The following is a 55,802-nucleotide window of genomic DNA, read 5'->3' on the forward strand; positions in this document are numbered from 1 at the left end:
ATTCGAATCTAAGTCTATTATCAGTAACGATGGGATAAGCGTCTTTGTAACGTCTCAAGTCATTGAGATTGCACGACTGTTCGAGAGATAAGAAGTTTCCCGCCTCCCCCCTGACTACTAAACCACCCTGCCAAACGCGCACGATATGGACGCTTTCGGGCGCTCGCTCACCGATTTTCGCTGGCGATCGCGCGCCGGGTTTGGCGCTACCGGACGCGTTCGCACGGGCAGTCGCCGGCACCTCGTCCAGCTGCGTCGATCTGCGTCGCGAGTGCGACCAAGAATGGCGGCATTTCGCCCAGCTTTCCCGCCGGTTTCGCTAGGGACGCTGCATGCGTCGAAAGCGCCACGAAAAGCGCGCGGGCGAGGCGGGGGGAAAAGCGTGTAATCCGGGGTCGCAACGCGGACGCGACTTGCGGCCGTCGACCGATCTACGACCACGCGGCGGCTCTGGCTCGAGGCGGGGTGGTAGGGTGCAGCCAGCTGGCCAAACAACCCGCAGCCCCGACGCCAATAAGGACGCCTGAGTCGGGTCCTCTCCCCTGCCCTGCCTCATCCGATGAGAAGCGACGCCAAAGTGACAGGACGGAAATCTCGAGCGTCGACGCCCACGTCGAACTGCCGCAGCATTCGCGTCAAGCGACCGTGACTGTGGCCGTGAAGATTGATCGAACGTCGATGCTGGCCGTTCCAGCTTCGGAAGGGATAGTGGCAGAGAACCACCGCCGTCCCATCCAGTGACAATTCTGTGTAGTCCGCAACACTCGACCAGCCCGCCGCTTCCCCGGTAGCGACCGGGTCGTTGTTCCCGCGAATGAGGTGCTTCTTGCCATATAGCGCCGACAGGATTCCCGACACGTCCTGCGGACGCCGTGCAACGTCACCGAGGTGCCAGACCTCGTCGTCCGGCGTGACAGTTGCGTTCCACCTGGAAACCAACTCACGGTCCATATCCGCAACGGTCGCGAACGGCCGCTTGTGGATGTTAAGCGTGCGATGATCCCCAAAGTGCGTGTCCGACGTGAAGAAGACAGCCACGGCCGCTACAGCATTTCGAGTGGGCACCGGCCGAGTGGCCGAGCGAACGCTTGCTCGAGGGCGGCGAGGTTCTCCTCTGACAGATGAAGGTCCGCCGCCTGTCGGTTCTCCCGCACATGCTCGACCGTCCCAGCTTTCGGAATTGCGATCACATCGCCGCTTCGCATCGTCCACGCGAGCGCGACCTGAGCTGGCGTCGCGCCGGCGCTTTCCGCAATCTGCCGCAGCGTCGGATCATCCAGCAGCCGACCCTGCTCGACTGGACTATATGCCATCACTGGGATGCCCTGTTCCACGAGCCAAGGTATGAGGTCGTGCTCAGGAGCTCGGCGACTCAGATTGTACAGGATCTGGTTCACGGCGCACTCCCCGCCCCCTGCGTCGATCAGCTCCTGCATATCGTCGACATCGAGGTTGCTGACGCCCCATTGTCGGATCTTGCCAGCGGACTTCAGCGCGTTCATCGCCTCGACCGTCTCGTGCAACGGCACCGATCCGCGCCAATGGAGCAAGTACAAATCTAGGCGGTCCGTCCCCAGGCGTTGCAGGCTCGCTTCGCAGGCCGCCTGCAAGCGATGCCGGGAAGCATTCTGTGGGTAGGCCTTGCTCACTAGAAAAAGTTCGTCCCGCACAGCCCCGAGCGCCTCACCGACAAGCACCTCGGCCGCACCGTCGCCGTACATCTCGGCGGTATCGATCAGCGTCATACCGAGCTCAACGCCGGCGCGCAGTGCTGCGATCTCATGATCGCGGCGATCGGCCTGCTCTGCCATCATCCACGTGCCCTGCCCCAGCGAAGGTACGGCCTCGCCCGATGGTAGTCGAACATTTCGCATGGCGGATCCTTTCCCGGATAAAGGTGATAGCAAACGGGCGGGCGCGCGGGAGGATGCGTCGCCTAGTGGCAGAACGCAGAAAGTCCAAGTGCGAGAACGCCAAGGGCAATAGCCGACGCAGCGCGGCACAGCCTTTCCCAGGAACGACGCTGGAACGATCATGCATCAGCCTTCTTGAAACCTTTCTTCGCACGAATTGTGAGAGCCATTGTCCGCCGCGACCCGGCCGAAAGGGGGTAGCCCAAGATTGAATATCGTCTATGCTGGATATATGGAAAACGATGTAGCAATTGCCGCGCTGGGCGCTTTGGCACAAGGAACACGCCTGGATGTGTTTCGCCTGCTGGTCCGTCACGAACCTGCCGGCCTCGCCGCAGGCGAAATCGCCCGTCAACTCGACGTGCCGCAAAACACCATGTCGGCGCACCTCGGCATCCTCGCCCGCGCCGGCCTGGTCCGCTCCGAACGCCATAGTCGTTCGATCATCTACCGTGCCGACCTGAACAGCCTGCGCGCGCTGACGCTGTTCCTCGTGAAGGACTGTTGCGCGGGCAATGCGGAAGTCTGCGCGCCGCTGATCGCCGAACTCACCCCCTGCTGCTGAAAGGAAGCCCCGTGGCCGTCGATATCGTGATCTACCACAATCCCGAGTGCGGCACGTCCCGCAACACCCTTGGGCTGATCCGCAATGCCGGCATCGAGCCGCATGTCGTCGAGTATCTCAAGACGCCGCCCGCGCGCGCACTGCTGGTTGAGCTGATCGACCGTGCTGGCATGACGCCGCGCGATCTGCTGCGCGAGAAGGGCACGCCCTATGCGGAGCTGGGCTTGGGCGACACGACGCTGTCCGACGACGCGCTGGTCGATGCGATGATAGCGCACCCGATCCTCATCAACCGGCCGCTGGTCGTTTCACCGCTCGGCGTGAAGCTGTGCCGCCCGTCCGAAGCCATCCTCGACCTGCTGCCGAGCGCCCAGCGCGGCGCGTTCGCAAAGGAAGACGGCGAACAGGTGGTGGATGCGTCGGGCCAGCGCGTCGTCTGATGCTCCTTGCCGTCCTGATCTTCGTCGCGACGATTGCGCTCGTCATTTGGCAACCCAAGGGCCTCGACATCGGGTGGAGCGCGATGGGCGGGGCGGTCGTGGCGCTGCTTGCGGGCGTGGTCACTCTGTCCGACGTGCCGGTGGTATGGGGCATCGTCTGGAATGCGACGGCCGCGTTCGTTGCGATCATCGTCATCAGCCTGTTGCTGGATGAAGCCGGGTTCTTCGAGTGGGCAGCGCTGCACGTCGCGCGCTGGGGCGGGGGGCATGGTCGCCGGCTGTTCGTCCTGATCGTCCTGCTGGGTGCGGCGGTGTCCGCGCTGTTCGCCAATGACGGCGCGGCGCTGATCCTGACGCCGATCGTCATCGCCATGCTGCGGGCGCTGGGGTTCAAGGACAAGGCGACGCTGGCGTTCGTCATGGCGGCGGGGTTCATCGCCGACACCGCCAGCCTGCCGCTGGTCGTCTCCAACCTCGTCAACATCGTGTCGGCCGACTTTTTCGATATCGGGTTCGGCAACTATGCGGCTGTGATGGTGCCGGTCGATTTGGTGTCGATCGCCGCAACGCTGGGCGCGCTGCTGATCTTCTTTCGGCGCGATATACCGCAAGATTACGATGTGGCTGCGCTCCGCGCGCCCGATGCCGCGATCCGGGATGCCGCAACCTTCCGCGCCGGATGGATCGTCCTTGCCCTGCTGCTCGCCGGCTTCTTCCTGCTCGAACCGCTCGGCGTGCCGGTCAGCGCCGTCGCCGCTGCCGGCGCGGTCCTGCTGCTGGTGATCGCGGGGCGGGGCCACGTGATTGAGACACGCAAGGTGCTGCGCGGCGCGCCGTGGCAGGTCGTGATCTTCTCGCTCGGCATGTACCTGGTCGTCTATGGCCTGCGGAATGCGGGTCTGACCGACCATCTGGCGTCGCTGCTCGATTACACCGCGCAAGGCGGCGTGTGGGGCGCGGCGCTGGGAACGGGCGTAATCGCGGCCGTCCTGTCGTCGGTGATGAACAACATGCCGACCGTGCTGGTGGGCGCGCTGTCGATCGACGCTACGCACGCAACCGGGGCCGTCCGGGAAGCGATGATCTACGCCAACGTGATCGGTTGCGATCTCGGCCCCAAGCTGACGCCGATCGGCTCGCTCGCGACGCTGCTGTGGCTGCACGTCCTGGGGCAGAAGGGCGTGCGGATCGGGTGGGGCTATTATTTCCGGGTCGGGGTCACGCTGACCGTGCCCGTTTTGCTCATCACCTTGGCGGCGCTCGCGCTGCGAATGGGAATTGCCTGATGCCTCTGCGCGACCTTCCCGACGCCGACCATATGCCCGCGCTCGATCGACGCTATGCGCTTGATCGGCCCGCCCTCGGGCTGGGCGCTGGCGATCCGCCGCCCCGTATCCTGCTGCTTTACGGGTCGCTTCGGGAGCGATCCTATTCGCGCCTGTGCATCGAAGAGGCGGCGCGGTTGCTCCGCTTCTTCGGGTGCGAGACGCGTATTTTCGATCCATCCACCCTGCCGCTGCCCGACCAGCACGCGGGCGACGATCATCCGGTCGTCCACGAGTTGCGGGAGCTGTCGATGTGGTCGGAGGGGCAGGTGTGGTGCAGCCCCGAACGCCACGGCCAGATTACCGGCATCATGAAGTTGCAAATCGACCACCTGCCGCTCAGCATGGGCGGGATGCGCCCGACGCAGGGCCGCACGCTGGCGGTCATGCAGGTGTCGGCGGGATCGCAGTCCTTCAACAGCGTCAATACGCTGCGCGTGCTGGGCCGCTGGATGCGAATGGTGACGATCCCCAACCAGTCGTCGGTGGCAAAGGCGTTCGCCGAGTTCGACGATGTCGGGCGCATGAAGCCGTCGAGCTATTACGACCGGATCGTCGACGTGATGGAGGAGCTCGTGCGCTTCACGGTGCTGCTGCGCCCGCATACCGCCCAGCTCGTCGACCGCTACTCCGAGCGCAAAGAAGCTGGCGTGCCGATCGACCCCGCCACTGACTTGTCCAGTATTGCGGAGAGACCGCAATCCTAACGGTTTTTCGGCTCGGGATCGAAGTTAGGGAAACCCGCCCCTGAAGCCGCAGCCGTCACTTCATGCTTCTTAGCCTCAACCATACCCAGCGCCAGAAGCGCGCTTCGGCAAGCATGAACTTGACCAGTAAGGGAGGAATACCTTGGCGCTCCAATGCAACGGCATCGGGTTCGCTACCGAACAAGATACGCAGGACCGCAACGAAAGCCACGCCCTCGAAAACGGCTAACACAGCAATACCGAGACCGCGAACCCAACCCAATTCGCTCAGGATTGTCTCGGCTTGATCAGGCACGATCTTAGCCGCGATCCATATCCCGCCACAAACCATCGCCAATTTCCGAACCGCGAGAGCGCGGCGAGGCATGTTCCGATAACACACCGCGTAGATCAGCGGCACGAACACGCACCAATCGAAGATTGTCGCTGCCTCGCCTAGCTTCGGATCAAGCAGCCAGGGATAGGACGTCCGAAAGGTCAGCGCGGTGATGAGGAGGAGAGGAAGCACGAGATAGAACCAGTGACGCTGAGCCACAGCCAATGCCCCTTGCTTCACCGACGCCTCTCAATCTGATCGATCACCGCTTTACTGCTAGATGGTGCCAACATCCAGCGAGAAGACTTGGCGCAAGCGACGCATCCTTCCCGCAAACGAAACCTAGCGGGACGGTCGCCCGTCAGACTGCAGCGACGGTCGGGCGCAGGCAGCCCCTGCTTTCTCAAAATCTGTTCCTGATAGCATTTTATCGAAAAAGCCTGTTGGGGACGGGGAAACAGGAAAGAAGGGCGCAACGAATGGCCCCTTTCGGGAGTCGAGTAGTCCGATTACCTCTCTATGATTGAACTTTTCAGCAACGACGCCAATTACGCTAGCGAAACATTTTCCTCGGCACCGTTCCATTTGCCAGCCAGGCCGGGAACCTCTTCGAGTTGTCGCACTTCGTCGAAGCGCCCACGCTCCTCCCTGTATCTTACGATCTCAAAACCGTGTCCGCGTAACTGCTGGACTTCGTCAAGTTCCGCAGCGGTAGCGGTATTCAGATTGATCATTAGCGTCTCCCAGCGAACTGGCGAAAGCATGTTCGCTTCGACGGACTGTAACGATACTCAGCCTGAAAGGCAGTGTGGGTTGGGCCAAACGCCCGTACAAGTCCGCCCAGAGCGGACGGTGTTTCTCAGATTGCCCTCCGAAGCACGAACACCTGAGAAAATCGCGCAGCAGTACGTGCAATCCGACATCGCCACGGTGCCCCGCCCCCGCTAAGCCATTGATACTTAATGGCGAGCCTTTCCAACAACATCGGGCAACTAGCGTTGATTTTATTCAACAAGTTCGCTCCACGGCGAAAACACGAGTTCGATTCTCGTAGGGGTCACCAGCCGGCAAAGGGCCTGGCTCGGGTAGAGCTGCTTCGGCAGCGGTCTTGTCCTTGCACTTTCAGACCCTGACCCCGTCGAGTGGCATCTTGAGCAGGTGCGGTCGCGTTGCGGCGACGTGCAGGATCAGTTCGCCGAACAGGCCATTGGCCCATGCGAACCAGTCGCGGCTGAACTTGGCCGCATCGTCCTTTTCGAACGCTTCGTGCATGAAGCCCGTGCCGGCATGGGTCCGCTTGAGCGTGGCGAGGCATTGCAGGATCGTTGCGTCATCGGTCGCGCCGAGCGCCCGGACGATCAGCGACATCGGCCAGATATAGTCCATCCCCTGATGCGGGCCACCGATCCCCTCGCCCGCCTTGCCCTTGAAGAACCACGGGTTCGCCTCGCTCCACGCAGCCTTTGCTGTCCGCTGCCACCGGGCGTCGGCGGCGGGAACGCAACCGAGCCAGGCGAGGCTCGACAGCGACGGCACGTTGGCATCGTCCATGAAGATGGCATTGCCATAGCCGTCGACCTCATAGGCCCAGACGTCGCTGCCATCGGGCAGGCGCATCGTGCCATGCTGCGCCACTGCGGCGGCGACCTCGTTCGCGAGTGCTGTCGCGTCATTCGCCAGTACCGCATCGTGGCGCGCTTCGTTCGCGACCTGCGCCATTTCGCGCAGCGTCGTCACCGCGAACAGATTGGCGGGCACGAACAGCGAATATTGGCAGGCGTCGTCCGACGGGCGGAAACCCGAATGGATCATGCCGTTCTTGCGCGTCGGCGCACCATAGCCCGCGAGCAACGTCTCGGTCGGCTGGCGGCTGGCGCGCTGGAATTTATACGAACCCGGGCCGTCCTTGCGCTGCTGTTCGCGGAAGGTCCGGACGATCGCGCGCATCGCATCGCCCCATTGCGCGTCGAACGGCGCGGCATCGCGCGTCGCACGCCAATAGCCGTGCGACAGCCGCATCGAATAGCATAGCGAATCGATCTCCCATTTCCGTTCGGCGACGCCGGGTCGCATCTCGGTATCGTCGGCCTTGGCCCACGAAAGCGAGGTCGGCGCGCCGGGGTCTTCCATGAAGGCGTTGGCATAGGGATCGATCAGGACGCTGCGCGCGTGGCGGGCGATCAGTCCGCGGAACAGTTCGCGCAGCTTCGCATCCTGCCGGGCAAGATGCAGATAGGATTTCACCTGCGCGGCCGAATCACGCAGCCACAGGCAGGGAATGTCACCGGTGATGACGAAGCTGTCGGGCCTGCCGTCGACCGTGGACATCCGCACCGTGGTGTCGAGCGTGTTCGGGTAGCAATTGGCGAACAGCCACGCGACTTCCGGGTCGGCGATCATCCGGCTGACCCGTGCGATTTCCTGTTCGACCGCGCTGCTAACGAAGCGACGATCGGCGGGCGCGGGACGCTTGCTCGGGAAGCGGGCGACCGCCCCCTGCCCCGCCGCGACCGGTGCGATCCCGGCGGTCGCAAGGCCGGCACCCAGCAGCGCACCCTGCACCATCAGATTGCGTCGGTCGGTCGGCATCGCGGTTCCTCCATAAGCGTCAGGGGACCGTTGCCCTGCAATGACCGCCGAGGAAAGCCCGATGCGACGGCTTGGCTTCGTAAGGCGGAAGGTGGCGGGCCGATGGTGCCGGTCCGGCGCGTTGCGTCGCCATCTTCGCCATGTCACAACCGGACCATCCCGTTGTTCCGGAGGTTCGATGCGTTCGTTCTTGCTTGCCCCCTGCCTGACCTTCGCCGCATCGGCGCTGGCCCAGACGGCACCCGCCCCCATCTCCATCGAGACGGTCAAGGAAGCGACCCGCGTCCTGTCGTCGGACGACTTCGAAGGACGCGCGCCGGGCACGCCGGGCGAGGAGAAGACGCTGGCCTATCTGGCGCAGCAATTCGCCAAGGCAGGCCTGAAACCGGGAAACAAGGGCAGCTGGTTTCAGGACGTGCCGTTGGTCGAGATCACCAGCCGCAACGTTTCGCCGCTGACCTTCACCGGTGCCGGCAGCCCGATCGCGCTGGCCTATGGCCCCGAGATGGTCGTCGGCACCTATCGCGTGACGCCGAAATCGACGGTCGCGAACAGCGACGTCGTCTTCGTCGGCTATGGCATCAACGCCCCGGAAAAGGGGTGGAACGACTATGCCGGCACCGATGTGCGTGGCAAGACGGTGCTGATCCTGATCAACGATCCCGATTATGCCAGCCGGACGCTGGATGGACCGTTCGGCGGCAAGGCGATGACCTATTACGGGCGCTGGACCTACAAGTTCGAGGAAGCGGCGCGGCAGGGTGCGGCGGCGGCGATCATCATTCACGACACCGTCCCCGCCGCCTATGGCTGGAACGTGGTCCAGTCGAGCTGGACCGGCCCGCAACAGGTCGCCGACGCCGCGAACAACCATATGGACCAGAGCGAGGCGATCGGGTGGATGCAGCTGGCCGCCGCCAAACGGCTGATCGGTGCGGCGGGCAAGAAGTACGATCAACTCGTCGCTGCCGCGCAGACCAGGGGCTTTCGCGCCGTGCCGCTGACCGGGGTGAAGGCGAGCGTGTCGTTCGACAATCAGGTCCGGCGTCACGCCTCCAAAAACGTGGTCGGCATCCTGCCGGGCACCAGGCGTCCTGACGAAATCGTGCTGTTCACCGGTCATTGGGACCATCTCGGCCGGTGTGAGGCGGCATCCGATGGCGACGATATCTGCAACGGCGCGATCGACAATGCGACCGGCACCGCCGCGCTGATCGGGTTGGCCGAGGCGAATGCGAAGGCGGGGGCGACCGAACGCAGTCAGGTATATCTGGCGGTGACCGGGGAGGAATCGGGTCTGCTCGGATCGGCCTATTATGGCGATCATCCGATCTATCCGCTCGCAAGAACCGTCGGCGGCATCAACATGGACGCGTTGTCGGTCGCCGGGCCGGCCCGCAACATCGTGGTCGTCGGCAAGGGCAAGTCGGAACTGGACACCTATCTCGACCGCGCGCTGACCGCGCAGGGCCGCGTGGCGGAGGCCGATCCGATGCCGCAGAACGGCTATTACTATCGCTCCGACCATTTCAGCCTCGCCAAGCATGGCGTGCCGATGCTCTATCTCGATTCGGGCGACGATCTGGTCACCGGCGGCAAGGCGGCGGGTGAGGCAGCGGCGAAGGACTATACCGAGAAGCGCTATCACGGACCGAAGGACGAATTTGATCCGAACTGGAACTGGGCGGGCGTCGCACAGGATTTGAGCCTGTTCTATACGATCGGGCGCGAGCTGGCGACGACGACCGCATGGCCCAATTGGGTAGCCGGCGACGAATTCCGCGCCATTCGCGATCGCAGTCGCGGGAGCAAGTGAGCGCACGACCGCGCTGAGATTACGTACCATGCTGCTTCGGCGGGACCGTCGCGATCCTCCGAACGGTTCGGCGGGCGTGCAGTGGGACCGGGGGAAGCGGCCCCCGTTGCCGCAGCCAATTCCGCCGATTGTCGGTCGATAGAGGGAGCATAGCCCGCGCCCCGGCGTTCCGCTTGCGCAACGATCAATCCCGGCCCGATCGCCGGCCGTAATCAGTAAGGCAGTACAGCATGGCAATCGTCCGACAGCGCGTGGAATCCGGTGGGTTCATCCTGTTCCTTGCGCTGGTGACCATCGGGTTGACGATGGTCGTATCGAGTTTTGCCGGCGCACTGCTGTGGGCCGCACTGGCGGCATTGCTGTTCCAGCCGCTGTTCCAGCGCCTGTTGCGGTGGCGGCCGGGGCAGCGCAATCTGGTCGCGGCACTGACGCTGCTGATCATCACCGTCGCGGTGGTGATCCCCGCACTCATCATCGCCGGCATGGTCATGGACCAGGCGGCGGGCGTGTATACGCAGTTGCGGAGCGGCCAGATCAATTTCGCGACCTATTTCGAACAGGTCCACAACGCCCTGCCGCTACGGGTCCAGCATACCATCGACAATGCCGGCTTCGGCAGTTTCGAACGCGCGCAGTCGCGCATTTCGCAGGCGGTCGGTGCCAGCGCCAGCGTGCTTGCCCGCAGCGCCCTGTCGATCGGCGCGAATGCCGCCGCGTTCCTGCTGGCGTTCGGTGTCGGACTATATGTGACCTTCTTCCTGTTGCGCGACGGGGACCGGATCGGACCGGCGGTGGTCCGGTCGCTGCCGCTGGAGCGTGACGTCGCGTGGCGGCTGGCGAACAAGTTCAACGCCGTCGTGCGCGCGACGATCAAGGGGTCCGGCGTCGTCGCTCTGGTGCAGGGCGCGCTGGGGGCGATCACCTTCTGGATCGTCGGTCTGCCCGCCGCCCTGCTGTGGGGTTTGGTGATGGCGATCGCCGCGCTGTTGCCGGCGGTCGGACCGGCGATCATCTGGACCCCGGTCGCGATCTATCTGCTGGCCACCGGTGCGATCTGGCAGGGGGTGGTCGTGATCGCATCGGGTGTGCTGGTGATCGGGCTCGCCGACAATATCCTGCGCCCGTTGCTGGTCGGGCGCGATACCGGCATCCCCGACTGGCTGGTGCTGGTGACGACGCTCGGCGGTATCGACCTGCTGGGGTTGAGCGGGATCGTCGTCGGGCCGCTGGCAGGCGCACTGTTCATCACCGCTTGGGGCATCCTGACCGAGCAACGTGCCGCGCGGGCCGAGGCCGACGAAGAGAAATCAACGACATAGCTTGTAACGGCGGTCGGGTCCGGTCATCCTGCGGCGATCGTTGCCGGAGAGAAAAGCCATGGAAATCGGCCGTCGCGAACTGATCCTTTCCGCCGCCGCCCTGTCGATCGCGCCCGGTTGCGCGTCGTTCGGTCAGCCCGGCCGCAAGCTCGGCTATGCCATCGTCGGTCTGGGAAGCTATGGGCTAGGGCGGATCATCCCCGAATTCCGGAATTGCGAGCATAGTCGCCTTGCCGCCGTGGTCAGCGGCGACCGGGCAAAGGCCGAACGGGTGGCGACCGAATACGGCCTTCCCGCCAGCGCCATCTATTCGTACCAGAATTACGACCGCATCCGCGACAACCCGGACATCGACATCGTCTATGTCTGTCTGCCCAATGCGATGCATGCCGAATATTCGATCCGGGCGTCGCAGGCCGGCAAGCATGTGCTGTGCGAAAAGCCGATGGCGGTGTCGGTCGCCGAATGCGAGGCGATGATCGCCGCCGCGCGCAAGGCGAACCGCAAGCTGATGATCGGCTATCGCAGCCATTTCGAACCGCATAATCGCGAGGCGATGCGGCTGGCGCGCAGCGGCGCGGTCGGCAAAACGCGCTATGTGCGGTCCGAACATGGCTTCAACTTCGGCGATCCCACCGCATGGCGGCTGAAGCGCGCATTGTCGGGCGGCGGTTCGCTGATGGATATCGGCATCTATGCGTTGCAGGCGGTACGCTACATGACCGGTGAGGAACCGATCGCGGTGACCGCGCGCGAATCGACCGACCGCCGCGACCCGCGCTTCCGGGAGGTCGAGGACATGATCGATTTCACCCTGGATTTTCCGTCCGGGGCGATCGGCAGTTGCCAGTCGATGTACAGCGCCAACCGCAACCAGATCCTGCTGATGGGCGAGAAGGGCCGGATCGAGATGGAGCCGGCGACCAGCTATAGCGGGCAGCGGCTCTGGGTGGGTGGCGATCGCGAGCGACAGGTGACCCCGCCGCCCGGGCCGGGCAAGAACCAGTTCGCCGCGCAGCTCGATCACCTGTCGGAATGCGCGACCGGCGGGCGCGAACCGATCGTGTCGGGTGAGGAAGGGTTGCGCGATATGCGGATCATCGAGGCGATCTATCGATCCGCACGCGAGGGGCGAACGATCCGGCTGGAACCAAGGACATGATGCTTGCCGCGTTCGCGCTGTTGCTCGCGGGTCAAGCGGCGGACCCGACCAGTTTCGCGAGCGATGCGGCCATCACCGCCGAGGTCGAGGCGATGGGCAAGGCGATGAAGCCCGATCAGGGCTTCGCCTGGAAGCCGCTGGTGCGCGATGGCGATCGGGTCGCGGCACTGGAATATTGGAAGGCGCCGGGACGCCCGGCCGTCCATCCCGATCAGGCCGAATATGCGATCGTGATCGCCGGTGCCGGTACGCTGCGATCGGGTGGCACGATGGTCGGCGGTCGACAGACCCAGCCGGGCCTGATCGAGGGCGACCGCATTATCGGCGCTACCGAGCGGCCGCTCAAACCCGGCGACGTGATGCTGATCCCCGCAGGCGTGCCGCACTGGTTCGGGGTCACCGGCGACCGGCTGGTCCTGCTGGGGACCAAGCTGTCGACGAAGTGAGCGGGCAGGCGCGATGCCCCTGCCCGCCCGCCACGATCAGAACTTCACGCCGGCCCGGGCGTAAAGATACCGCCCGTTGAAGCCGAACGGCGAAAAGCTGGAATAGGGGATGAAGTAGTTGTTGATCGCCGTCGCGCCGAGGATCGGGTTGCGCGTCGGATAGACGTCGAACAGGTTGTTCGCGCCGATCGCCAGTTCGAACTGACCCGGCGTCGCGCGGACTTCCAGATCGGTCAGCCACTTGGGTGCCAGTTCGACGTCGGTCGCGGCCGCGCCGCCCGGCGACAGGGTGTTGCCGAAGCGGTTGGTCCGTGCGGTCACGCCGAAGATGCCCTGCGACCAGTCGAGACCGGCATTGATCTTCGACCGCGGCTGTCCGTCGGTCAGGCGCAACGATTCCTGCCGTCCGAACAGGGTGACACCGGGGATTGCCGACAGCGTCGAGCGATCGGTGATGTCGGTCTGGTTGTAGTTGTAGCCGGCGGTCAGCGTGACGCTGCCGATGCCGAGATCGGGAACACGGTAGGTGCCGACCACTTCCACGCCCTGCGTCCGGGTGTCGATGCCGTTGATGAAGAACCGCGCCGAGGTGATGTCCTGAATCCCGGCACCGCGCAGCACCGCGACGACCGCCGCCCCCTGAAGATTTTCGGACAGGATGACCCGGTCGTCGATCTTGATGTTGTAATAGTCGGCGGTCAGCGTCAGCCCGCGGATCGGCGACAGGGTCAGGCCGCCGCCGATATTGAGCGACTTTTCGGCCTCCAGCTGCCGCGAACCGAGCGCGCGGGCGACCGGGTCGCCGACGCGGAAGGTCCCGATCTCCACCAGCGTCCCGCCGATATTCTGCGTGGCGAACGACGAGAAGAACTGCTGCGCAAGGCTCGGCGCGCGGAAGCCGGTCGAGATCGAGCCCCGCAGTGCCGCCCATTCGACGGGTGCGAAGCGCGCGGCGAGCTTGCCGTTCACCGTATCGCCGAAATCGCTGAAATGTTCGTACCGGCCCGCAGCGACGACATTGAATGCATCGCTGACCTTGCCGTCCAATTCGACATAGCCGGCAAAGCTGTCCCGCGACGTGTCCACCGCAGTGGTCGGCGAGAAGCCGGGGAAGCCTTGCGACCCGGCAGCGGCACCATTGCTGAACGCGAACGGACCGGCGGCGTAGCTTTGGACTTCGCCGGCGACGATCTTGTAGTTCTCATTCCGATATTCGCCGCCCAGCGCCAGCGACAGTTGCGACAGGAAGCCGACCGCGATGTCGCGCTGCAGGTCGAGGTTTACCGTCTGCTGCCCGAACCGGGTGCCCCCGGCATTGAACGACCGTTGCGATTGCGGCCCGAACGACGCGTTATAGCTGTTCTCGATCCGGAAATCGAAGCTGTTGGTGCCATAGACATAGGACAGATCGTATTTGAACCCGGCCACATCGCCCTTCACGCCCAGCGCGCCGGAGAAATCCTCCATCTGGCTGGTGATGAGCGGCAGGAAGCCGTCGGCGTAGAAGGGCGTGCAGACCGTGCCGGTGAAGGTGCAGTTGCGCAGATCCTGGATATTGCCATTGGCATCGCGGCCCGAAGCGCGGCGATAGAAAGCGGCGCTTTCGCCGTCGCGAACGCCATAGCTGCCGAAGATATAGAGTTCGGACGTCGCACCCAGATCGACGCCGCCGTTCAGGAAGAAGTTGAAATCGGTGGTCTTCGCATCGCCATAGCGATGGTTGACGCGGTCGTAGCTGAATTCGCGCGGATCGACGCCCCCGGTCGACAGCAGCGGATAGTTGCGGCGCGGGTCATAGCCGGCGCGGTCGGTAGGTTCGCGATCGCGATATTCGCCGGTCAGGTTCAGATAGGCGGTCTCGCCCATCGGCAGGCCCATGTTCGCGGCGAAGGTCACGGTGCGACCGTCGCGGACTTCGCGGTCACGTCCGGTCTCTTCGAGGACATAGGTGCCGTCGGCGCGGACCTGCGGCTGGCCGTTCGACTGGCGCGCGATTCCCGATACCTCGGCAACACCCTCCATCTGCGAAATATACTTGCCATAGGTCATCGTCGCGCGACCGCCTTCGCGGCGCTTTAGCTGCACGTTGATGACGCCGGCGATCGCGTCCGAACCATATTGCGACGACGCCCCGTCGCGCAGCACGTCGATCCGTTCGATCGCGAGGCTGGGGATGGTGTTCAGATCGACCGCCGACGATCCGCGCCCGACCGACCCGTTGGCGTTGAGCAGCGAGGTGGTGTGGCGACGCTTGCCATTGACCAGCACCAGCGTCTGATCGGGCGACAGGCCGCGCAGCGTCGCCGGACGGACCACGTCGGTGCCGTCGGTGATCGACGGTTGCGGGAAGTTGAAGGACGGCACCAGCTGATTCAGCAGCTTGTTGGTTTCGGTATAGCCCGCATTGACCAGCGCATCGCCGGTAATGACGTCGACCGGCACCGGGCTTTCCGCGACGGTACGGCCCTGTGCACGGGTGCCGACGACGACGATCTCTTCGCCCGCTGGCACATCGGCGGCGGCCGGCGGCGCATCGGCGACCTGCGCGAAGGCGGGTATGGCAGTTAGTGCCGTCGACAGAAATAAGGCGGTGAAAACCGGTTTACGCATGAAAATCTCCCCGGAACTGGCGTTTGCGGCCAGTCGTTGCGCGGCCTAGTTCGACCGGGACATTTTCTGACGCAAGCCTACGCCATATGGCGTAACACGATTGTCACGCGCCTGTTGCCGCGCCGCAACATTGGTTTCGGCGGCGAATCACCGGTTCGGCATTGACAGAAGCAGCCCGCTTGCCTAGTCACGATCCACTTGCCGTGTGGGGTATCTCCACGCGGACATATTGTATTTGAGAAAGAAGCAAGGGCCATGTTCGCAATCGTGCGCACGGGCGGCAAGCAGTATCGCGTTGCCGCAGGAGACAAGATCGTCGTCGAGAAGCTCGATGGCGAAGCTGGCAGCAACGTGACGCTCGGCGACGTGCTCCTTGCCGGCGAGGGTTCGGAACTGAAGTCGGTCGAAGGGCTGACGGTTTCGGCGGAAATCATCGCGCAGGCGAAGGGCGAAAAGGTCATCGTTTTCAAGAAGCGCCGCCGGCACAATTACCGTCGCAAGAACGGTCATCGCCAGCAGCACACCATCCTGAAGATCACCGCGATCGGCGACCAGCGCGCCGACGAAACCGCTGCCGCCTGAGCGCATACGAGGAGTTTGAACCATGGCACATAAAAAAGCAGGCGGTTCGTCGCGCAACGGTCGTGATTCGGCCGGCCGTCGCCTTGGCGTGAAGAAGTTCGGTGGCCAGGAAGTGGTCGCGGGCAACATCATCGTGCGTCAGCGCGGCACCAAATTCTATCCGGGCGTGAACGTCGGCATGGGCAAGGACCATACCCTGTTCGCACTGGTCGATGGCCGTGTGGCGTTCAAGGAAGGCAAGCTCGGCCGCAAGTTTGCGTATGTCGAGATGCCGGCGCTGGCCGCAGAATAACGGGCTACCAACCGGGTCGCCCACCAGGGTGACCCGGGTTCCGGCAACGGAACCAGCCAACAAGAGGGAGGCGGGTCACCCCGGCTCCCTTTTTTATTGCTCTCTCCGGCCCCTGCCCGCCTCTGCGGAGGCGCGGCGCATTGGAGAGATGCCGATGTTCGCCCGTACCGAACGCCTGACCCTGCGCCCCGGCTGGATCGAGGACGCCCCCGCACTTGCCGCCGCGATCGGCCACGATGCCGTCGTGCGCAATCTGTCGCGTGCGCCCTGGCCGTACACGCTGGCCGATGCCGAAGCGTTCGTGGCCGGATGGCAGGGCGATCCCGGTCCGAACTTCCTGATCTTCGCCCATGATAGCGGCCGCTGCGACCTGATCGGTGGAGTCGGAATCGGTCCGCTCGGCGATGTTCCGCACATGATGGGATATTGGCTGACACCGTCGGCATGGGGCCGCGGCTATGCCGTCGAGGCGGGACGTGCCGCGCTCGACGTCGCGGCGACGCTGGGCATCGGCCGGGTAGTGGCCGGGCATTATGTCGACAACCCGGCGTCCGGCGCGGTGCTGCGGCGGCTGGGCTTCGTCGCGACGGGTACGCGCAGTTCGATCCATGCGCGCGCACGCGGCGTCGATGTCGAGACGATCGACTATGCGATCGACCTGGCCGAGCGGCGACGGGATCGGCGGCTGGCGGCCTGAAGCGCACGGAACGCTCGCGCCGTCCGGCTGGTTGATGGCGGACGGCGCTGCTGCCGCATGAGAGGACGCCCGCGATGATCGATCCCGACACGCCCGAACAGGAAGAAATGGAAGACGTACAGGAAGAAGCCGCCGAGGAACGCGAGGAAGAGGGCGGCTATCAGTAATCCGGCGGAGGCGGATGCCTGGCGCTGCACGGCATCCGCATCGACCCGCTTGATCCACGGGTTCTTGGGTTCGCAATAGCCATCCCGGCCATCGGGACAGGTGAAAGCATGGCGTAGCTTCAGGTCCGCAACTTCCACGCTGGTATGATGGAATCGAAGTTCGTTTCCTTATCGTCACCCCGGGCCTGACCGAGACCTCTGCGGAAATAGAAAGGCCAATCGGACAGGACCGATCCCTGTTCCAGCGCTGGACCCCCGCCTGCGCGGGGGTACGGCAGAAGGCCGGAGATCGGTACTTTCGCAAAGATTTCGGCTTGACCCGGGGTCCCGCTTCTTTCGCGCAGTCAACCAAGGACAGCGGGATCCTGGGTCAAGCCCGGAATGACGATATCAATGGTACGGTACCAGTCACACGCGCATCCCTACCCCTCCAACAGATCGAGATAACCGACCACGTCGTTGCTCGTCTGCAGGTACAAACCAGCCTGTACTTCCGCCGGTTCGCGCGCCGCTGCGGCCATTGCTTCGGCGAGCGTACCGTACAGGATGGTCGTCGCAACGCCGCCTTCGTCGTCGAGGTGATAGAGGCGGACCGCCGCTGCTTCCGATACCGTTCGCATCGGCCTGTCCTGCCCCGGCGGTGTCGCCGGAGCAAGCGGTCAGGCGCGCGCCAGCCGGGCCGCTTCGAATTCGCTGTCGACCAATCCGATCAGTTCGCGGTCGTCATGGTTCCACGGATGAAAGCCCGGCAGGAAGAAAGCGAGGTACATGCCGAGCACCTTGCGCGCCATGCCGGGGCGGCCAAAAGCATAGGCGAACAACCGCCATTTCACACCCGCTCCTCGGAACCCGTCCTGCGCCAGCAGGTCGAGCATCCCCGCCGAGCGCCCGCGAAAGAATTTGACGGTGACGATCAGCATTACCAGCGCCTTGACCCGCCAGCGTTTGAACCGGGTCCAGTGCCGCGTGGCGTGGAGCCACGTGTCATAGGCCACACCCTTGTGCTCGATCTCCTCGATCGCATGCCAGCGCCACAGATCGGCGGCAGCCTGATCGCCGCCGGCGAGATGTGCGGGGTTGGCGACCAGTTCGTGGGCGAGGATCGCGGTGAAGTGTTCGAGGCACATCGTCGCCGCCAGATTGGCGATCGGCGGCCTGCCACGGGTGATCGCCAGTTCATGGTCGACCCGTGCCTCCAGCCGCGACACGTCATACCCCTGATCGGCGACATGGCGATTGAACGCCAGATGCTCGCGCGTATGGATCGCTTCCTGCTTCACGAAGGCGCGGATTTCGGCGGCAAGGCGCGGCGGCACGTCGTCGCGATACTGACGGACACTATCGATGAAGAACCCCTCCCCCTTCGGAAAGGTCACCGACAGCGCATTGTAGAAGGCGGTGGCGATCGGATCGTCGTTCAGCCACCACCGGCGATACCCGCCGTCGCGCCCGAAGCGCAGGTCGCGCGGGGTGATCGTCAGATCATCGGGAGTCTTTGCTTTCGCCACGGTTCTGCTCCAACTGATGCCATGCCAGATGTCGACTACTTACAAATATGTCAATAGTCCGTCGCCGCCTGTCGCCCGAAGCGTCGCGCGACGCGGCGCTCGATGCCGCCCGCGACCTGTTGATCGAGGCCGGGCCGCTGGCGGTGACGCTGAAAGCGGTCGCGACGCGGATCGGGCGGACGCATGCCAACCTGCTTCACCATTTCGGGTCGGCATCGGGGCTGCAAAGGGCGCTGGCCGAACGGATGGCGACGACGATCACCGCGACGATCGGCGCGGCGGTGCTGCGCGCACAGGATGGCGATCATGATCCGCGCGAGGTGGTCGACCTGACCTTCGACGCCTTCGACCGGGAGGGTGCCGGCGCGCTGGCCAGCTGGATGATCCTGTCGGGTAATGACGACGCGCTCGACCCGATCCTCGATGCGATCCATGCGCTGGTCGACCGGCTGGGCAGCGAACAGTCGCTGAGCGGCATGCCGCTGGCCGAGGAGACGTTGCAGCTGGTGCTGATGGCGCTGGGCGACGCCTTGCTGGGCGGGGCGATGGCCAAGGCGCTGCGGTTGCCGCGCGACAAGGCGCGCGAACTGGCAGTGCGCAGCCTGATGGCGGTGCGGGCGGGCGGTTGATACCGGTCCGTCCGGCGGTGGCGAGCGACGCGGCGGCGATCGCGGACATCCTCGTGCCGATCGTCCGGGCGGGGGAGACCTATGCCCTCGACCGTGACATCACGCCGGAACAGATACTCGCCTATTGGCACGCACCGGGCAACAGCGTGTTCGTCGCCGAGGTCGACGGCGAGGTGCTCGGCAGCTATTTCTGTCGGGCGAACCAGGCCGGCGGCGGGCGGCACGTCGCCAATTGCGGCTATGCGACACATGCGGATGCGACCGGGCGCGGGATTGCGCGCGCGATGGCGGTCCATTCGTTGGCGCATGCGCAGGCGGCGGGGTTTCGGGCGATGCAGTTCAACTTCGTGGTCGCGAGCAACGTCCGTGCGGTTCGGCTGTGGCGGTCGCTGGGCTTCGAACGGGTCGGGTGCCTGCCCGGCGCGTTCGAGCATCCGATCCTGGGCGAGGTCGACGCCATCGTGCTGTACCGGCGACTTCGACCATAGCCCCTTCCCCCTTGCGGCGAGTCCGACTAAGCGGACGACATGCATTTTCTCGATCAAGCCAAGATCTTCGTCCGGTCGGGCGGGGGCGGCCCCGGCGCCGTCAGTTTTCGCCGTGAAAAATTCATGGAATATGGCGGTCCCGACGGCGGCAATGGCGGCAAGGGCGGCGACATCATCTTCGAAGCGGTGCCCGGGCTGAACACGCTGATCGACTTTCGCTATACCCAGCATTTCCGCGCACCGCGCGGATCGGGCGGATCGGGGTCGAACCGGACCGGTCCGGGCGGGCGCGATCTGGTGATCCGTGTGCCGGTGGGGACGCAGGTGCTGGCCGAGGACAAGGAAACCGTCCTCGCCGACTTCACCCGCGCCGGCCAGCGCGAGGTATTCCTGCGCGGCGGCGATGGCGGGCGCGGCAATGCCAGCTACAAGACCTCCACCAACCGCGCGCCGCGCCAGCACGGCACCGGCTGGCCGGGTGACGAGGCGTGGGTCTGGCTACGGCTGAAGCTGCTTGCCGATGCCGGGCTGGTCGGGCTGCCCAATGCCGGCAAGTCGACCTTCATCAACGCGGTGACCAATGCGAACGCGAAGGTCGGCGACTATGCGTTCACCACCACCCGGCCGCAGCTGGGCGTGGTCAGCCACAAGCAGCGCGAGTTCGTGATCGCCGACATCCCCGGCCTGATCGAGGGTGCGGCGGAAGGGGCCGGGATCGGCGACCGGTTCCTGGGGCATATCGAGCGGTGCCGGGTGCTGCTGCACCTGATCGACAGCCATGTCGACGATCCGGTCGCGGCGTACCGGATCGTGCGCGGCGAACTGGAGAATTACGGCGCGGACCTTGCCGACAAGCCCGAGGTGATCGCGCTGAACAAGGCCGATCTGCTCGATGAGGAACTGACCGCCGCGCTGATCGCCGAGCTGGAGGCCGAAAGCGGTGCCAGGGTGCTGCCGCTGTCGGGCGCAACCGGACAGGGGCTGGAGGCGGTGCTCGACCGGCTGATCGAGGCGATCGGGCCGAGCGAGATGCACGCGCAGGACACGGGCGACGACGAGGAACCGCGCGAATGGTCGCCGATTTAGGGGCGGAAAGCTCCTCCCCGCTCCGCGGGGAGGGGGACCGTCAGGAGGACGGTGGAGGGGGATCCCCGCGCAACGCAGCCGTTGTGGAGCAGGATGCCCCCCTCCACCAGCTTGCGGCTGGTCCCCCTCACCGTGCCGGGGAGGATCTGTTTGGGGCTGCGACCTGCCCGCGTCTGGTCGTCAAGGTCGGGTCGGCGCTGCTCGTCACCCCTGACGGGCAGGCGCGACGGGAGTGGCTTGCTTCCCTCGTCGCCGACATTGCCGAACGTGTCGCCGCGGGCCAGCAGATCGTCATTGTCTCTTCGGGCGCGATCGCGCTCGGTGCGCGACGGCTCGGCCTCACCAAGGGTGGCCGTGCCAGCCTCGAAGACGCGCAGGCCGCCGCCGCGACCGGGCAGATCGCATTGTCGAGCATCTGGGCCGAACTGCTCGCCAGCCATGGGCTCACGGCGGCGCAATTGCTGGTGACGCTGGACGATCTTGAGGATCGTCGCCGCTATCTGAACGTCTCGGCAACGCTCGGGCGGTTGCTGACGCTGGGCGTGGTCCCGGTCGTCAACGAGAATGACAGCGTCGCGACCGAGGAAATCCGGTTCGGCGACAACGACCGCCTTGCCGCCCGGGTCGGGGCAGCGGCGCGGGCGAACGGCGTCGTGCTGCTGTCCGACATCGACGGCCTGTACGAATCGAACCCGCACAGCAACCCCGACGCCAGGCTGGTCCGCCATGTCGCGCAGATCGATGCGGCGATCATGGGCATGGCCGACGGCAAATCATCGTCGGGCATGGGATCGGGCGGGATGGTGTCGAAGGTGGAGGCGGCCCGGATCGCGACCGCCGCCGGGGCCAACCTCGCCATCGCCAGCGGCCGGATCGACCATCCGCTGGCCACGTTCGGAGAGACGGGCCACGGCACCGTCTTCGCCACCGCCGGCAACGCGCCGGCGCGCAAGGCATGGCTGTCGGGCGGGCTGACCGATCGCGGGGCGATCCGCATCGATGCCGGCGCGGCCAAGGCGCTTGCGACCGGGCGCAGCCTGCTGGCGGCGGGCGCGGTCGGCGTCGAGGGCGATTTCGTCCGCGGCGACCTGATCCGTATCGTCGACGCCGACGATCGCACGATCGCACGCGGGCTGGTCGAATATGATGCTGGCGAAGTCGTCCGCATTGTTGGCCGGCGCAGTGACGAACTGACCGATCTGCTCGGCTATGCGCCGCGATCGGCGCTGGTCCATCGCAATCATATGGCGCTCCTGTGAAGACGATGGCGCTGACCGGCGGGACCGGTTTCGTCGGGCGTCGCGTAATCGCGCAGGCGATCGGTCAGGGCTGGCACGTCCGCGCGCTGACCCGACGGGCCCAGCCTGCAGAGCCGAACGTCAGCTGGGTACGTGGCGCGCTCGACAAGCCCGCCAGCCTGACCGAACTGGTCGCGCAGGCCGATGTCGTCGTCCATGTCGCCGGCGTGGTGAGCGCGCCCGACATGGCCAGCTTCACCGCCGGCAATGTCGCGGGCACGCGGGCGATGCTGGATGCGGCGCAGGCGAGCGACGTCCGGCGGTTCGTCCACGTCTCCTCGCTGTCGGCACGCGAACCGCAGCTTTCCACCTATGGCGCATCAAAACGGGCGGGCGAGGACCTGATCGCGGCCAGCGATCGCGACTGGACGATCGTGCGGCCGACCGGGGTGTACGGGCCGGGCGACATGGAGATGCGGGACATGTTCCGCATGGCGCAGAAGGGGCTGGCACTGCTACCGCCGCCGGGACGGGTTGCGCTGGTCGCGGTCGACGACCTTGCCCGGTTGCTGCTGACGCTGGCCGACAGCGATGGTCCGGGCGCGATCCTCGAGGTCGACGACGGCAATCCGATGAGCCATGCCGAGCTTGCCCGGCTGATCGGCGACGCCGTCGGACAACGGGTGCTGCCGATGCATCTGCCGGCCGGGCTGTTGCGGCTGGGTGCCAGGCTCGACCAGACCTTGCGCGGATCGGCGGCCAAGCTGACCGAGGATCGGGCGCGCTATCTGGTGCATCCCGACTGGACCGCCGACCCCGCACGGCGTCCCCCCGCCGCCCTGTGGGAGCCGCGCATCGCGACGGCGCGCGGGCTTGCCGACACCGCGGCATGGTATCGCGCGCACGGTCTGCTATAGCCCCGGCCAAACCCGTATTTTGGAAAGACCCGCATGAGCGACCGTGCCGCCACCCTTGCCACCATCACCGGCCTGATCGACCCGTTCAACAAGAAGGGCGTCGCGCTGACCGAGGCGACGACCTTTGCCGGCGATCTCGAATGGGACAGCCTGACCGTGATGGACTTCGTTGCGGCGGTGGAGGACGAATTCGACATCGTCATCACGATGAACATGCAGGCCGATATCGAAACCGTCGGCCAGCTGGCCGATGCCGTCGAAAAGCTCAAGACCGCCTGATCGCCCCGCCCGGCCCCGAAAGACCGAACCGATGACCGAAGCCGCCGCCACCGCCCACGCCCCGTCCGAGTCGCCCGAAACCGTGGCACCCGAACGCGACCTGATGAGCAAGTTCGATCCGCTGATCGCCGAACGCGAGGCGCTGCTCGCCACCGGGGTGCGCGATCCGTTCGCGATCGTGATGGACAAGGTGACGTCGCCGACCCAGGCGGTGATCCGCGGCAAGGACACGATCCTGCTCGGCACCTATAATTACATGGGCATGACCTTCGACCCCGACGTGATCGCGGCGGGCAAGAAGGCGTTCGACGAGTTCGGATCGGGCACCACCGGCAGCCGGGTGCTGAACGGCACCTACGACCCGCACAAGGATTGCGAAGCGGCGCTGCGCGAATTCTATGGCACCGACCACGCCATGGTCTTTTCGACCGGCTATCAGGCCAATCTGGGCATCATCTCGACGCTGGCCGGCAAGGGCGAATATATCATCCTCGACGCGGACAGCCATGCGTCGATCTATGACGGCTGTTCGCTCGGTAATGCCGAAATCGTGCGGTTCCGCCACAATTCGGTCGAGGATCTCGACCGGCGACTGGGTCGACTGCCCAAGGAACCGGGCAAGCTGGTCGTGCTGGAAGGCGTGTATTCCATGCTCGGCGATATCGCGCCGCTGCCCGAAATGGTCGCGGTCGCGAAGAAGCACGGATGCATGGTGCTGGTCGATGAAGCCCATGGCATGGGCTTTTTCGGTCCCAATGGCCGCGGCGTGTATGAGGAACAGGGCGTCGAGAAGGACGTCGATTTCGTCGTCGGCACTTTCTCGAAATCGGTCGGTACCGTCGGCGGTTTCTGCGTGTCGAACCATCCCAAGTTCGACGTGATGCGGCTGGTATGTCGCCCCTATGTGTTCACCGCGTCGCTGCCGCCCTCGGTCGTCGCGACCGCCGCCACGTCGATCCGCAAGCTGATGCATGCCGGCGACAAGCGCGCGCATCTGTGGCGTAATTCGAAGCGGCTGCATGGCGGGCTGAAGGACCTCGGTTTCAAGCTCGGCACCGATACACCGCAATCGGCGATCATCGCCGTGATCCTCGAAGATCAGACACAGGCGGTCGCGATGTGGCAGGCGCTGCTCGATGGCGGGCTGTACGTCAACATGGCCCGCCCGCCCGCGACCCCGGCGGGTACGTTCCTGCTGCGCTGTTCGCTCTGCGCCGAACATAGCGCCGAGCAGGTCGAGACGATTCTGGGGATGTTCGAGGCGGCCGGTAAGGCGGTCGGCGTTCTCTAAATCCTACCCGCTCGCGGGGAGGGGGACCATCGGCAGGATGGTGGAGCGGGTTTGCGGCACACGCAACCTTGGCGTTCGCGGCCCGCCCCCTCCACCACCGCTGCGCGGCGGTCCCCCTCCCCGTGCCGGGGAGGATCGCTAAGGACTAGCTTCCCTCCGCACCTTCGCTATAGCCTTCGCCCATGCCATCGATCGATCGCTACATGGCCCGGCTGATCGCGGTGCCGCTATTCTCCACGCTGCTGATTTCGGCGATGCTGCTCGTCCTCGACCGGATGCTGCGGCTGTTCGATTTCGTCGCGGCGGAGGGCGGCCCGGTCAGCGTCGTGTGGCGGATGCTGGCGAACCTGCTGCCCGAATATCTGGGGCTCGGCATCCCGATCGGGTTGATGCTCGGCATCCTACTCGCCTTTCGCAAACTGGCCACCTCGTCGGAGCTGGACGTGATGCTCGGCGTGGGCATGAGCTATTGGCGGCTGCTCCGCGTCCCGTTCATCTACGCCACGATATTGGCGGCGGCGAACCTCGCCATCGTCGGCTATGTCCAGCCGCTGGCGCGCTATAATTACGAAGCGCTGCGCTTCGAACTGCGCACCGGCGCGCTCGGTGCGTCGATCAAGGTCGGCGAATTCACCAAGCTCGGCGAGCGGATGACGCTGCGGATCGAGGAAAGCCGCGACTCCGGGGCCGATCTGCGGGGCATCTTCGTGCAGGCGAGCCGTCCCAACGGCCAGTGGCTGGGCGTCACCGCCGAACGGGGCCAGTTCCTGCGCACCGACGATCCCAATACGATCATCTTTCGCCTGACCAACGGCACGTTGATCCACAACGCCCCCGATTTCCGCGTGCCCCGCACGCTGACCTTCACCGCCCATGATCTGCCGATCGATCTGCCCAAGTTCGGCAATTTCCGTCCCCGCGGCGGGCGCGATCTCGAACAGACGCTGCCGCAACTGGCCATTGCCGGGCATAATCCGAAGGTCAGCGAAGAGGATCGCGACGCCGCGCGGGCGAATTTTCACTTCCGGCTGGCGGAGGTGGCGACGATGTTCCTGCTGCCGATGCTGGCGCTGGCGCTGGGCGTGCCGCCGAAACGGTCGTCGTCGGCGCTGGGCGTATTCCTGTCGATCGTGATGATCGTGACCTATCACAAGATCAACGAATATGGCGAAGCGGTCGGCGGGCTGGGTCGGATCGATCCGATCATCGCGCTGTGGGTGCCGTTCCTGCTGTTCGCGGCGCTGGTGTTCCGCCTGTATTGGGTGATCGCGCGCGTGCCGGGCGGCGAACCGATCGGCGGTCTGGAACGGGGTGCCGCCAAGATCGGCAAGTTCATCGGCCGCTATCTGCCCGGCCGGCGCAAGGCCGCCGCCTGATGCGCGCCATCTTTCCCTCGACCACGGTCGCGATCTACATGGCGCGGCTGTTCCTCGTCCGCACCTTCGCGATCCTGTTCGCGCTGGTGCTGGTGCTGCAGGCGCTCGACCTGTTGTCCGAAAGCGGCAAGATCCTTGCCCAGCCGGGTAACGGCCAGGCCGAAATCCTCCGCTACATCTCGCTGCGCGCGCCGCAGATCGTCGCGCGGTTCCTGCCCTTCTCGGTGCTGCTCGGTACGATCCTGACGCTGACCCAGCTGAACCAGAATAGCGAGATCATCAGCCTGAAGGCCGCTGGCCTGTCGGCGCATCAGGTCCTTGCCCCGCTGATCCTCGCCAGCTTCGGCGTGGCCGCGCTGTCGTTCGTGTTCAACGAACGGGTCGTGGCGCGGGCGACGGCGACGCTGACCGTGTGGGACGATGTCGATTACGGACCGATGCCGGTCGATCGCGGCGACCGCACCAATGTGTGGGTTCGCGACGGCAATAACCTGATCCAGGTGGCCCGCGTGGCCGGGCGCGGCGAACAGACCCGGTTGCGCGGGATCACCGTCTATAACCGCGAAGGCTCGTCGCTGCGCGAACTCGTCACCGCCAGCAGCGGCTGGCGCGAAAACGGTGCGTGGCGGATCGAGAATGCCGAACGCTTCACCGTCGTGACCGGAGTCCGCGAACGGCTGGGCACGTTGCGCATCGCCGGTGGCGTGCGCCCGGACCAGTTCACGCTCCAGAATGTCGACCCCGACGGCCTGTCCTTCGCCCAGTTATCGCGCGCGATCGACGATCTGGTCGAGGCCGGCCGCCCGACCAAGGCGCTCGAAGGCGCGCTGTGGCACAAGCTGTCAGGACCATTGTCGGCGGTGCTGATGCCGTTGCTCGCCGCGGTCGCCGCGTTCGGCGTCGCGCGGTCGGGAAAATTGTTCGTGCGCGCAGTCATTGGCATGGCGCTTGGCTTTACCTATTTCGTGGCGGATAATTTTGCGTTGGCGATGGGCAACCTTGGTGCCTATCCGCCGTTCCTTGCGGCATGGGCACCGTTTCTGCTGTTCTTCCTGATCGGCGAGGCGGTGCTGATACGAACCGAGGAATGACGCAGGATCGTCGTACTTTGGCCGCAAATCATCCCCAGATGCGGACGATGCGCGGTTGCGCCCGGTAGGTGAATGAGTTGAGGAAGTTGGCCCGATGAACGCGATCACCGAGAAGCAGGGCTTCTGGAAGAAGTCGCACCATCTCGACAAGATGACCTTCAGGGAACTTGTCGGCGCGTATTTTCAGTATCCGGCGATCATCGCGTATATCGCGTTGTCGTTCGTCGCGATCGGTCTGTTCGTTTGGTCGCCTGCGCCGTTGGTGCCGACGCTGGTATCGGTCGGGGTCGCGATCGTCGCCTATCCGCTCGTGTGGTACGTGCTGCACCGCTGGGTGTTGCATTCCAACTGGATGTTCAAGATCTCTCCGCTTGCCGCGACGTGGAAGCGGATCCATTACGACCACCATCAGGACCCAAATCACCTCGAGGTGCTGTTCGGTGCGCTGCACACGACCCTGCCCGCGATCGCCATCGCGACCGCGCCGATCGGCTATCTGATCGGCGGGTTCGGCGGTTCGATGGCGGCACTGGCGACCGGTCTGCTAACGACCTGCTTCTACGAATTCTGCCATTGCATCCAGCATCTGGCCTACAAGCCGAAGAACAAGCTGCTGATCGCATGGAAGCGCAAGCACATGGCGCATCACTTTCATGACGAGCACGGCAATTTCGGCATCACCAACTTCTTCTGGGACAAGGTTTTCGGGACGCACTACGAACGGTCGGAGCGTCCGGAAAAGAGCGCGACGGTCTTCAACCTAGGCTATACCGAGGATGTCGCAAAGAAATATCCCAAGGTTGCCGAATTGTCGGGTGGTGTCGCCAAGGGGCACCCCCGCTATCGCGGATGACCGATTTGTCATTTGAAGTTTGACACGGGGCGGCGCATTGCCGCCCCGCTGCGTTTTGGGGGAAACCATGTCGATCACCATCCGTCCGGTCGTTACCGCTGCCGATCGTAAGGCGTTCATTGCCTTGCCCTATCGACTTTATGCCAACGACCCGCATTGGGTGCCGCCGCTGAAGAGCGAGGTCGCGGCGACGATCGATCCCAAAAAGAACGGCTGGTTCAGCCATGCCGAGGGACAGTTGTTCGTCGCCGAGCGCGACGGCAGGGTCGTCGGGCGGGTGTCGGCGCATATCGACACGCTGGCGCTGACCATGCCGACGGACAAGGGCTTCGGCCCCGGTGTCGGCTTTTGGGGGATGTTCGAGGCCGAGGACGAGGCGATGGCCAAGGTTCTGATCGCGCAGGCCGAGCAGTGGCTGCGGGAAAAGGGCATGACCCGGGCGATCGGTCCGTGCGCGCTGTCGATCTGGGAAGAGCCGGGCTTGCTGATCAAGGGGCATGACCACAGCCCGACCGTGCTGATGGGCCATCACCTGCCGCAATATCAGGGCTGGATCGAGCATGCCGGGTATGCGCCGGTGAAGCAGCTGGTAACGTACGAGCTGGACATCACCGGAGATTTTCCGCCGATCGTCCAGCGCATCGTCGCTGCCGGGGAAAAGAACGACCGGATCCGCATCCGGCGCGTCAATAAGGCGAAGTTCGCCGACGAGGCGACGATCATCCTGCGGATCCTGAACGATGCGTGGTCGGACAATTGGGGCTTCGTCCCGCTGACCCAGCCGGAGGTCGACGATGTCGGCAAGAAGCTGAAGCCGTTGGTGTTCGAGGATTTGATCCGGATCGCCGAGCTGGACGGCGAACCGGTCGCGTTCATGATTACCCTGCCCGACATGAACGAACCGCTCAAACCCATGGGCGGATCGCTGCTGCCGTTCAACTGGCTGAAACTGCTGCTGTGGCTGCGCGCGCCCAAGGCGCGGACGATGCGCGTGCCGTTGATGGGGGTGGTCAAGCGGTTGCAGGCGTCGCGTATGGCGAGCCAACTGGCCTTCATGATGATCGAATATATCCGCCGCGATGCGGTGGCCAAGTTCGGCGCGACCCGTGGCGAGATCGGCTGGGTGCTCGACGACAATCAGGGCATGAACGCGATCGCCACGACCATCGATAGCAAGATCAACCGCGTCTATCAGATGTACGAACGCACCCTTTGACGATGACAGCCGCCGGGCGACCCACCCCGGCGGCAATCGTCATCGATCATCCGCGTGTCAGTACCAGGACGGGGTCGAAGCCGCGGGCGCGCCATTCGTCACGCGTCCGGCAGATCTTGCCCTTTTGCAGCGACCCCTCGCGGCGGTCGATAATGCAGTAACGCTTGGCGCGTGGCGCGGCGGCGACCGGCGTGGTGGCTTGCGTTGCCGGTTCGACGACCGGTGCGGTGGCGGCGAACAGTGCGGTGAGCAGCGTTGCGATCATCATGGTCTTCCCTCCCGTTCGGTACGATCAGCGGCCGGCCAGCGCGGCGTCGAGGTCGACACCCATCGCGGTCCAGTCCTTGCGGGTCTTGCAGATGCGCGGCGCGATACGCGAACCGACGCGTTCGGTGCGGAAGCAATAACGCGCATTCGGTGCGGCCTTGTACCCGACCGCAGCAGGACCGGCGGCCAGCGTGACCGTCAGCGGCAGGACCGATGCGGCGGCGCTGGTAATGACCGGGCTCGGCACGGCGGTGGGCGCAGCTTCCGGTTCGGCGGCATAGGCCGAGGTGCTGGCGACGAGGCCGAGGACGATCGAAGTGGCGAAGCGAATGGCGGTCATGATGCTGTCTCCCTGTGCGATCCGGTATGTTGCCGGACATGCCAGTTACTTTGCAGCGACCGTGCCAGTTTTGATAAACGTTGTTTTACAGATACTTATACAATGACTACAATTGTAGATGTGGTATTCGCCACCAAAACGCAGGAATTTTTACCATCGGTTGGGATGGTATCCCCCGGATCGATCGGCACGGTTCAGAACCGGCGCGATATTCCGCTATAGATGCGCAGTCCGGGCGTATCGTCGTCCAGTCCGGCGACCCCGCCGGCGTCGATCGCGAAGTCGGGCGACACCTGCCACGCAATCGCCAGCGCGAAGCGATGCTCCGTCGTTTCGTCATCGTGCGACCATTGACCCTCGGCGGTCAGCTGGCAGCGATCGGACAGCGTGATGCCGAGACCGATCGTCGCCGTCGCCGCGATCATATGACCCGGTGTCTCCTCCCGCGGCGTCCACGCCAGTTCGGGTGAGAATTGCAGGTTGAGCGTCTTGCTGAGGTCGTAGGAGATCGGGGCCACCATCGCCGCGCCCCAGCCACCCTGCCCGATCGGCGCGCGACCGACCGGCACGGTGATCGAAGGTTGCAAGCCATAGGACAGGCCCTTGCCATCCGGATTGCGCAACGCGATCCGCGCACCGATTTCCACATCGCCACTCCGCGTCGTTCGGCTGCCGCTGGTTCGGTCGCGCTCGATGCCGATCGACGTCCAGTTCAGCTGCGCCTCGACCCGGTCGGTCAGCCCGAGCCGGAACAGGGTATCGCCGAACAACACGGTGTCGGTGTCGTCGCTACGCTCCCAATCCGACAGCGCGGTTTCGACCGCGACCCGACCGGGATCGAGCACGCAGGCCGATTGGCCGAGGCTGGGCCGGGTCGGGCAATAATCCCGCGCCGAGGCACTGCCGATCGCAAGATACGCCGCCACGACCAGCGCGCCCGCACGGATCATCAACGCAGCCGCACCCAGGTCGGCGCATGGTCGCTGGCCTTTTCGCGGCCACGATACGCCTTGTCGACGCCGGCATCGACCATGCGGTCGGCAGCGATCGGGCTGAGCAACAGATGATCGATGCGAAAGCCCGCGTCGCGCTGCCACGATCCGGCCTGATAGTCCCAGAAGGTCCACACGCCCCCCCTGGGAAACCGCGTGCGCAGCGAGTCGGTCCACCCCTGCGCCAGCAACGCCCGGTAACCCGCCCGCGACTCCGGCTGCATCAGCGCGTCGCTCTGCATCGCCCGGACCGAGAAGGTATCGTCGTCATTGGCAATGACGTTATAGTCGCCCGCCAGCACCACGCCGCGCTCCTCGGCCAGCAACGCCGCCGCCCGATCGCGCAGACGATCGATCCAGCGCAGCTTATAGTCGAATTTCGGACCCGGTTGGGGATTGCCGTTGGGCAGATAGATCGATGCGACGATCAGACCATCGACCTCGGCTTCGAGATATCGGCTATGGTCGTCCTCCGGATCGCCGGACAGGCCGCGCTGCCGCTCGACCGGATCGGTGCCGCGCGCGAGAATGGCGACGCCATTGAACCCTTTTTGCCCATGCCACAGTGCGCCATAGCCCGCGGCGCGGATATCGGCTTCGGGAAAGGTCTCGTCGCTCGACTTCAGTTCCTGAAGACAGACGATATCGGGCTGTTCCTTGTCCAGATATTCGAGCAACCGGGGCAGGCGCGCCTTGATACCGTTGACGTTGTAGCTGACGATCCGCACGTCAGACCGCGAAGCTGGTGCCGCAACCGCAGCCCGATGCTGCTTGCGGATTGGTCACCCGGAACGCCGCGCCACCCAGCGATTCGACGAAATCGACCTCGCTGCCGCGCACCAGATCGAGGCTGACCGAATCGACCACCAGCGTTACGCCATCGGTTTGCGCGACGCTGTCATCGGCGTCGACCGTATCGGCCAGTCCGAAGCGATACTGAAAGCCGGAACAGCCGCCCCCTTCGACCGAGAGGCGGAGGATGGCGGGCTTGGCCTGCTTGGCCGCGATCGCCGCGACACGATGGGCGGCAGAGGCGGACAGGGAAATATCGGTGCTGGTCGTCATCGCGTTGAGATAAGCCCACCGCGATCGATCGGCAACGGGTCAGTCGGCGACCGGGCCACCCATCGCCACGCGCTGACGCTGCGCACGGTCCGCCGCCATCGCCAGTTCGCCCGCCTGCAGATAGGGGGCCGGATTGACCGCCGAACCGTCGATACGGACTTCGTAATGCAGGTGGCTGCCGGTCGAACGGCCGGTCGACCCCATCAGGCCGATCAACTGGCCGCGCCGGACGCGCTGGCTGTCATGGACGATGATCTTCGACAAATGGCCATAGCGGGTGGCGATGCCCTTGCCATGGTTCACTTCGATCAGATTGCCATAGCCGCCGGCGCGTTCGGCGCGGGCGATGATGCCGTCGGCGGTGGCATAGACGGGGGTGCCGATCGGGCCGGGGATATCGACCCCGGCATGCATCGCGGCGCTGCCACGGAACGGGTCGGAACGGACGCCGAAATTGCTGGTGAAGGACAGCCGCTCAACCGGCTGATAGGACGGGATCGAGATCGCCGCCTGTTCCAGCGTATCCAGCTTCTTCCAGCTGAGGAACAAGGCGCGAAACTGGGCATCGGCCTGTGCATCGGCGGTGGCGGAGGCGGCGGTCGCTGCGGCGGCGGTGGCGGCATCGACCGGCTCATACGGGCCGCCCATCGCCGGCAGTACCCGGCGCGGGTTCAAGCCCAGCTTGCGAAGGGTCCGGGTCGCATCGGAATAGCGCGCGTCGGCGATCGCCTTGGCGTGCGTCGCCATCGTCGCTTGCTGGCGGGCGACGCGTTCGAACGGGCGGGTGACGAAGTTCACGCCGGTGGCGGGTGCCTGATCGAGCGCAGCCATCGCCAGCGTGTCGGCATCCTCGTCACCGGTCAGAACCGCGGCCAGTGCCGCCTGCCGCTTGTCGAGCCGGGCGGCGTGGGCGCGGGCATCGGCATGAAGGCGGGCGACGTCGGCGCGCATCGCGTCGACCTGCTGCTGCATCGACGCGACCTTTTCGTCCGACGTCGCCACCGCGCCGGTCGCCGCCTGGCTCATGCCGAAGGCCGAGAAGGCGATCGTTACGGCAGCGAGGCCGGCGGCCGCGATCTGGTTACGACCGGTGATCGTGTGGCGACGAAGCTGGCCACCGTCATGGACCAGAAATTGCCGCGTACGGAAGATGGAACGGAACCCTGCGAACGGAGCGTCGTTATTTTTCAATACCGAAGTAATCGACATTATGTCCCGCTATCCGAACAATGTGCGCATGTCGGAAAAGCCGACACGACCGATGAACTCCCATGTCCCGACGGTTTTGCCCCACCGCACGTCGACGGAATGAGGAGATGCCGGATAGCGGTGCCCTTGCGCAAGCGTCCGGCCCGAACCGCGCGGTAAAGCGTCGTACTGGCGCGGCCAGCCGTTTAACCATGTGATCGAACCAGCCGCGTTCATGCCGAACGGTGCGTCCGGTGCCGATGCAATCGATTCGTCGGGCTTACGATTGAACGGCGGAAAGGACGTCCGCGGCGTGGCCGGCGACCTTTACCTTGCGCCATTCGCGGATCAGCCGGCCGTTCGCGTCGAACAGGAATGTCGCCCGCTCGATGCCCATGTAGGTTCGGCCGTACATCTGCTTTTCACCCCATACCCCGAACGCCTCGCACACGCTGCCGTCCCCGTCGCTCGCGAGGGTTACGGTCAGGCCATGTTTTTCGGCGAACCGTGCGAGCTTGGCCGGCGTATCGCGCGAAATGGCAAACACATCTGCCCCGGACTGTTCGAAATCGTCGGCAAGTGCCGAGAAATCCTGCGCTTCGCGCGTACAGCCGGTCGTGTCCGCTTTCGGGTAGAAATACACGACCAGCGGACGCCTTAGCCGTTCCCGCAACGACAGCGGCGTCCCATCCGCCAGCGTCAATTTGCCGTCGGGCAGCGTATCACCGATCGCCAGTGCCATTCACAATCTCCTGCCAGGTTTCATGGACCACCTGCCGTGCGGCATCGAGTCTGACAAGCAGTGCGGGCCAGTCGCTGCAGCCCAGTGCGGCCGCCAAAATCGGCTGCGTCGTTTCCGGCGGGACCTGCGCATCCGGCGCGACCAGCCGCATGGTGACGATCAGGCGGGTGAGGAAATCATGGGCGTCGCGCAGCCCGGCCGGCAACCGCCCGATCGCGACCAGTGCATCGATCGCTTCGCCGAGACGCGGCGACAGCCCCTTCCCGCTCAGCAGCTGGGTGACATGCACCGCGAACTCCAGATCGACCAGACCGCCGGGCGACAGCTTGGCATCGAGCGGGCCGGCGGGCGGTTTGTGCCGGGCCATGTCGGCGCGCATCGCTACCGCTTCCGCCGCGACGTCACGATCGGGCCGGTCGCCCGCCAGCACGCGAGCGATGATCACTGCCGCCGCCGCACGTCCCTCGGGCGATCCCATAATCGGTCGCGCACGGGCGAGCGCCATATGCTCCCACGTCCATGCATCCTCCCGCTGATAGCGTTCGAAGCCGGCGAGCGACACGACCAGGGGGCCTTGCGCGCCCGATGGCCGCAACCGCGTATCGACGTCGTACAGCGGTCCCGAGGCGGTCTGTACCGACAGGGCACCGGTCAGACGCTGCGCCAGCCGGTTGTAATAGAGCACAGCCCCCAATGGCTTCGGACCATCCGATTCCGCCGAGAAATCGCCGGTAAAGCAATAGACCAGATCGAGGTCGGAGGCGTGGGTCAGCGCCCCGCCGCCCAGCCGCCCCAGCGCCAGCACGATCAATTCGCTGTCGGGCACCCGGCCATGCCGCTGCGCGAATTCGTCGACCGTCGCCGTCGCCAGCACCTGTACCGCCGCCTCCGCCACCCGCGCATAGCCATCGGCCACCGCGAGCGGATCGCCGGTCCCGGCCACCACCTGCACCCCCAGCATGAACCGCTTTTCATTGACGACGTCGCGAACGTGATCGAGCAGCCGTTCATATCCCTCGGCCCGCCGCACCGTCATTTCGGCGGCCAGTTCGGCAACCGATCCGACCGGTTCGAGCGCGCGGGCATCGATCAGCCCGTCGAGCAATGTCGCCCGCCGCGCCAGTGCCTCCGCCAATGTCGGTGCATGGCACAGGATCGTACTGAGCAACCGCGCAAGCGCGGGCTGTGCCTCCAGCAGGCGGAACAGGTTGATCGCACTCGGCAGGCGCGCCAGCATCGCGTCGAGCCGAAGCAACGCCGCGTGGGAATCCGCTGCGGTCGCCAGCCCGGCGATCAGGCCGGGCAAGCCGTCCTCCAGCGCCGCGCGCGCCGCCGGACTGCGCAACGCCGGATAGGCCCCGCTGCGCCAGTCGGCGATCCGCCGCGCCACCTGCTCGCCCGATGCGAAGCCGAGCGTTTCGAGCCGGTCGGCAAGGGACTGGGGGTCGACCGGCAAGCCGGGAGTGGATGCGCCGTCGAGCTGGTCGTAAACGGCACCGACTGCTGCGACGTGCGGTGCCATCAGGTCGAGCAACGCCTGCCCGTCAGCAACCCCATGCAGCCGTGCGACCCGGTCGAGGGCGTCGATCTGATCGGGCAGGCTGTGGGTCTGTCGATCGTCGACCATCTGCAACCGGTGTTCGATCGTGCGGAACAGCGTGTAGCCATCGGCCATCACCCGCGCCTCGTCCGCGGAAATCCGCCCGCCCGCCGCGAGCGCGGCCAAAGCGTCGAGCGTCGCCGGTGCCCGCAGTGCCGGATCGCGCCCGCCATGCACCAGTTGATGCACCTGCGCGAAAAACTCCGCCTCCCGGATACCGCCGCGCCCGCGCTTCAGGTCATAACCGGGTCCGAACGCCTGCCCCTGCGCATAATGATCGCGGATTCGGCGCGTGATGTCGCGGATCTCGCCGATCGCGCCGTAATCGAGCGCGCGCCGCCAGACGAACGGCCGGATCGCGTCGAGGAAGCGATTGCCGAGCGCGGTATCGCCCGCCACCGCCCGCGCGCGGATGAACGCCGCCCGCTCCCATGGCAGCGCCGCCGATTCGTAATAGGAGACCGCCGCATCGACCGGCAGCGCGATCGGCGTCGCTTCGGGCGAGGGGCGCAGCCGTAGATCGACGCGCAGGACATAACCGTCGCCGTCGCGCGCTTGGAGCAGCTCGACGACGCGCTTGCCGATCCGCACCGCCGCTTCGACCGGATCGTCGCGCTCGCGCCGCGGCAATATCGCTGGGTCGTAGAGCAGGATCGGGTCGATATCGGACGAATAGTTCAGCTCATGGCTGCCCTGTTTGCCCAGCCCGATCGCGGCGAACCCGACCGGCTCGGCTCCCGGGGTCCGTTCCCCGATCGCCGCCACGATCGCCCGGTGCAACGCGCTATCGGCAAAGTCGCTTAACGTCCGCGTCACGCGTCGCAGATCATACGCACCCGACAGGTCGCCGAGCGCGACCAGCAGCGCGGTCCGCCGCCGTTCGATGCGCAAGCGTTGTGCCAGCGGGAGATCGGGATCGGCAGCGACCGCCGCCAGCGCATCGACGTCGAACCCCGGCAACCGGTCGACAAACGCTGCCTCGCGATCGATCAGGACCGACAGGAACGGGGAGCCGTGACGGACGCGATCGATCAGTTCGGGCGGCAGGTGCATCGCTGGATCGGGCTCCAAGAACGGAAAACATACCCATCCTATCGCCTCACCTATTGAAACGAAACGCGAATGCACACGTTGGAAACTTCATGGCAACACAACCGACCCTTGGCGCTGTACCGTCCGATCGCGGAACGGTCGTGCGCAGTCCGTTGCCGACCGATGGTGTCGGGCGCGCGTTGCGGCAGGTGTTCGACCGCGATAGCCGACTGCCGAGACCATTGGTCGAGTGCCTCCGGCGTCTGGATGAAACGGATCACTGAACGATGTTACTGGCCGGCACGGCGAAGCTTCGAGCTCCGTCAATGCCGACTAATCGTATCGGGTCGAGACCGCGCGACGGGTACCGGCCTTCGAAGCGGCCATAGCGCCGTCATTGGATTACCCGGCAATCAGCGGGTCAACGATCACGGCTCAAATCATCGACCTCGCCCATGATCGTATCCAGCACCGTCTGACCACCATTGTCCGGCTGTTCAGCGCGCGATGGCAGCTTGCCTTCGGTCATCAAGGCTTCGAGTGCGACGCGACCGCGCGCCACCCGGCTCTTGATCGTACCCACCGCCACATTGCAGATTTCGGCAGCCTCTTCGTAGGCAAAGCCGCCAGCGCCGACCAGAATCAGCGCTTCGCGCTGCGGCTGCGGCAGGTGCAGCAATGCCCGCTGCATATCCGCCAGTTCGACGTGGCGATCCTGACTGGCCGGTGCGGCAAGAATACGGTCGGCGACCAGATCGTCCCACTCGCCCTTGAAGCGCGCCCGGCGCATCTGCGACAAATACAGGTTGCGCAGAATGATGAAGGTCCATGCCCGCATGTTCGTGCCGGCCTGGAATCGCTGCCGTGCCGCCCACGCCTTCAACAGCGTTTCCTGGACCAGATCATCCGCCAGATCGCGACTGCCCGACAGCGAACGTCCGAACGCGCGCAGATGCGGGATTACCTGTGCCAGCTGCTTCTTGAACTCAGGATCGGAAAGCGCGACGTGCTCCTGCACCGCGCCTGCCGCGTCCTCGGTGATGTCGGATTCAGTCATTCTTATCCGTTCGATACGCAGTCGGCCCGATGTCGGGCAAAGCCGAACATAGGAAGCGCGTGAGACGATTGCCAGCGGAACCGGGACGAACCGTTTCGTCCCGAACCGAGTATGGCTTCAGGCCAGCAGGATATACGCCATGACCGCGATCACCACGACCAGCGATACGCCCAAAACGTAGCGGGTAACGCCGGGCGTCGAACCGGCTCGCGCGTCGGTTGCGCTGACATGGATGCGTTCGTGATCGTCTGCCATGGCCTATCAATCCCCGAAAAACGTTTTGGGTCCGTACCGTTATTCCGCCGCTTCCGGGACGGTCGCTTCATCGAAGAACAGCGCCTGACTGATCGCCGCCTTCACCGTCGACCGCTGGAACGGCTTGGTGATCAGGAAAGTCGGTTCGGGACGCTCGCCGGTCAGCAGACGCTCGGGGAATGCGGTGATGAAAATTACGGGGACGTTGAATTCGGACAGGATATCCTTGACCGCATCAATGCCCGAGCTGTCGTCGGCCAGCTGGATATCGGCGAGGACGAGGCCGGGCCGGTCCTGCATCGCGAGGGCTACCGCCTCGTCACGGGTAACCGCGACACCGGTGACTTCATGGCCCAGATCGCGAACGATCTGTTCGAGGTCCATCGCGATCAATGGCTCATCCTCGATGATCATCACCCGCGAACGCGTCTGCTGCTCGATCTCGCGCAGGGCTTCGGCGACCAGCTCCTCGACTTCTTCCGGCGTCGCTTCGATCAGATACGCGGCGTCTTCGGTCGTGAAACCTTCCATCGCCGTCAGCAGCAATGCCTGCCGCGACAGCGGGGCGATCCGCGAAAGCCGTGCCTGCGCGATAGCCTCGATCTCGGTCCCCGAGGCGCTGGCCGCACCGAACGCCTCGGGCTGCGACGACGCCCAGATCGCCTGGAACGTGCGATACAGGCCCAGGCGCGGATCGACGTCACGCGGAAATTCTTCCGGTGCCGCGACGATCGCCTCCAGCGTCGCGCGGACATACTGGTCGCCCTCGCTCTGGCTCCCTGTGAGTGCTCGGCCATAGCGCCGGAGGAAGGGAAGATGCGGCGCAAGCTGCTGTCCGAGCGACATGGTCAGATAGGTCTCCTTCGTCACGATCCGGCGGGGAAGCCGGTTCATGCACTGCGTTCTGAAACGATACGGCGCGGGAAAGACGCCTCCCCCGAGTTCGCGTCGTGGCATGGAACCAACGAGCACGTCTTTTGTTTCCTGTCCGCCCGACATGCTGAATCAAGTCCGTCTTGATGCCGGTCGGCAGTTGGTATTCGTGCCGGCACATGTCCGGGCGTCGGGGGAAGGCACAGCTTCGTGAAGGATGGCGAAAATTCGGCTCGGCGGTCGACCGCAAAGTCTGCGGCGACGACGCAACCGGACAAGAAAGATACGTCCAGCCTGGGGAACGCGTTGCGTGCCGTCTATCAGGATGCGGCCGGTGAATCGGTCCCCGACGAGATGCTCGATCTGTTGAACAAGCTAAAATAGCCTCGGCAGTGTGAACACCCCCGTACCAGTCAAGCGGAAGTCGCCCAGCGCGGCTGCCGCGCTTCGTCGGTTTCCGACGGGTGCCAAGCTGATGCTCATCCTCAGCGCGGCGCTCCTTCCGCTTGCGCTGATCGCCCTGTTCGCCACCTTGCAGACGTCGCGGATCGCCGATGTAGATTTGCGCGCAAGGCTTCGGGTCGCGGCAACCGAAGCGTCGCGTGGTATCGCCATCGAGCTCGGCGGCGACATGACCGCCCTGCGCGTGGCGATGACCGCATTGTCCTCCGATCCCGCGAACTCGCCCAGCTGCGCACGGGTCGAAGGGGTGTTTGCGGAGCAGGCGTCGGCCGGCGCCCGCTTCGGCATCTATTCGGCGGACGGCCGGCTGGTTTGCGGGATGGCCATTCCGGTCCGCATGGTCGGAGCCCCGGACGCAGGCGGGGTGCGCGCGCAGGTCGTACCCGATACGGGCGTCGTCCTCGACATTCGCGGCACCAACGAATCCCGCGCGGTCGCGTTCTTTCCGGCCGCGCTGCTGCGCGACAAGTCGCAACCCAGCGGCTTCGCCTTGCCGTTCGAAAGCGGCATCGTCCATGGCGGCGAGGCAGGTCTCAGCCTGTCGACGCTACCACCCGAAACCGGGATCGAGCGGCTGGAGCAGGTCAGCATCCCGCTCAGCATCGACGACCTCGCCTTTACGATGGCGGTACGTCGCGCGCCGATCACGTCGTCGATCATCGTCGCGATGCTGCTGCCGCTGGTGATGTGGTTCGCCGCGACCGGTATCGGCTGGTTCGTGGTCGACCGGCTGCTGATCCGGCCGTTGCGGCAACTGCGCGACGATATCGAGCGGTATCGGCCGGGACATCCGATGGCCGACGTCAATCTGGGCGCGATCCCGGCGCAGGAAATCGCCGATCTGGGCGAGACGTTCCAGGAACTGACGCACACCGTCGAGCGCCACGAGCAATCGATGGCCGACGGTCTGGTACGCCAGACCAAATTGACGCGCGAGGTACATCACCGCGTCAAGAACAACCTGCAAGTCATTGCCAGCCTTATCAACTTTCATGCCCGTAGCGCGCATGGCGCCGCGGCGTCCGATGCCTATGCCACCATCCAGCGGCGGGTCGATGCGCTCGCCGTCGTGCACCGGCATCATTATGCCGAGATGGAGGAAAATCGCGGGCTGGAACTGAAATCGGTCATCGGCGAGCTGGCGTCGAACATCCGCGCAACCTCATCGACCGATACGGCCAAGATCGGCATCACGCTGAACGTCGAACAGGTGCTGGTGACGCAGGACGTCGCGGTCGCCGTCTCGTTCCTGCTGACCGAACTGATCGAACTGGCGGTGTCGGTGAACCCGCAGGCGCAGATCGGCATCTCGCTGCGTCCGGTCGCCGGCAGCGACACCGCGGTGCTGCGGGCGAGTTCGCCGTCGCTGGTCGAGAGCGAGGAGCTCGATGCGCTGGTCGCGACGCGCTATGGCCGGATCATCCTTGGCCTGTCGCGACAGTTGCGCGCGCCGCTGCACCACGATCCGCTGATTGGCGCGTACGAGATCACGATCGCGGCGAAGACGGCGTAAAACGGTCGCGCCGGATCGATGATCGGTTCAGCGCAATCCCAAGAGCTTGTGGGTTTGCAGCGACAGCCGCCAGCGCGGGCGGGCCATGGCAAAGGCGACCGCTTCGTCGCGGTTGAACGCTTCCTGTCCGATCGCGTCCATCGGCTGGACAAGATGATGGACGAAATCCCACTGTTCGATCGCATCGACATCGATGCCGATTTGCGGCCAGACGAGCTTCAGTTCGTCGCCGTTGCGCTGCACGACGTCGCTGCCCGCCTTCGGACTGATGCAGACCCAGTCGATGCCGGGATGGGCGGCGATCGTGCCGTTGCTCTCGATCGCGATCTCGAAACCCTCGGCGTGCAGCGCGTCGACCAGCGCATCGTCGATCTGCAACATCGGCTCGCCGCCGGTCAGCACCACGAAACGCCGCGCCGGCTCCGGCCCCCAATGACCGGCGACCGTTGTCGCCAACGCCACCGCATCGGGAAACTTGCCCCCGCCGACGCCGTCGGTGCCGACGAAATCGGTATCGCAAAACCGGCAGATCGCGTTCTCCCGATCGACCTCCCGACCGGTCCACAAATTACACCCGGCAAAGCGGACGAACACCGCGCGCCGCCCGGCATGCACCCCCTCCCCCTGCAGGGTAAGGAACATCTCCTTGACCGAATAGGTCATCGGCCGGTGTCGGGCGTTTCGGCGTAGCGGGTGGGATCGGGCAGACCGGCCTCGACAAAGCCACGCGCGCGCAGGCGGCAACTGTCGCAGCGTCCACAATGCAGATCGCCGACCGGGTCGTAGCAGGTCCAGCTCATCGCGGCATCGAGGCCAAGTCGATCCGCCTCGCGCGCGATATCGGCCTTGGTCATGTGTTGCAGCGGCGCATGGATGCGGAAGCGGGCACCGTCGCTGCCGGCGCGGGTCGCCAGTTCGGCCAGCGCCTCGAACCCGGCGATGAAATCCGGGCGGCAATCGGGATAGCCCGAATAGTCGAGCGCATTGACCCCGATCCACAGATCGCGCGCGCCCGCCGCCTCGGCCCATCCGAGCGCGAGGCTGAGAAAGATGGTGTTGCGCGCCGGGACGTAGGTGACCGGAATGTCGTTGCCCACGCCGTCCTTGGGCACGTCGATCGACAGGTCGGTCAGCGCCGAACCGCCGAACGCCGACAGGTCGAGCGGCAGGATGACATGGCGTTCGACCCCCAGCGACTCGGCGATGCGCCTGGCCGCGGCCAATTCGATCTGATGGCGCTGGTTGTAATCGATCGACAGGGCCAGCAGCCGGTGACCCGCCTCGCGTGCCAGCGCCGCCGACACCATCGAGTCGAGCCCGCCCGACACCAGCACCACGCTGAGGGGAGAATTCGTCATGCTGCGCTCGCTAAGACTTTCGGGAGGTCAGGGCAACCGCCGGAAAAAGAGCGGGCCGCGATGACGCGGCCCGGAGGGTTCCATGCTTTAGGGGAAACATGCGTGCCCAACCGGACACGCATTTCGTATAACGCGCCTGGCCTAAACATAGGGTTAACGCGCACGACGCGCGCAACTGCCGACCCACCGCGCTTCATAGGCATCCGCGAACGGCATGCCGTCGGCGATCCCCTCGCTCTCGATCCGCAGCGAGCGCGGCGTATCGACATGGACCGTCGTGCGGATGTGGCCGATGCCGGGACAGGTATAATGAACGGTCGATACGCGAGCCGTATTCTCGATCACGAACCGGCTGCATTGCGCGCTGCGCAGCCGCAGTCGCAGAAAGGCCGCCGGATCGGCAAAGCAACTCGTCCGTGCTGCCTCGGGCGATCCGGCCTCGCGCAGCGACCAGTCGCCCGGCGTGACCGCACGCATCGCCGTCAACGTCGGTGCGGCGGCAGGCTGCGCCATCGCTGCCCCCGATGCCAGCACCAGCGCCGCCGCGACCCGGTATATCGACCTACTCGCCATCACGTCCCCCTTACCGCTCGCGTCAGGATGCGATGTCGGCCACTGCCAGCGGAAATTTCGTCGCGCAGAAGGCGCAGTCGACGGTGATGATCCCGTTCTCGTCCGCCATCGCCGCGCGCTCTTCCTCGGGGAAGCGCGAGATCACGCCGGCGATATAGTCGCGGTCGCATCGGCACCCGCGCGACAGGTCGGTGGTGGCGAGGATGCGGACTTCGCGTTCCTCGTTGAACAGCCGCCAGACCAGCGTTTCCAGCGGCACCATCGGATCGGCGAGTTCGTCGGGTCCCATGGTCAAACCCAGCGCCTCGACATGATGCCATTCGGGATGGTCGAGGCGAACGTGCAGCCGTTCGCGACCTTCCTCCCCCTCGGGCAGATGTTGCAGGAAGATGCCGCCGGCGATGCGCTGCCCGTTATCGTCGACGCCGATTCCGAGCCGAACCAGCGACGGGATCTGTTCGGATTGCAGGAAGTAGCTTTCCGCCGCCGCCGCGATCGAATCACCGTCGAGCGGAACGATCCCCTGATAGCGCTCGCCCGACGTCACTTGGTCGAACGTGATCGCCAAATAGCCCTGGCCGAACATCGCGAACAGCGACGGGTCCTCGCCCAGTTCGGCCAGACGATCGGCGTCGAAATCGACATAGCCGCGCAGTTCGCCATGCTTGTAGTCGCACACCATCAGGCGGATGATCCCGCCCTGCGTCTGCGCCTGAAGCGTCAACTGCCCCTCTGCCTCTTTCAGCGTCGTGCCGAGCAACGCCGTCAGCGCCAGCGTTTCGGCCAGCAACTTCTCGATCGGCGCGGGATAGGCGTGCGCAGCGAGGATCGACTGCGCCACCGGACCCAGTCGCACGACGCGACCGCGCGCGTGATGATCGGGCAGCGTGAACCCGATCGCACGATCGAGGTCAGGCAGACGGACGGTATCGGACAAAATCAGGCTCCCCGTGGCCCGACATTCGGGCAAACTGTGATCGATCACTCACATGGGAGCCCGCCAGCGATTCCGCAAGCGCTTTGCGCTATGTTGCGACTGCGAAATAATCGGGTTCGGACGGTTCGATTTGGGGATCTGGAATTGAGGCTCGTACCATCGACATCGTCATCCGGGCTCGACCCGGAATCCCGCTGTTCTTCGATGACGGTGCGTAAAAAGCGGGACCCTGGGTCAAGTCGAGACCTCTGCAAACGTCGCGCGCCAACCAAACCGAGCCGTACCCCCGCGCAGGCGGGGGTCCAGAGCAAAGCAGAACAACGGCTTGCGCCTTAAACTCTGGACCCCCGCCTGCGCGGGGGTACAGCAGGGGGCCAAGATCGGTGCTTTCGCAAAGGTCTCGGTCACGCCCGGGGTGACGATGATGAACGGCAGTCGGTTCCATCATCAGCGTGGCTCGATAGCCGATCGAACCGTCCTGTCATTACTCGACGTACCGGACCGGATTTCCAATGGCAGAGGCGGATCGTATTACGCGCCCCCGCCCCACACCGAACGAAGTACCGATTGCCGATCTACAAGAACCAGCGCGGCCGGTCGGCTCAGCCTACCAGACCGAAACACCAGCGCAGGATCGCCTTCTGCGCATGCAGCCGGTTCTCGGCCTCGGGCCAGATCAGCGACTGCGGCCCGTCGATGACGTCGGGCGTGACTTCTTCGCCGCGATGCGCGGGAAGACAGTGGAGGAATACCGCATCGGCCCTGGCATGCGCCATCAGTGCCGCATCGACCTGATACGGGGCCATTGCCGCCAGCTTCTGCTCGGCATGCGCCTGTCCCATCGAAATCCAGGTATCGGTGACGACGACATCGGCGTCCCGCACGGCCGCGACGGGGTCGCGGGTGACGGTCGCGCGACCGTCTGCCGACGCCACGACGTCTGCCGAGGGATCATAGCCTTCGGGACAGGCGGCGACGACGTCGAACCCCATCAGCGCGCCCGCCTCGACGATCGAATGCAGCACGTTGTTGCCGTCGCCCAACCACGCCCATTTGGTGCCCGGCAATGCCTTGCCCGCTTCGATCACCGTCAGCAGATCGGCGACGATCTGGCACGGATGCGAATGGTCGGTCAGGCCGTTGATAACCGGGACCGAGGCATAGCGGACCATCTCGTCCAGCTTGGCGGGATCGTCGGTCCGGACCATGATCGCGTCGCAATATCCCGACAGGACGCGCGCGGTGTCGGCGACGGTCTCACCGCGGCCCAATTGGGTGGTGCCGGCGTCGAGCACCAGCGCCGACCCGCCCAGCTGGCGCATCGCCATGTCGAACGACACGCGCGTCCGGGTCGACGACTTTTCGAACACGCAGGCGAGCGTATGCCCGGCGAGCGACGCATCGGCATCGGCCCGCCCCTTCGGCCAGCCCTTGCGCGCGGCCTTCGCATCGAGCGCGTCGTTGAGAATGGCGGCGATGCCGTCGGCACCGGCCGAGGCTAGATCGAGGAAATGGCGCATTTTTTCAGTCCTCCCCATCGCAGATGGGGAGGGGGACCATGCGCAGCATGGTGGAGGGGCCTCCACCGGCGTGTCGCATGGGGCGTTCCCCCCTCCACCAGCCTGCGGCTGGTCCCCCTCCCCATCTGTGATGGGGAGGAATGGTTCAATCAATCGTCGGCGACGGGCACGTAGACCCGGGCGGCGGCGGACAGCTTTTCGACGGCTTCCGCGATGTGGCGCTCTTCGATCACCAGCGGCGGCAGGACGCGGACGACATTGTCGCCGGCCGCGACCGTCAGCAACTGGTGCTGGTCGCGCAGATGCGCGACGAAGCGGCGGCTGTCGGACTTCAGCTTGATGCCGAGCATCAGCCCCTTGCCGCGAATCTCCTGAAACAGGTGGTCGTGGTTCGGGATCATCTGTTCGAGGCTGGCGCGCAGCCGGTCGCCCATCGCCTTCACATGGTCGAAGAAGCCGGGTTCGAGCATCACGTCGAGCACCGCCTGCCCCGCCGCCATCGCCAGCGGATTGCCGCCATAGGTCGAACCATGCGTGCCGAACACCATGCCCTTGGCCGCTTCCGCGGTCGCAAGGCATGCACCGAACGGAAAGCCGCCGCCGATCCCCTTGGCCGACGAAACTATGTCGGGCGTCACGCCATAGTGTTCGTGGGCGAACAACGTGCCGGTCCGGCCATAGCCGCACTGCACCTCGTCCAGCACCAGCAACAGGCCGTGCTCGTCGCAGGCCTTGCGCAGGCCGGTCAGGAACTCGGGCGTCGCGGTACGCAGGCCGCCCTCGCCCTGGATCGGCTCGACGAGGAACCCTGCCGTATTGTCGTCGATCAGCGCGAGTGCACCTTCGAGATCATTGAACTCGGCATAGCGGAAGCCCGGCAAAAGCGGTTCGAACCCGTCGCGCATCTTGGCCTGATTGGTCGCCGAAATGGTGCCGAGCGTCCGGCCGTGAAACGCCTGATTGAAGGTAATCAGCGTGTGCCGCTGCGGATTGCCGTTGGCGAAGTGGAAACGGCGCGCGGTCTTGATCGCGCATTCGACCGCTTCGGCACCCGAATTGGTGAAGAACACCGTGTCGGCAAAGCTGTTGTCGACGATCCGCTGCGCCAGTGCCTCGCCCTGCGGGCTGCCGTACAGGTTGCTGACGTGGATCAGGGTCGCGGCCTGTTCCTGGATCGCCTTGGTCAGGTGCGGATGGCCATGGCCGAGCGCGTTGACGGCGATGCCGGCGGCAAAATCGAGATACTCGGTGCCGTCCTCGCCATACAGGTAGCAGCCCTCGCCTCGGACCGGACGCACGCCGCACCGTGGATAGACGGGCATCAGTGCGGGGGTCGTCATCGAACTGCTCCTTTGAGAAATATCGGCGCTGAAAACGCAAAAGGGCGGTCAACCGGACCGCCCGGAGCGGCGCTGTACCGCCCCCGAGGGGCTTACGTCAATTCTTGAGCTTCCACCCCGACCGCAGCAGCGCATAGCAGCCGATCGCCATCGCGATATCGACCGCGAGGATCACCGCGCCGCCCAGCAGCACCGGCGAGTCGGCACGTTCGAGGAAACCGTAGCGGAAGCCGGAGATGATGTAGAAAAACGGGTTCAGGTGGCTGATCGTCCGGAAATGCGGTGCCAGCGATTCGACCGAATAGAAGGTACCCGACAACAGGGTCAGCGGCCCGATCACGAAATTGGTGATGGCGGCGGCGTGGTCGAACTTTTCCGCCCAGATCGAGGTCATGACCCCGGCGAGCGCGAGGAAGGTCGATCCGAACAGCCCGAACCACAGCACGGCACCGGGATGGCGCGGCATGACGTGGACGCCGGGATAGAGCAGCATCGCGAACCACAGCACGATCCCGACGAGGAACGCGCGCGTCACCGCCCCGCCGACCAGCGCCGCCAGCAATTCACCGGTGGACAGGGGCGGCATCAGGTAATCGACCACCGTCCCCTGAATCTTGCCGACCAGCAGCGCGAAGCTGGAATTGGCGAAGGCGTTGTTGAGCATCGCCATGGCGATCAGCCCCGGTGCGACGAAATCGGGGAACGGCACGCCCAGTACCGACCGCCCGGCCCCACCCATCGCCACCGAAAAGATGACGAGGAACAGCAGCGTCGTGACCGCCGGTGCCCAGATGGTCTGAAGCTGCACCTTGAAGAAGCGGCGCACCTCCTTGATATAGAGCGTGCGCAGGCCGCCCCAGTTGACGTTCCGGATGACCGGCACGCCGGGGTCGGCAAGGACGATTTTTGCGCGCAACGGGGATTGTTCCTGCATGGCTGTGTCGCCTAATCGCTGGCGAGGGCGGCGGCAAGGATCAAGGTCGTCCGGGCGCCACTGGAATATGAAGGACAAGGACGGGCATGAGCTGGACCGAAGAACGCATCGCGACACTGGCCAAGATGTGGGAATCGGGGATGACCGCCAGCCAGATCGCCGAGGAGCTCGGCGGGATCAGCCGGAACGCGGTGATCGGCAAGGCGCATCGTCTGGGCCTGCAATCGCGCCCGTCGCCGGTGCGGTCGAACGACGCGTCGAAGGCCGCCGCCGCTGCCCCCAAGCCCGCTCCGGTCGAGCCGGCTCCGGTAGTCGAGGCCGCGCCGCCTGCGCCCAAGCCCGCGCCTGAACCGAAACCTGCGCCCGAACCCAAGCCCGCGCCGGTGGTCGCCGCCGAACCGGTCGCGCCCAAGCCGGCCGCTCCGAAGCCCCCGGTCGAGGACGATCCGTTCACGGCCCTTCCCGTCAGCGCCGATGACGCCGACGAGGAGGAAGAGGAAGAAGCGGAAGATGACGCACCCGCTGCTCCGAAACAGCGCGACATGCCGGTCATGCGCTCGGTCGGTCCCGGCGGTTTCCTGCGGCAGAATCCGGGTGAACAGACCGCACCGCTGACCCCTGCCCCGCCGCGCCGTCTGGTCCCGGCCCGGCCGAGCGATGCGATCGCGGGCAAGACGACGTTGCTCGATCTGAACGACCGAATCTGCAAATGGCCGATCGGCCATCCGGGCGAACCCGATTTCCATTTCTGCGGTGACAAGGTCAATCCGGGCTTCCCGTACTGCGTCGCGCATTGCGGCCATGCCTATCAGGCGCAGCTGCCCCGCCGCGACCGCCGCCCGCCGCCGCCGTTGCCGTATGGTGGGCCTAGGGTTCGCTGATCGCGCAAGGCCGAGCAAAGCTCGGCCGCGCAACCAGCGATCAGCGCGGCCGGCGCGGTCAAAGCCGCGACCGACGGCATGGGCTTCGCCCATGCCCGCCAGCACATTCCCAACGCAGATCGACATAAGCCCATGGCGCTAGCGATCTGCTCCCCTCCCTGAAAGGGAGGGGTCGGGGGTGGGTCGGCCAGCGAGGGAGGGTCACGCCCGCCAACGGGCCAACCCACCCCCAGCCCCTCCCTTCCAGGGAGGGGAGAACTGGCATCAGCCGCTGAATGGCGATCATTTCTACCCCCCCCACCCCCGCTTTGCGGATGACCCCGTTTCGTTCTATACGCCCCGCATGGCCGAAAATCTGTTCGAAGCGAACGTCCCTTCCCAGCCCGCCTATGACGCGTCGTCGATCGAGGTGCTGGAGGGGCTGGAGCCGGTCCGCCGCCGGCCGGGCATGTATATCGGCGGCACCGACGAACGCGCGCTGCACCATCTGGCTGCCGAAGTCCTCGACAATGCGATGGACGAAGCGGTCGCCGGTCATGCGAACCGGATCGAAGTGCAGCTGGACGTCGGCAACCGGCTGACGATCATCGACAACGGTCGCGGTATCCCGGTCGATCCGCACCCCAAATTTCCCGACAAATCGGCGCTCGAAGTCATTCTGTCGACGCTGCATTCGGGCGGCAAGTTCGCGGGCAAGGCCTATGCCACGTCGGGCGGCCTGCACGGCGTCGGCATCTCGGTCGTCAATGCGCTGTCGGTGGATACGGTGGTCGAGGTCGCGCGCGACCGGCAGCTATATCGCCAGCGTTTCTCGCAGGGGCAGACGCTCGGCGCGCTCGAACATGTCGGCGCGGCCCCCAATCGGCGCGGCACGCTGGTCGCGTTCACGCCCGATGCCGAAATCTTCGCCGATCTTCAGTTCAAGCCCGCGCGGCTGCACAAGCTGGTGCGGTCGAAAGCCTATCTGTTCGCCGGCGTCGAAATCCGCTGGAAATGTGCGCCCGAGCTGGTCGCCGGCACGGACGTACCCGCCGAAGCCGTCTTCCAGTTCCCCGGCGGCCTTGCCGACCATCTGCGCGAACAGATTGGCGGCCGCGAATGTGCGACCGCCGATTTCTTCACCGGTCGACAGGATTTTCCGGGCGAACAGGGCCGGGTCGAATGGGCAGTCGCATGGCCGCTATGGAGCGACGGCAGCTATAGCTATTATTGCAACACCATCCCGACCCCCGATGGCGGCACCCATGAACAGGGGTTGCGGCAGGCGCTGGTCCGGGGCCTGCGCGGGTTCGCCGATCTGGTGGGGAACAAGCGCGCCAAGGACATGACCGCCGACGACGTGACGGTCGGCTGCGAACTGATGCTGTCGGTGTTCATTCGCGAACCGCAATTCCAGAGCCAGACCAAGGATCGCCTGACCAGCGTCGAGGCGGCGAGCCTCGTCGAAAAGGCGGTACGCGACCATTTCGACCATTTCCTCAGCCACAATATGGACCGGGGCAAGGCGCTGCTCGGCCTCGTGCTCGACCGGATGGACGAACGCCTGCGCCGCAAGGCCGAACGCGAGGTCAAGCGCAAGACCGCGACGTCGTCGCGCAAGCTGCGCCTGCCCGGCAAGCTGACCGATTGCGCCTCCGACGACCCCGCCGGCACCGAATTGTTCATCGTCGAGGGTGATTCGGCGGGTGGTTCGGCCAAGCAGGCGCGCGACCGCAAGACGCAGGCGATCCTGCCGATCCGCGGCAAGATCCTGAACGTCGCCTCCGCGACCAGTGCCAAGATCCTCGCCAATCAGGAAATCGCCGATCTGGTCCTCGCCATGGGCTGCGGCACGCGCAAGGACTGTCAGCCCGATGCGCTGCGCTACGAGCGTATCGTCATCATGACCGACGCCGATGTCGACGGCGCGCATATCGCGACGTTGCTGATGACCTTCTTTTTCCAGGAAATGCCGGAGGTCGTGCGGCGCGGACACCTCTATTTGGCGCAGCCGCCGCTGTACCGGCTGACGGTGGGAGCCAGGTCGCTCTATGCCCGCGACGATGCGCACCGCGCCGAGCTGGAACGCACCGCGTTTCGCGGCAAGAAGGTCGAGGTCGGCCGGTTCAAGGGGCTGGGGGAGATGAACCCCGGCCAGCTTCGCGAAACGACGATGGACCCGAAGACGCGCAGCATGATCCGCATCACCCTGCCGCAGGAATATGAGGAGCGTGCGGCGGTCAAGGATCTGGTCGACCGGTTGATGGGCACCAACCCCGCGCACCGCTTCGCCTTCATTCAGGAGAATGCCGCGCGGCTCGACGACGAAGTCATCGACGCCTGAACCTCCGCCTCAGTTGACGGTCGGCACGGCATTCGCCACCCTCGGATCAGGGGACAAGGGGGAATTCGAATGCTGGCGGCAACGTTCCTGATGGCAGCGGCAGCACAGACGGCACCCGCACCGGCACCGGCCGCAAATGCCGAGGTCGAGCGCCGGGCGCGTGACGTCGTGGCGATCCTCTCCGGTCGGGGCGACTATGATTCGGTCTTCGCGCCGTCCTTCCGCACCGCCGTGCCGCGGGCGCAGTTCGACGCGATCGGCGCGCAACTGACGCAGGCGCTCGGCAAGCCGACCGGTGTCGAGGCGGTGCAGCCGACCGGGCCGTGGTCGGCACGAATCCGCATCGGCTATGATCGCGGCGTCCTGAATGCCGATGTCGCGATCGACCCGAACGGAGCGCACCCGATCACCGGCCTCCTGACCCGCGGAATCGAACCGCGCGGTCCGGTCGCCGCGACGATCGACGCCGTCGTCGAACAGGTCGCCGCCCTGCCCGGCCATGGTGGCTTCACCCTTGCCAGGCTCGGCAGCGGTGCCCCGCAACCGCTCCAGAGCCATGCGGCGTCCACACCGCTCGCGATCGGTTCGGCGTTCAAACTCGTGATCCTCGCCGAACTGGTGCGATCGATCGAGGCAGGCGAGCGGAAATGGAGCGACGTCGTCACGCTCGACGGATCGGCGCTGCCGGGCGGCGGCTATGCCCAGCAGCCGAAGGGAACGCGGGTTCCGTTCCGCGACCTCGCCGAACGGATGATTTCGGTCAGCGACAACAGCGCGACCGATATCCTGTTGTTCCAGCTCGGCCGGCAGAAGGTCGAGGCGATGTTGCCCGTCGTCGGCATGACCGATGGCGGGACGCGCAACGTCCCGTTCCTCGGCACCCTCGAAATGTTCAAGCTGAAGGGCGTCGAGGGCGGCGCGCTGGGAACCCGGTATCTGGCGCTGCCGACGGCGCAGCGTCGCGCGTTCCTCGACGGGCCGGTTCGCGACACGCCGATCGCGGCGATTCCCGCCAATCTGTTTCAGGACGGCAAGCCGCTGCGCATCGAACAGATCGAATGGTTCGCCAGCCCGAACGATCTGGTGCGGACGATGGACTGGCTGCGACGGCACTTCGACGGATCGGCAGGGGCGGACCTCCGCGCCGTCCTGTCGAAAAACCCCGGCCTTGCCGAACCGGCGGCGAACTGGCGCTATGTCGGTTACAAGGGCGGGTCGGAGCCGGGCGTACTCACCATGACGTTCCTGCTGCAGGGCAAGGACGGCGGTTGGTACGCGATGTCGGGCGGCGTCAACGATCCGGCGAAACCGGTCGATACGCTGCGGTTCACGGCGTTGATGGGTCGCGCGCTGGACCTTGCCGCGCAGCGATAGAGGTGGGAGCCGGACGACCCGCTGCGAAATCGTTGCGGCTGCTTCCTTCCGGACCTGACCGGGTTGGCGACGGCATCGTCCGCCCGACTCCCGCGCGCCATATGGGCGAAGCGTCGCGCCGACGCAAGTCCGTCAGTTCACCTTGCGCGGCAGTCGCGAATAGGGGACGAAATCGTCGAGCGACAGCGACCCGCTGAACATCTGCGAATTGCGGTCGACCAGCGTGACGATATCGATCCGGCACAATCGCGTTCCGATCGTGCGGGTTACGAGGATGTCGTCCCGGTCGGCGATCGTGCCACCGGCCGGCCGGTTGACCATCAACGTGCCGTTGTTCATCCGATAGACGATCCCGATATTTGGGACGATCTCGCTCGATCGAATGTCGCGCAGGTTGATGCAATCCACCGGCTTGCCCATCGTCCGCCCCTCGACGATGCGCGCCAGTTCCGCCTCGCTGGCCGCGACGCGGTCCTGTGCGATGACCGGGCTGGCGATCAGGGCGGAAGCGAGGATCAGGATCGGTAGGCGCATGGCGTAGGGTCCCGGGAAAGAGCGATCCGCACGTTCATACGCGATCGTAACTGAACGTGCGCTGACGGACGATCAACGCAGTCGACCGCCCGTCCGCTCCCTGCCAACCTGAAGGCTGTTTGAAAACTCGCGGTAGAGCGAGTTTCACAGGCGGTGCCGGCGCATTTCCAAACGGACTCTTACAGCGCGGCGGCAGCTTCGATGATCGGCACGAACTTCGAAGCGGTCAGGCTGGCCCCACCGACCAGCGCCCCGTCGACATCCTCGATCGACAGGATCGATCCGGCATTGGCACCGGTGACCGATCCGCCATAGAGGATGCGGATGCCGTCGGCGGCATCGCCCACCATCTGGCGCAGCTTGGCGCGGGCGATCGCATGGACCTGCGCGATTTCGTCGGCCGACGGCGTGCGGCCGGTGCCGATTGCCCAGCGCGGTTCGTAGGCGAGCGTGAACCAGTCGCCGCTGGCACCTTCGGGCACCGATTTTTCGATCTGCGCCTGCACCACGCGTTCGGCGCGGCCGGCGTCGCGTTCCGCCTCGGTCTCGCCGCAGCACAGGATCACGGCCAGACCCTGCCTGCGGGCGGCGGCGGCCTTGGCCCATGCGTCGTGGCTGGTTTCGTTCTGGTCGGTGCGGCGCTCGCTATGGCCGACGATCACGACCTGTGCCCCGACCTCGCGCAACATCTCGGCCGACAGGCAGCCGGTATGCGCGCCGCGGTCGTTGGCATGCACGTCCTGTCCACCGATCTGCACCGATTTGGCGATCTCGGCCGCGTGGTGGACCAGCGTGGCCGGCACGCACAGCGCGACATCGACGCCCGGCGCGGCGGCGGCGGCGGCATCGATCGCCTCGATCTCGGCCAGTTGCGCCCGCAGCCCGTGCATCTTCCAGTTCCCCGCGACCAGCTTGCGACGACTCATCGTTCCGGCTCCCAGCCCGTTTTACATGTTCTACAGCCGATAGCGTGTCTGGCGGTCCGCGCAACCTTGAAGCGGCGGCGGCCCGTCTCTAAAGCAGCCTCCTTTCATTCCTCGCGATCGGTTGGACGGATGCTCGGTTTCTTCAGGCGCATGACCAAGTCGAAGGTCGGCATCTTCATCGGCCTGCTACTGCTGGTGACGATCGCCATCGGGTTTGCGATGGCGGATCTCCAGAGCCTGCGCCCCGCATCGATGGGCGGTGGCGGCGCGGCGGTGGCGAAGGTCGGCGATCAGGAGATCGGCGACGTCGCACTGCGCGAGCGGATCCAGAACGACGTTCAGAATGCCGCGCAGCGTCAGCCGGGGCTGACCGCCGCGCAATATATCGCGGCGGGCGGGTTCGAAGGATCGCTGGAGCGGGCGATTTCGGATTCGGCGCTGATGCAGTTCGCGAAGGATCACGGGCTGGCCGTCAGCGACCGCTATATCGACGGACAGATCGCCAGCCTGCCCGCGTTCCAGGGGCTGGACGGGAAATTCAGCCAGCAGGCGTTCGATCAGGCGCTGGCCCGCGCCCGGATCACCCCGCAACAGTTGCGCGACGATTTCCGCCGGACGGTGCTGACCCGGCTGATGCTCGCCCGCACGGTCGAGAACAGCTTCATGCCGCAGCAGCTGGCGCTGCCCTATGCCTCGCTGTCGAAGGAAGCGCGCACCGGACAGGTCGCGATCGTGCCGACCGCGGCGCTGCCCGCCCCGGCCGCGCCGACCGATCAGCAGTTGCAGGCCTATTACACCGCCAATCGCGGTCGCTACACGATCCCGGAACGCCGGGTGCTCCGCTATGCGATCATCAGCCCGGCGAGCGTAGCGGCACAATCCGCGCCGACCGATGCCGAGGTGCAGACCGCGTATCGCACCAACGCCGCACGGTTCGCACCGTCGCAGACCCGCACGATATCGCAGGTGGTCGTCGCCGATCAGGCGGCGGCGAACCGCGTCGCGCAGGCGGTTCGCAACGGCCAGAGCGTTTCGGCCGCCGCCGCGCCGCTCGGGCTGGAAGCGACCACGCTGACCGGCCAGACCCAGGGTCAGTTCGCCGCGCGGACCTCGGCCGAAATCGCCGCCGCCGCCTTCGCCGCGCAACAGGGTGCGGTGGTCGGCCCGGTACGCTCGCCGCTCGGCTTCGTGGTGCTGAAGGTCGATACGATCACCCAGGTGCCCGGCAAGACGATCGAGCAGGCCCGCCCCGAACTCATCGCCGAACTCACGAAGACCAAGAGCGCGACGGCGCTGGGCGCGGTGCAGGAAAAGATCGACGGCGGCATCACCGATGGCGCGACTTTCGACGAGATCGTCGCCGATGCCAAGCTGACTGCGCAAGCGACCGCGCCGATCACCGCGCAGGGTATCGACCCGATGAAGCCCGGCCAGCCCGACCCGGCGCTGGCCCCGATCATCGAAGCCGGCTTCGCGGCCGAGGCCGGTGACGCGCCGCAGATCGTGCAGACCCAAGCCGACGGCACCTTCGCGCTGGTCGCGACCGGCGACGTGACCCGTGCCGCGCCGCGTCCGCTGGCGGACATTCGCGCGCAGGTCGTCGGCCAGTATCTGAAGGATCAGGCGATGAAGGCGGCGCGGATGATCGCGCAGCAGATCCTGACCAAGGTGAATGGCGGCATGCCGCTGAACACCGCCGTGGCGCAGTCGGGGGCTCGCCTGCCCGCACCGCGTCCCGTGACCGCGTCCCGCCTGCAATTGTCGCAGTTGGGGGCACAGGTGCCGCCAGCCCTGTCGCTGATGTTCTCGATGGCACCGAAAAAGGCCCGACTGACCGCCGCGCCCGATGGCGAGGGATGGATCATCGTCTATCTCGATTCGATCGCGCGCGGCGATGCGAGCGGCGACAAGGCGGCGATCACCGGCGTCGGTCGTGAACTGGGGCGGATCAGCGGCAATGAATATGCCGAACAATTCGTCGAGGCGGTGCGCAGGCAGGTCGGCGTGACCAAGAATGCTGCCGCGATCGGCCGCCTGCGGAACGAACTGGCCGGAACGGCCACCCCCGCTGCGCAATGAACGCGGTTTCTGGGGTAGCGGCGGCGCAGGTCGCGCTGACCGCCGGCCGGCCGGCGCTGGTGTGGACGACCCGCGTCGCCGATACCGAAACGCCGGTCGCCGCCGCGCTGAAACTGATCCAGCCGGGGCGCGGCGACTTCCTGCTCGAATCGGTCGAGGGCGGATCGGTGCGGGGCCGGTACAGCCTGCTCGGCCTTGCCCCCGATCTGGTGTTCCGCGCGCAGGGGCATGACGCAGCGATCAATCCGCACTGGCTGAGCGACCGCGATGCGTTCGCGCCCTGCGCCGAGCCGACCCTGACAGCATTGCGCACGCTGGTCGGGGAGTGCCGGATGGAGGTGCCGGCCGCGCTGCCACCGGCCCTGGCCTGTCTGGTCGGCTATTTCGGATATGAGACGGTCGGGCTGGTCGAGCAGTTGCCGCAAGCCGCCGAGGATGCGCTGGGCCTGCCCGACATGATGTTCGTGCGGCCGACGGTGCTGCTGGTGTTCGACCGCCTGTCCGATACGCTGTTCGTCGTCGCGCCCGTCTGGCCGGGGGCGTCGGTCGAGCGCGCGGTCGAGCGGATCGAGGAGACTGGCGCCGCGCTCGACGCCGCCGCCCTGCCCGCGCCCGCGCGACTGGCCGAAGCGCCGGAAATGGCGCTGACGCCGACCCTGCCCGCGGGTCGCTATGGCGAGATGGTCGCGGCGGCGAAGGAATATATCGCGGCGGGCGAT

56 protein-coding genes, 1 other RNA gene and 1 pseudogene (1 of these 58 cut by a window edge) are annotated in these 55,802 nt (G+C 65.5%); 29 read left to right on the forward strand and 29 right to left on the reverse strand.

Going from position 1 to position 55,802, the window contains the following annotated elements:
- Window positions 1-552: 552 nt before the first annotated feature.
- Both ASE70_RS14225 and ASE70_RS14230 read right to left on the reverse strand, forming a co-directional pair.
- The gene (locus ASE70_RS14225) at window positions 553-1,038 is read right to left on the reverse strand and encodes a metallophosphoesterase family protein (RefSeq protein WP_055760937.1); all 486 of its coding nucleotides are present in this window, start codon (window positions 1,036-1,038) and stop codon (window positions 553-555) included.
- 5 nt (window positions 1,039-1,043) lie between these two features.
- Complete coding sequence (locus tag ASE70_RS14230; RefSeq protein ID WP_082451050.1) at window positions 1,044-1,874, reverse strand: aldo/keto reductase; 831 nt, start codon at window positions 1,872-1,874, stop codon at window positions 1,044-1,046.
- A 271-nt stretch (window positions 1,875-2,145) separates the two neighbouring features.
- Here ASE70_RS14230 and ASE70_RS14235 point away from each other — a divergent pair, with 271 nt between their 5' ends.
- The 4 genes from ASE70_RS14235 to arsH are packed head-to-tail and all read left to right on the forward strand — an operon-like array spanning window position 2,146 to window position 4,950.
- Window positions 2,146-2,478, forward strand: a complete 333-nt coding sequence (locus ASE70_RS14235; RefSeq protein ID WP_055760935.1) for an ArsR/SmtB family transcription factor — start codon at window positions 2,146-2,148, stop codon at window positions 2,476-2,478.
- Between the two features lie 11 nt (window positions 2,479-2,489).
- A complete protein-coding gene (gene arsC, locus ASE70_RS14240; protein WP_056506125.1) occupies window positions 2,490-2,918 on the forward strand; it encodes an arsenate reductase (glutaredoxin) in 429 nt (142 codons plus the stop codon).
- Window positions 2,918-4,204 carry an arsenic transporter gene (locus tag ASE70_RS14245; RefSeq protein WP_056506126.1) on the forward strand — a complete coding sequence of 429 codons (1,287 nt, stop codon included), beginning with the start codon at window positions 2,918-2,920 and terminating at the stop codon, window positions 4,202-4,204. Before arsC ends, ASE70_RS14245 begins: the two co-directional genes overlap by 1 nt.
- On the forward strand, window positions 4,204-4,950 hold the full coding sequence (gene arsH, locus ASE70_RS14250) for an arsenical resistance protein ArsH (RefSeq protein WP_055760927.1): 747 nt from the start codon (window positions 4,204-4,206) through the stop codon (window positions 4,948-4,950). The genes ASE70_RS14245 and arsH overlap by 1 nt, the downstream gene beginning before the upstream one ends.
- 55 nt (window positions 4,951-5,005) lie before the next feature.
- On the opposite strand, the gene ASE70_RS14255 is transcribed toward arsH, so the two are convergent.
- The 3 genes from ASE70_RS14255 to ASE70_RS14265 all read right to left on the reverse strand — a co-directional run bounded on the left by ASE70_RS14255 (window position 5,006) and on the right by ASE70_RS14265 (window position 7,855).
- Complete coding sequence (locus ASE70_RS14255) at window positions 5,006-5,506, reverse strand: hypothetical protein (protein WP_056506129.1); 501 nt, start codon at window positions 5,504-5,506, stop codon at window positions 5,006-5,008.
- Between the two features lie 308 nt (window positions 5,507-5,814).
- On the reverse strand, window positions 5,815-6,000 hold the full coding sequence (locus ASE70_RS14260; RefSeq protein WP_056506809.1) for a helix-hairpin-helix domain-containing protein: 186 nt from the start codon (window positions 5,998-6,000) through the stop codon (window positions 5,815-5,817).
- A 388-nt stretch (window positions 6,001-6,388) separates the two neighbouring features.
- Complete coding sequence (locus ASE70_RS14265; protein WP_156356284.1) at window positions 6,389-7,855, reverse strand: glycoside hydrolase family 125 protein; 1,467 nt, start codon at window positions 7,853-7,855, stop codon at window positions 6,389-6,391.
- 178 nt (window positions 7,856-8,033) lie between these two features.
- Here ASE70_RS14265 and ASE70_RS14270 point away from each other — a divergent pair, with 178 nt between their 5' ends.
- The 4 genes from ASE70_RS14270 to ASE70_RS14285 all read left to right on the forward strand — a co-directional run bounded on the left by ASE70_RS14270 (window position 8,034) and on the right by ASE70_RS14285 (window position 12,598).
- Complete coding sequence (locus ASE70_RS14270; protein WP_056506132.1) at window positions 8,034-9,671, forward strand: M28 family peptidase; 1,638 nt, start codon at window positions 8,034-8,036, stop codon at window positions 9,669-9,671.
- A gap of 230 nt (window positions 9,672-9,901) precedes the next feature.
- Window positions 9,902-10,990, forward strand: a complete 1,089-nt coding sequence (locus tag ASE70_RS14275) for an AI-2E family transporter (RefSeq protein ID WP_056506135.1) — start codon at window positions 9,902-9,904, stop codon at window positions 10,988-10,990.
- Window positions 10,991-11,048: 58 nt separating this feature from the next.
- The gene (locus tag ASE70_RS14280) at window positions 11,049-12,152 is read left to right on the forward strand and encodes a Gfo/Idh/MocA family protein (RefSeq protein WP_056506138.1); all 1,104 of its coding nucleotides are present in this window, start codon (window positions 11,049-11,051) and stop codon (window positions 12,150-12,152) included.
- On the forward strand, window positions 12,149-12,598 hold the full coding sequence (locus tag ASE70_RS14285; protein WP_200925646.1) for a cupin domain-containing protein: 450 nt from the start codon (window positions 12,149-12,151) through the stop codon (window positions 12,596-12,598). The genes ASE70_RS14280 and ASE70_RS14285 overlap by 4 nt, the downstream gene beginning before the upstream one ends.
- Before the next feature lie 36 nt (window positions 12,599-12,634).
- Here ASE70_RS14285 and ASE70_RS14290 read toward each other — a convergent pair whose 3' ends face one another.
- Window positions 12,635-15,208 carry a TonB-dependent receptor plug domain-containing protein gene (locus tag ASE70_RS14290; protein ID WP_056506141.1) on the reverse strand — a complete coding sequence of 858 codons (2,574 nt, stop codon included), beginning with the start codon at window positions 15,206-15,208 and terminating at the stop codon, window positions 12,635-12,637.
- A 255-nt stretch (window positions 15,209-15,463) separates the two neighbouring features.
- On the opposite strand from ASE70_RS14290, the gene rplU reads away from it, so the two are divergent.
- The 3 genes from rplU to ASE70_RS14305 all read left to right on the forward strand — a co-directional run bounded on the left by rplU (window position 15,464) and on the right by ASE70_RS14305 (window position 16,779).
- Entirely contained in the window at window positions 15,464-15,790 is a 327-nt protein-coding gene (gene rplU / locus ASE70_RS14295) for a 50S ribosomal protein L21 (RefSeq protein ID WP_055999926.1), read from the forward strand.
- Between the two features lie 22 nt (window positions 15,791-15,812).
- A complete protein-coding gene (rpmA, locus tag ASE70_RS14300) occupies window positions 15,813-16,082 on the forward strand; it encodes a 50S ribosomal protein L27 (RefSeq protein WP_055999929.1) in 270 nt (89 codons plus the stop codon).
- A 154-nt stretch (window positions 16,083-16,236) separates the two neighbouring features.
- Window positions 16,237-16,779, forward strand: coding sequence for a GNAT family N-acetyltransferase (locus tag ASE70_RS14305; RefSeq protein ID WP_200925648.1), 543 nt, complete (start codon window positions 16,237-16,239; stop codon window positions 16,777-16,779).
- 589 nt (window positions 16,780-17,368) lie between these two features.
- Here ASE70_RS14305 and ASE70_RS14310 read toward each other — a convergent pair.
- Window positions 17,369-17,566, reverse strand: a complete 198-nt coding sequence (locus ASE70_RS14310; protein WP_056401227.1) for a hypothetical protein — start codon at window positions 17,564-17,566, stop codon at window positions 17,369-17,371.
- A 39-nt stretch (window positions 17,567-17,605) separates the two neighbouring features.
- Entirely contained in the window at window positions 17,606-18,454 is an 849-nt protein-coding gene (locus ASE70_RS14315; protein WP_056506144.1) for a metal-dependent hydrolase, read from the reverse strand.
- 47 nt (window positions 18,455-18,501) lie between these two features.
- On the opposite strand from ASE70_RS14315, the gene ASE70_RS14320 reads away from it, so the two are divergent.
- From ASE70_RS14320 to ASE70_RS14370, 11 genes are all read left to right on the forward strand, one after another.
- Window positions 18,502-19,083, forward strand: a complete 582-nt coding sequence (locus ASE70_RS14320; protein WP_056506147.1) for a TetR/AcrR family transcriptional regulator — start codon at window positions 18,502-18,504, stop codon at window positions 19,081-19,083.
- A 17-nt stretch (window positions 19,084-19,100) separates the two neighbouring features.
- A complete protein-coding gene (locus tag ASE70_RS14325; protein WP_235519973.1) occupies window positions 19,101-19,571 on the forward strand; it encodes a GNAT family N-acetyltransferase in 471 nt (156 codons plus the stop codon).
- Between the two features lie 39 nt (window positions 19,572-19,610).
- Window positions 19,611-20,657 (forward strand): GTPase ObgE, encoded by a 1,047-nt coding sequence (obgE, locus tag ASE70_RS14330; protein WP_056506149.1) that lies wholly within the window; start codon window positions 19,611-19,613, stop codon window positions 20,655-20,657.
- Between the two features lie 146 nt (window positions 20,658-20,803).
- The gene (gene proB / locus ASE70_RS14335) at window positions 20,804-21,916 is read left to right on the forward strand and encodes a glutamate 5-kinase (RefSeq protein ID WP_056506824.1); all 1,113 of its coding nucleotides are present in this window, start codon (window positions 20,804-20,806) and stop codon (window positions 21,914-21,916) included.
- A gap of 5 nt (window positions 21,917-21,921) precedes the next feature.
- The gene (locus tag ASE70_RS14340) at window positions 21,922-22,812 is read left to right on the forward strand and encodes an NAD-dependent epimerase/dehydratase family protein (protein WP_056506827.1); all 891 of its coding nucleotides are present in this window, start codon (window positions 21,922-21,924) and stop codon (window positions 22,810-22,812) included.
- Window positions 22,813-22,845: 33 nt separating this feature from the next.
- Window positions 22,846-23,091: an acyl carrier protein gene (locus tag ASE70_RS14345; protein ID WP_056401247.1), complete on the forward strand. Its 246-nt coding sequence runs from the start codon at window positions 22,846-22,848 to the stop codon at window positions 23,089-23,091.
- 31 nt (window positions 23,092-23,122) lie between these two features.
- Window positions 23,123-24,382 carry a serine palmitoyltransferase gene (spt, locus tag ASE70_RS14350; RefSeq protein WP_082451052.1) on the forward strand — a complete coding sequence of 420 codons (1,260 nt, stop codon included), beginning with the start codon at window positions 23,123-23,125 and terminating at the stop codon, window positions 24,380-24,382.
- Window positions 24,383-24,564: 182 nt separating this feature from the next.
- Window positions 24,565-25,758 (forward strand): LPS export ABC transporter permease LptF, encoded by a 1,194-nt coding sequence (gene lptF, locus ASE70_RS14355; RefSeq protein ID WP_200925650.1) that lies wholly within the window; start codon window positions 24,565-24,567, stop codon window positions 25,756-25,758.
- Window positions 25,758-26,849: an LPS export ABC transporter permease LptG gene (gene lptG, locus ASE70_RS14360; protein ID WP_056401250.1), complete on the forward strand. Its 1,092-nt coding sequence runs from the start codon at window positions 25,758-25,760 to the stop codon at window positions 26,847-26,849. Before lptF ends, lptG begins: the two co-directional genes overlap by 1 nt.
- A 94-nt stretch (window positions 26,850-26,943) precedes the next feature.
- The gene (locus ASE70_RS14365) at window positions 26,944-27,702 is read left to right on the forward strand and encodes a sterol desaturase family protein (protein ID WP_056401253.1); all 759 of its coding nucleotides are present in this window, start codon (window positions 26,944-26,946) and stop codon (window positions 27,700-27,702) included.
- 67 nt (window positions 27,703-27,769) lie between these two features.
- The gene (locus ASE70_RS14370) at window positions 27,770-28,918 is read left to right on the forward strand and encodes a hypothetical protein (protein ID WP_056401254.1); all 1,149 of its coding nucleotides are present in this window, start codon (window positions 27,770-27,772) and stop codon (window positions 28,916-28,918) included.
- Between the two features lie 46 nt (window positions 28,919-28,964).
- Here the strand turns inward: ASE70_RS14370 and ASE70_RS14375 are convergent, their stop codons facing one another.
- From ASE70_RS14375 to ASE70_RS14425, 11 genes are all read right to left on the reverse strand, one after another.
- Window positions 28,965-29,186, reverse strand: a complete 222-nt coding sequence (locus tag ASE70_RS14375; protein ID WP_056401257.1) for a hypothetical protein — start codon at window positions 29,184-29,186, stop codon at window positions 28,965-28,967.
- Between the two features lie 24 nt (window positions 29,187-29,210).
- A complete protein-coding gene (locus tag ASE70_RS14380; protein ID WP_056506153.1) occupies window positions 29,211-29,525 on the reverse strand; it encodes a hypothetical protein in 315 nt (104 codons plus the stop codon).
- Between the two features lie 194 nt (window positions 29,526-29,719).
- Window positions 29,720-30,475 (reverse strand): transporter, encoded by a 756-nt coding sequence (locus ASE70_RS14385; RefSeq protein WP_056506156.1) that lies wholly within the window; start codon window positions 30,473-30,475, stop codon window positions 29,720-29,722.
- Window positions 30,475-31,245: an exodeoxyribonuclease III gene (gene xth / locus ASE70_RS14390; protein WP_056506159.1), complete on the reverse strand. Its 771-nt coding sequence runs from the start codon at window positions 31,243-31,245 to the stop codon at window positions 30,475-30,477. The genes ASE70_RS14385 and xth overlap by 1 nt, the downstream gene beginning before the upstream one ends.
- Before the next feature lies 1 nt (window position 31,246).
- A complete protein-coding gene (locus tag ASE70_RS14395; protein ID WP_056506162.1) occupies window positions 31,247-31,582 on the reverse strand; it encodes a HesB/IscA family protein in 336 nt (111 codons plus the stop codon).
- A 39-nt stretch (window positions 31,583-31,621) separates the two neighbouring features.
- On the reverse strand, window positions 31,622-32,791 hold the full coding sequence (locus ASE70_RS14400) for a M23 family metallopeptidase (protein WP_056506165.1): 1,170 nt from the start codon (window positions 32,789-32,791) through the stop codon (window positions 31,622-31,624).
- Between the two features lie 259 nt (window positions 32,792-33,050).
- Window positions 33,051-33,512, reverse strand: coding sequence for a peroxiredoxin (locus ASE70_RS14405; protein ID WP_056506169.1), 462 nt, complete (start codon window positions 33,510-33,512; stop codon window positions 33,051-33,053).
- Window positions 33,493-36,165, reverse strand: coding sequence for a bifunctional [glutamine synthetase] adenylyltransferase/[glutamine synthetase]-adenylyl-L-tyrosine phosphorylase (locus ASE70_RS14410; protein ID WP_056506172.1), 2,673 nt, complete (start codon window positions 36,163-36,165; stop codon window positions 33,493-33,495). The genes ASE70_RS14405 and ASE70_RS14410 overlap by 20 nt, the downstream gene beginning before the upstream one ends.
- Window positions 36,166-36,565: 400 nt before the next feature.
- Window positions 36,566-37,201: a sigma-70 family RNA polymerase sigma factor gene (locus ASE70_RS14415; protein WP_056506174.1), complete on the reverse strand. Its 636-nt coding sequence runs from the start codon at window positions 37,199-37,201 to the stop codon at window positions 36,566-36,568.
- Between the two features lie 117 nt (window positions 37,202-37,318).
- Window positions 37,319-37,456, reverse strand: a complete 138-nt coding sequence (locus ASE70_RS20450; RefSeq protein WP_056506177.1) for a hypothetical protein — start codon at window positions 37,454-37,456, stop codon at window positions 37,319-37,321.
- Between the two features lie 39 nt (window positions 37,457-37,495).
- Window positions 37,496-38,302, reverse strand: coding sequence for a response regulator (locus tag ASE70_RS14425; protein WP_056401471.1), 807 nt, complete (start codon window positions 38,300-38,302; stop codon window positions 37,496-37,498).
- 237 nt (window positions 38,303-38,539) lie between these two features.
- Between ASE70_RS14425 and ASE70_RS20220 the strand changes: the two genes are divergently transcribed.
- A complete protein-coding gene (locus ASE70_RS20220) occupies window positions 38,540-38,713 on the forward strand; it encodes a NepR family anti-sigma factor (RefSeq protein WP_162235990.1) in 174 nt (57 codons plus the stop codon).
- 91 nt (window positions 38,714-38,804) lie between these two features.
- Window positions 38,805-40,304 carry a sensor histidine kinase gene (locus tag ASE70_RS14430; RefSeq protein WP_082451071.1) on the forward strand — a complete coding sequence of 500 codons (1,500 nt, stop codon included), beginning with the start codon at window positions 38,805-38,807 and terminating at the stop codon, window positions 40,302-40,304.
- Window positions 40,305-40,331: 27 nt separating this feature from the next.
- On the opposite strand, the gene queE is transcribed toward ASE70_RS14430, so the two are convergent.
- The 7 genes and pseudogenes from queE to ASE70_RS14465 all read right to left on the reverse strand — a co-directional run bounded on the left by queE (window position 40,332) and on the right by ASE70_RS14465 (window position 46,948).
- Window positions 40,332-40,967: a 7-carboxy-7-deazaguanine synthase gene (queE, locus tag ASE70_RS14435; protein WP_056401283.1), complete on the reverse strand. Its 636-nt coding sequence runs from the start codon at window positions 40,965-40,967 to the stop codon at window positions 40,332-40,334.
- Window positions 40,964-41,668 (reverse strand): annotated as a pseudogene (gene queC, locus ASE70_RS14440) (7-cyano-7-deazaguanine synthase QueC); the annotation flags it as partial. The pseudogene queC and the gene queE, both read right to left, overlap by 4 nt.
- Window positions 41,669-41,815: 147 nt before the next feature.
- Window positions 41,816-42,235, reverse strand: a complete 420-nt coding sequence (locus ASE70_RS14445) for a hypothetical protein (RefSeq protein WP_056506184.1) — start codon at window positions 42,233-42,235, stop codon at window positions 41,816-41,818.
- 22 nt (window positions 42,236-42,257) lie between these two features.
- The gene (hslO, locus tag ASE70_RS14450) at window positions 42,258-43,172 is read right to left on the reverse strand and encodes an Hsp33 family molecular chaperone HslO (protein WP_082451072.1); all 915 of its coding nucleotides are present in this window, start codon (window positions 43,170-43,172) and stop codon (window positions 42,258-42,260) included.
- Between the two features lie 602 nt (window positions 43,173-43,774).
- Window positions 43,775-44,692 carry an ornithine carbamoyltransferase gene (gene argF, locus ASE70_RS14455; RefSeq protein ID WP_056506186.1) on the reverse strand — a complete coding sequence of 306 codons (918 nt, stop codon included), beginning with the start codon at window positions 44,690-44,692 and terminating at the stop codon, window positions 43,775-43,777.
- 149 nt (window positions 44,693-44,841) lie between these two features.
- Window positions 44,842-46,032 (reverse strand): aspartate aminotransferase family protein, encoded by a 1,191-nt coding sequence (locus tag ASE70_RS14460; RefSeq protein ID WP_056401293.1) that lies wholly within the window; start codon window positions 46,030-46,032, stop codon window positions 44,842-44,844.
- Between the two features lie 97 nt (window positions 46,033-46,129).
- On the reverse strand, window positions 46,130-46,948 hold the full coding sequence (locus tag ASE70_RS14465; protein WP_443024895.1) for an ABC transporter permease: 819 nt from the start codon (window positions 46,946-46,948) through the stop codon (window positions 46,130-46,132).
- A gap of 104 nt (window positions 46,949-47,052) precedes the next feature.
- Here ASE70_RS14465 and ASE70_RS14470 point away from each other — a divergent pair, with 104 nt between their 5' ends.
- The 3 genes from ASE70_RS14470 (at window position 47,053) to ASE70_RS14480 (ending at window position 51,544) form a co-directional block, all read left to right on the forward strand.
- The gene (locus tag ASE70_RS14470) at window positions 47,053-47,847 is read left to right on the forward strand and encodes a GcrA family cell cycle regulator (RefSeq protein WP_056506189.1); all 795 of its coding nucleotides are present in this window, start codon (window positions 47,053-47,055) and stop codon (window positions 47,845-47,847) included.
- Between the two features lie 343 nt (window positions 47,848-48,190).
- Window positions 48,191-50,170, forward strand: coding sequence for a DNA topoisomerase IV subunit B (parE, locus tag ASE70_RS14475; RefSeq protein ID WP_056506192.1), 1,980 nt, complete (start codon window positions 48,191-48,193; stop codon window positions 50,168-50,170).
- A 69-nt stretch (window positions 50,171-50,239) separates the two neighbouring features.
- Entirely contained in the window at window positions 50,240-51,544 is a 1,305-nt protein-coding gene (locus ASE70_RS14480; RefSeq protein ID WP_156356285.1) for a serine hydrolase, read from the forward strand.
- Here the strand turns inward: ASE70_RS14480 and ffs are convergent.
- The 3 genes from ffs to tpiA all read right to left on the reverse strand — a co-directional run bounded on the left by ffs (window position 51,543) and on the right by tpiA (window position 53,004).
- Window positions 51,543-51,639, reverse strand: an RNA gene (gene ffs / locus ASE70_RS19355) — signal recognition particle sRNA small type. The two genes, ASE70_RS14480 and ffs, sit on opposite strands and share 2 nt — an antisense overlap.
- 37 nt (window positions 51,640-51,676) lie before the next feature.
- Window positions 51,677-52,078, reverse strand: a complete 402-nt coding sequence (locus tag ASE70_RS14485; RefSeq protein ID WP_056506198.1) for a hypothetical protein — start codon at window positions 52,076-52,078, stop codon at window positions 51,677-51,679.
- 179 nt (window positions 52,079-52,257) lie between these two features.
- Window positions 52,258-53,004: a triose-phosphate isomerase gene (gene tpiA, locus ASE70_RS14490; protein WP_056506200.1), complete on the reverse strand. Its 747-nt coding sequence runs from the start codon at window positions 53,002-53,004 to the stop codon at window positions 52,258-52,260.
- 129 nt (window positions 53,005-53,133) lie between these two features.
- On the opposite strand from tpiA, the gene ASE70_RS14495 reads away from it, so the two are divergent.
- Window positions 53,134-55,083: a peptidylprolyl isomerase gene (locus ASE70_RS14495; RefSeq protein WP_056506203.1), complete on the forward strand. Its 1,950-nt coding sequence runs from the start codon at window positions 53,134-53,136 to the stop codon at window positions 55,081-55,083.
- A protein-coding gene (trpE, locus tag ASE70_RS14500) for an anthranilate synthase component I (protein WP_056506205.1) crosses the window boundary here: on the forward strand, window positions 55,080-55,802 show its beginning. Its footprint extends 774 nt past the window's final position; the window shows 723 of its 1,497 coding nt (coding positions 1-723); its start codon is at window positions 55,080-55,082; the stop codon falls past the right edge of the window. Before ASE70_RS14495 ends, trpE begins: the two co-directional genes overlap by 4 nt.

The sequence above is a fragment of the Sphingomonas sp. Leaf22 genome (assembly GCF_001421715.1).
Taxonomy (GTDB): Bacteria; Pseudomonadota; Alphaproteobacteria; order Sphingomonadales; family Sphingomonadaceae; genus Sphingomonas.

What these genes read in the sequence shown, in the direction of transcription:
- ASE70_RS14290 (WP_056506141.1), bottom strand. Translation starts at nt 15,208, where the DNA reads ATGCGTAAACCGGTTTTCACCGCCTTATTTCTGTCGACGGCACTAACT.
- tpiA (WP_056506200.1), bottom strand. Translation starts at nt 53,004, where the DNA reads ATGAGTCGTCGCAAGCTGGTCGCGGGGAACTGGAAGATGCACGGGCTG.
- arsH (WP_055760927.1), top strand. Translation starts at nt 4,204, where the DNA reads ATGCCTCTGCGCGACCTTCCCGACGCCGACCATATGCCCGCGCTCGAT.
- ASE70_RS14460 (WP_056401293.1), bottom strand. Translation starts at nt 46,032, where the DNA reads ATGACGACCCCCGCACTGATGCCCGTCTATCCACGGTGCGGCGTGCGT.
- ASE70_RS14260 (WP_056506809.1), bottom strand. Translation starts at nt 6,000, where the DNA reads ATGATCAATCTGAATACCGCTACCGCTGCGGAACTTGACGAAGTCCAG.
- ASE70_RS14280 (WP_056506138.1), top strand. Translation starts at nt 11,049, where the DNA reads ATGGAAATCGGCCGTCGCGAACTGATCCTTTCCGCCGCCGCCCTGTCG.
- rpmA (WP_055999929.1), top strand. Translation starts at nt 15,813, where the DNA reads ATGGCACATAAAAAAGCAGGCGGTTCGTCGCGCAACGGTCGTGATTCG.
- ASE70_RS14270 (WP_056506132.1), top strand. Translation starts at nt 8,034, where the DNA reads ATGCGTTCGTTCTTGCTTGCCCCCTGCCTGACCTTCGCCGCATCGGCG.
- ASE70_RS14485 (WP_056506198.1), bottom strand. Translation starts at nt 52,078, where the DNA reads ATGCGCCTACCGATCCTGATCCTCGCTTCCGCCCTGATCGCCAGCCCG.
- parE (WP_056506192.1), top strand. Translation starts at nt 48,191, where the DNA reads ATGGCCGAAAATCTGTTCGAAGCGAACGTCCCTTCCCAGCCCGCCTAT.
- ASE70_RS14405 (WP_056506169.1), bottom strand. Translation starts at nt 33,512, where the DNA reads ATGGCACTGGCGATCGGTGATACGCTGCCCGACGGCAAATTGACGCTG.
- queE (WP_056401283.1), bottom strand. Translation starts at nt 40,967, where the DNA reads ATGACCTATTCGGTCAAGGAGATGTTCCTTACCCTGCAGGGGGAGGGG.
- ASE70_RS14275 (WP_056506135.1), top strand. Translation starts at nt 9,902, where the DNA reads ATGGCAATCGTCCGACAGCGCGTGGAATCCGGTGGGTTCATCCTGTTC.
- ASE70_RS14340 (WP_056506827.1), top strand. Translation starts at nt 21,922, where the DNA reads ATGGCGCTGACCGGCGGGACCGGTTTCGTCGGGCGTCGCGTAATCGCG.
- ASE70_RS14285 (WP_200925646.1), top strand. Translation starts at nt 12,149, where the DNA reads ATGATGCTTGCCGCGTTCGCGCTGTTGCTCGCGGGTCAAGCGGCGGAC.
- ASE70_RS14445 (WP_056506184.1), bottom strand. Translation starts at nt 42,235, where the DNA reads ATGGCGAGTAGGTCGATATACCGGGTCGCGGCGGCGCTGGTGCTGGCA.
- ASE70_RS14375 (WP_056401257.1), bottom strand. Translation starts at nt 29,186, where the DNA reads ATGATGATCGCAACGCTGCTCACCGCACTGTTCGCCGCCACCGCACCG.
- ASE70_RS14370 (WP_056401254.1), top strand. Translation starts at nt 27,770, where the DNA reads ATGTCGATCACCATCCGTCCGGTCGTTACCGCTGCCGATCGTAAGGCG.
- argF (WP_056506186.1), bottom strand. Translation starts at nt 44,692, where the DNA reads ATGCGCCATTTCCTCGATCTAGCCTCGGCCGGTGCCGACGGCATCGCC.
- ASE70_RS14305 (WP_200925648.1), top strand. Translation starts at nt 16,237, where the DNA reads ATGTTCGCCCGTACCGAACGCCTGACCCTGCGCCCCGGCTGGATCGAG.
- ASE70_RS14235 (WP_055760935.1), top strand. Translation starts at nt 2,146, where the DNA reads ATGGAAAACGATGTAGCAATTGCCGCGCTGGGCGCTTTGGCACAAGGA.
- obgE (WP_056506149.1), top strand. Translation starts at nt 19,611, where the DNA reads ATGCATTTTCTCGATCAAGCCAAGATCTTCGTCCGGTCGGGCGGGGGC.
- ASE70_RS14415 (WP_056506174.1), bottom strand. Translation starts at nt 37,201, where the DNA reads ATGACTGAATCCGACATCACCGAGGACGCGGCAGGCGCGGTGCAGGAG.
- ASE70_RS20450 (WP_056506177.1), bottom strand. Translation starts at nt 37,456, where the DNA reads ATGGCAGACGATCACGAACGCATCCATGTCAGCGCAACCGACGCGCGA.
- ASE70_RS14425 (WP_056401471.1), bottom strand. Translation starts at nt 38,302, where the DNA reads ATGTCGCTCGGACAGCAGCTTGCGCCGCATCTTCCCTTCCTCCGGCGC.
- ASE70_RS14230 (WP_082451050.1), bottom strand. Translation starts at nt 1,874, where the DNA reads ATGCGAAATGTTCGACTACCATCGGGCGAGGCCGTACCTTCGCTGGGG.
- ASE70_RS14400 (WP_056506165.1), bottom strand. Translation starts at nt 32,791, where the DNA reads ATGTCGATTACTTCGGTATTGAAAAATAACGACGCTCCGTTCGCAGGG.
- ASE70_RS14470 (WP_056506189.1), top strand. Translation starts at nt 47,053, where the DNA reads ATGAGCTGGACCGAAGAACGCATCGCGACACTGGCCAAGATGTGGGAA.
- ASE70_RS14480 (WP_156356285.1), top strand. Translation starts at nt 50,240, where the DNA reads ATGCTGGCGGCAACGTTCCTGATGGCAGCGGCAGCACAGACGGCACCC.
- lptG (WP_056401250.1), top strand. Translation starts at nt 25,758, where the DNA reads ATGCGCGCCATCTTTCCCTCGACCACGGTCGCGATCTACATGGCGCGG.
- ASE70_RS14310 (WP_056401227.1), bottom strand. Translation starts at nt 17,566, where the DNA reads ATGCGAACGGTATCGGAAGCAGCGGCGGTCCGCCTCTATCACCTCGAC.
- lptF (WP_200925650.1), top strand. Translation starts at nt 24,565, where the DNA reads ATGCCATCGATCGATCGCTACATGGCCCGGCTGATCGCGGTGCCGCTA.
- ASE70_RS14320 (WP_056506147.1), top strand. Translation starts at nt 18,502, where the DNA reads ATGTCAATAGTCCGTCGCCGCCTGTCGCCCGAAGCGTCGCGCGACGCG.
- ASE70_RS14495 (WP_056506203.1), top strand. Translation starts at nt 53,134, where the DNA reads ATGCTCGGTTTCTTCAGGCGCATGACCAAGTCGAAGGTCGGCATCTTC.
- ASE70_RS14380 (WP_056506153.1), bottom strand. Translation starts at nt 29,525, where the DNA reads ATGACCGCCATTCGCTTCGCCACTTCGATCGTCCTCGGCCTCGTCGCC.
- ASE70_RS14430 (WP_082451071.1), top strand. Translation starts at nt 38,805, where the DNA reads ATGCTCATCCTCAGCGCGGCGCTCCTTCCGCTTGCGCTGATCGCCCTG.
- ASE70_RS14410 (WP_056506172.1), bottom strand. Translation starts at nt 36,165, where the DNA reads ATGCACCTGCCGCCCGAACTGATCGATCGCGTCCGTCACGGCTCCCCG.
- rplU (WP_055999926.1), top strand. Translation starts at nt 15,464, where the DNA reads ATGTTCGCAATCGTGCGCACGGGCGGCAAGCAGTATCGCGTTGCCGCA.
- spt (WP_082451052.1), top strand. Translation starts at nt 23,123, where the DNA reads ATGACCGAAGCCGCCGCCACCGCCCACGCCCCGTCCGAGTCGCCCGAA.
- ASE70_RS14345 (WP_056401247.1), top strand. Translation starts at nt 22,846, where the DNA reads ATGAGCGACCGTGCCGCCACCCTTGCCACCATCACCGGCCTGATCGAC.
- ASE70_RS14365 (WP_056401253.1), top strand. Translation starts at nt 26,944, where the DNA reads ATGAACGCGATCACCGAGAAGCAGGGCTTCTGGAAGAAGTCGCACCAT.
- ASE70_RS14245 (WP_056506126.1), top strand. Translation starts at nt 2,918, where the DNA reads ATGCTCCTTGCCGTCCTGATCTTCGTCGCGACGATTGCGCTCGTCATT.
- ASE70_RS14385 (WP_056506156.1), bottom strand. Translation starts at nt 30,475, where the DNA reads ATGATCCGTGCGGGCGCGCTGGTCGTGGCGGCGTATCTTGCGATCGGC.
- ASE70_RS14265 (WP_156356284.1), bottom strand. Translation starts at nt 7,855, where the DNA reads ATGCCGACCGACCGACGCAATCTGATGGTGCAGGGTGCGCTGCTGGGT.
- ASE70_RS14395 (WP_056506162.1), bottom strand. Translation starts at nt 31,582, where the DNA reads ATGACGACCAGCACCGATATTTCCCTGTCCGCCTCTGCCGCCCATCGT.